The sequence below is a fragment of the Sphingobacterium sp. SGG-5 genome (assembly GCF_011043525.1).
GTDB lineage: Bacteria > Bacteroidota > Bacteroidia > Sphingobacteriales > Sphingobacteriaceae > Sphingobacterium.
Genome location: NZ_JAAKGO010000001.1, coordinates 115,344 through 173,014, shown reverse-complemented (window position 1 = coordinate 173,014; position 57,671 = coordinate 115,344). Strand labels below are relative to the sequence as shown.

52 protein-coding genes and 1 pseudogene (2 of these 53 cut by a window edge) are annotated in these 57,671 nt (G+C 44.3%); 26 read left to right on the top strand and 27 right to left on the bottom strand.

From position 1 onward, the window contains the following. From G5B30_RS00715 to G5B30_RS00675, 9 genes are all read left to right on the top strand, one after another. Positions 1-15, top strand: the 3' end of a protein-coding gene (locus G5B30_RS00715; protein WP_165318033.1) for an N-acyl-D-amino-acid deacylase family protein. 1,566 nt of this gene lie to the left of the window's left edge; the window shows 15 of its 1,581 coding nt (coding positions 1,567-1,581); the start codon falls outside the window, past its left edge; the stop codon is at positions 13-15. 44 nt (positions 16-59) lie between these two features. After that, a complete protein-coding gene (locus G5B30_RS00710) occupies positions 60-1,685 on the top strand; it encodes an N-acyl-D-amino-acid deacylase family protein (RefSeq protein WP_165318032.1) in 1,626 nt (541 codons plus the stop codon). A gap of 26 nt (positions 1,686-1,711) precedes the next feature. Further along, complete coding sequence (locus tag G5B30_RS00705; RefSeq protein ID WP_165318031.1) at positions 1,712-3,031, top strand: D-alanyl-D-alanine carboxypeptidase; 1,320 nt, start codon at positions 1,712-1,714, stop codon at positions 3,029-3,031. A gap of 18 nt (positions 3,032-3,049) precedes the next feature. After that, positions 3,050-4,342 (top strand): exo-alpha-sialidase, encoded by a 1,293-nt coding sequence (locus G5B30_RS00700; protein WP_165318030.1) that lies wholly within the window; start codon positions 3,050-3,052, stop codon positions 4,340-4,342. Positions 4,343-4,542: 200 nt separating this feature from the next. After that, positions 4,543-5,838, top strand: a complete 1,296-nt coding sequence (locus G5B30_RS00695; RefSeq protein ID WP_165318029.1) for an exo-alpha-sialidase — start codon at positions 4,543-4,545, stop codon at positions 5,836-5,838. 117 nt (positions 5,839-5,955) lie between these two features. After that, positions 5,956-7,632, top strand: a complete 1,677-nt coding sequence (locus G5B30_RS00690) for a hypothetical protein (RefSeq protein WP_206366963.1) — start codon at positions 5,956-5,958, stop codon at positions 7,630-7,632. Between the two features lie 6 nt (positions 7,633-7,638). Continuing rightward, the gene (locus G5B30_RS00685) at positions 7,639-8,649 is read left to right on the top strand and encodes a bile acid:sodium symporter family protein (RefSeq protein ID WP_165318028.1); all 1,011 of its coding nucleotides are present in this window, start codon (positions 7,639-7,641) and stop codon (positions 8,647-8,649) included. 4 nt (positions 8,650-8,653) lie between these two features. Next, complete coding sequence (locus G5B30_RS00680) at positions 8,654-9,739, top strand: phosphotransferase family protein (RefSeq protein ID WP_165318027.1); 1,086 nt, start codon at positions 8,654-8,656, stop codon at positions 9,737-9,739. Positions 9,740-9,792: 53 nt separating this feature from the next. After that, the gene (locus G5B30_RS00675) at positions 9,793-10,542 is read left to right on the top strand and encodes an HpcH/HpaI aldolase family protein (RefSeq protein WP_165318026.1); all 750 of its coding nucleotides are present in this window, start codon (positions 9,793-9,795) and stop codon (positions 10,540-10,542) included. Positions 10,543-10,694: 152 nt separating this feature from the next. Here G5B30_RS00675 and G5B30_RS17325 read toward each other — a convergent pair. The 8 genes and pseudogenes from G5B30_RS17325 to pncB all read right to left on the bottom strand — a co-directional run. Then, positions 10,695-10,796: pseudogene (locus G5B30_RS17325) on the bottom strand (elongation factor Ts); the annotation flags it as partial. 110 nt (positions 10,797-10,906) lie between these two features. Beyond that, positions 10,907-11,764, bottom strand: a complete 858-nt coding sequence (locus G5B30_RS00665) for a Bro-N domain-containing protein (RefSeq protein WP_165318025.1) — start codon at positions 11,762-11,764, stop codon at positions 10,907-10,909. A gap of 198 nt (positions 11,765-11,962) precedes the next feature. Then, positions 11,963-12,799 carry a translation elongation factor Ts gene (gene tsf / locus G5B30_RS00660; RefSeq protein ID WP_165318024.1) on the bottom strand — a complete coding sequence of 279 codons (837 nt, stop codon included), beginning with the start codon at positions 12,797-12,799 and terminating at the stop codon, positions 11,963-11,965. 162 nt (positions 12,800-12,961) lie between these two features. After that, a complete protein-coding gene (gene rpsB, locus G5B30_RS00655; RefSeq protein ID WP_165318023.1) occupies positions 12,962-13,789 on the bottom strand; it encodes a 30S ribosomal protein S2 in 828 nt (275 codons plus the stop codon). An 18-nt stretch (positions 13,790-13,807) separates the two neighbouring features. Continuing rightward, complete coding sequence (rpsI, locus tag G5B30_RS00650) at positions 13,808-14,194, bottom strand: 30S ribosomal protein S9 (RefSeq protein WP_165318022.1); 387 nt, start codon at positions 14,192-14,194, stop codon at positions 13,808-13,810. 11 nt (positions 14,195-14,205) lie between these two features. Beyond that, complete coding sequence (rplM, locus tag G5B30_RS00645) at positions 14,206-14,649, bottom strand: 50S ribosomal protein L13 (RefSeq protein WP_165318021.1); 444 nt, start codon at positions 14,647-14,649, stop codon at positions 14,206-14,208. A 121-nt stretch (positions 14,650-14,770) separates the two neighbouring features. Next, positions 14,771-15,472 carry a class I SAM-dependent methyltransferase gene (locus tag G5B30_RS00640; protein WP_165318020.1) on the bottom strand — a complete coding sequence of 234 codons (702 nt, stop codon included), beginning with the start codon at positions 15,470-15,472 and terminating at the stop codon, positions 14,771-14,773. Continuing rightward, the gene (gene pncB, locus G5B30_RS00635) at positions 15,465-16,643 is read right to left on the bottom strand and encodes a nicotinate phosphoribosyltransferase (RefSeq protein ID WP_165318019.1); all 1,179 of its coding nucleotides are present in this window, start codon (positions 16,641-16,643) and stop codon (positions 15,465-15,467) included. Before pncB ends, G5B30_RS00640 begins: the two co-directional genes overlap by 8 nt. A 223-nt stretch (positions 16,644-16,866) precedes the next feature. On the opposite strand from pncB, the gene G5B30_RS00630 reads away from it, so the two are divergent. From G5B30_RS00630 to G5B30_RS00610, 5 genes are all read left to right on the top strand, one after another. After that, positions 16,867-17,100, top strand: coding sequence for an AbrB/MazE/SpoVT family DNA-binding domain-containing protein (locus G5B30_RS00630; RefSeq protein ID WP_165318018.1), 234 nt, complete (start codon positions 16,867-16,869; stop codon positions 17,098-17,100). Continuing rightward, positions 17,088-17,414, top strand: coding sequence for a type II toxin-antitoxin system PemK/MazF family toxin (locus tag G5B30_RS00625; protein ID WP_165318017.1), 327 nt, complete (start codon positions 17,088-17,090; stop codon positions 17,412-17,414). Before G5B30_RS00630 ends, G5B30_RS00625 begins: the two co-directional genes overlap by 13 nt. 90 nt (positions 17,415-17,504) lie before the next feature. After that, the gene (locus G5B30_RS00620; RefSeq protein ID WP_165318016.1) at positions 17,505-18,221 is read left to right on the top strand and encodes a class I SAM-dependent methyltransferase; all 717 of its coding nucleotides are present in this window, start codon (positions 17,505-17,507) and stop codon (positions 18,219-18,221) included. A 13-nt stretch (positions 18,222-18,234) separates the two neighbouring features. Continuing rightward, complete coding sequence (locus tag G5B30_RS00615; RefSeq protein ID WP_206366962.1) at positions 18,235-18,501, top strand: hypothetical protein; 267 nt, start codon at positions 18,235-18,237, stop codon at positions 18,499-18,501. Beyond that, positions 18,498-18,932 carry a PIN domain-containing protein gene (locus G5B30_RS00610; protein ID WP_165318015.1) on the top strand — a complete coding sequence of 145 codons (435 nt, stop codon included), beginning with the start codon at positions 18,498-18,500 and terminating at the stop codon, positions 18,930-18,932. Before G5B30_RS00615 ends, G5B30_RS00610 begins: the two co-directional genes overlap by 4 nt. A gap of 80 nt (positions 18,933-19,012) precedes the next feature. On the opposite strand, the gene G5B30_RS00605 is transcribed toward G5B30_RS00610, so the two are convergent. The 9 genes from G5B30_RS00605 to G5B30_RS00565 all read right to left on the bottom strand — a co-directional run bounded on the left by G5B30_RS00605 (position 19,013) and on the right by G5B30_RS00565 (position 33,010). Then, positions 19,013-20,335, bottom strand: coding sequence for a DUF6600 domain-containing protein (locus tag G5B30_RS00605; protein ID WP_165318014.1), 1,323 nt, complete (start codon positions 20,333-20,335; stop codon positions 19,013-19,015). Between the two features lie 178 nt (positions 20,336-20,513). Next, the gene (locus G5B30_RS00600; RefSeq protein ID WP_165318013.1) at positions 20,514-22,058 is read right to left on the bottom strand and encodes a M81 family metallopeptidase; all 1,545 of its coding nucleotides are present in this window, start codon (positions 22,056-22,058) and stop codon (positions 20,514-20,516) included. A gap of 104 nt (positions 22,059-22,162) precedes the next feature. Continuing rightward, positions 22,163-23,560 carry a serine hydrolase domain-containing protein gene (locus tag G5B30_RS00595; protein WP_165318012.1) on the bottom strand — a complete coding sequence of 466 codons (1,398 nt, stop codon included), beginning with the start codon at positions 23,558-23,560 and terminating at the stop codon, positions 22,163-22,165. A gap of 11 nt (positions 23,561-23,571) precedes the next feature. After that, the gene (locus G5B30_RS00590; RefSeq protein ID WP_165318011.1) at positions 23,572-24,702 is read right to left on the bottom strand and encodes a serine hydrolase domain-containing protein; all 1,131 of its coding nucleotides are present in this window, start codon (positions 24,700-24,702) and stop codon (positions 23,572-23,574) included. A 44-nt stretch (positions 24,703-24,746) separates the two neighbouring features. Further along, on the bottom strand, positions 24,747-26,312 hold the full coding sequence (locus G5B30_RS00585) for a DUF4843 domain-containing protein (protein WP_165318010.1): 1,566 nt from the start codon (positions 26,310-26,312) through the stop codon (positions 24,747-24,749). Between the two features lie 27 nt (positions 26,313-26,339). After that, the gene (locus tag G5B30_RS00580) at positions 26,340-27,776 is read right to left on the bottom strand and encodes a RagB/SusD family nutrient uptake outer membrane protein (protein ID WP_165318009.1); all 1,437 of its coding nucleotides are present in this window, start codon (positions 27,774-27,776) and stop codon (positions 26,340-26,342) included. Between the two features lie 11 nt (positions 27,777-27,787). After that, on the bottom strand, positions 27,788-31,111 hold the full coding sequence (locus G5B30_RS00575) for a TonB-dependent receptor (protein ID WP_165318008.1): 3,324 nt from the start codon (positions 31,109-31,111) through the stop codon (positions 27,788-27,790). Between the two features lie 69 nt (positions 31,112-31,180). After that, positions 31,181-32,380: a FecR family protein gene (locus G5B30_RS00570; protein WP_165318007.1), complete on the bottom strand. Its 1,200-nt coding sequence runs from the start codon at positions 32,378-32,380 to the stop codon at positions 31,181-31,183. A 45-nt stretch (positions 32,381-32,425) separates the two neighbouring features. Next, positions 32,426-33,010 (bottom strand): RNA polymerase sigma factor, encoded by a 585-nt coding sequence (locus tag G5B30_RS00565; protein ID WP_165318006.1) that lies wholly within the window; start codon positions 33,008-33,010, stop codon positions 32,426-32,428. Positions 33,011-33,175: 165 nt separating this feature from the next. On the opposite strand from G5B30_RS00565, the gene ccoN reads away from it, so the two are divergent. The 6 genes from ccoN (at position 33,176) to G5B30_RS00535 (ending at position 39,092) form a co-directional block, all read left to right on the top strand. Next, positions 33,176-35,311, top strand: a complete 2,136-nt coding sequence (gene ccoN / locus G5B30_RS00560; RefSeq protein WP_165318005.1) for a cytochrome-c oxidase, cbb3-type subunit I — start codon at positions 33,176-33,178, stop codon at positions 35,309-35,311. Positions 35,312-35,337: 26 nt separating this feature from the next. Further along, positions 35,338-35,538, top strand: coding sequence for a hypothetical protein (locus tag G5B30_RS00555; RefSeq protein WP_165318004.1), 201 nt, complete (start codon positions 35,338-35,340; stop codon positions 35,536-35,538). Further along, on the top strand, positions 35,535-36,428 hold the full coding sequence (locus G5B30_RS00550) for a cbb3-type cytochrome c oxidase N-terminal domain-containing protein (protein ID WP_165318003.1): 894 nt from the start codon (positions 35,535-35,537) through the stop codon (positions 36,426-36,428). The genes G5B30_RS00555 and G5B30_RS00550 overlap by 4 nt, the downstream gene beginning before the upstream one ends. Before the next feature lie 35 nt (positions 36,429-36,463). Next, on the top strand, positions 36,464-37,855 hold the full coding sequence (ccoG, locus tag G5B30_RS00545) for a cytochrome c oxidase accessory protein CcoG (RefSeq protein WP_165318002.1): 1,392 nt from the start codon (positions 36,464-36,466) through the stop codon (positions 37,853-37,855). A 112-nt stretch (positions 37,856-37,967) separates the two neighbouring features. Next, positions 37,968-38,393 (top strand): FixH family protein, encoded by a 426-nt coding sequence (locus G5B30_RS00540; RefSeq protein WP_165318001.1) that lies wholly within the window; start codon positions 37,968-37,970, stop codon positions 38,391-38,393. A gap of 6 nt (positions 38,394-38,399) precedes the next feature. Further along, complete coding sequence (locus G5B30_RS00535; RefSeq protein ID WP_165318000.1) at positions 38,400-39,092, top strand: sulfite exporter TauE/SafE family protein; 693 nt, start codon at positions 38,400-38,402, stop codon at positions 39,090-39,092. Between the two features lie 79 nt (positions 39,093-39,171). Here G5B30_RS00535 and G5B30_RS00530 read toward each other — a convergent pair whose 3' ends face one another. Then, on the bottom strand, positions 39,172-40,521 hold the full coding sequence (locus tag G5B30_RS00530; protein ID WP_165317999.1) for an MATE family efflux transporter: 1,350 nt from the start codon (positions 40,519-40,521) through the stop codon (positions 39,172-39,174). Between the two features lie 148 nt (positions 40,522-40,669). On the opposite strand from G5B30_RS00530, the gene G5B30_RS00525 reads away from it, so the two are divergent. The 3 genes from G5B30_RS00525 to G5B30_RS00515 are packed head-to-tail and all read left to right on the top strand — an operon-like array spanning position 40,670 to position 44,170. Beyond that, positions 40,670-41,191, top strand: coding sequence for a twin-arginine translocase TatA/TatE family subunit (locus tag G5B30_RS00525; RefSeq protein WP_165317998.1), 522 nt, complete (start codon positions 40,670-40,672; stop codon positions 41,189-41,191). A gap of 30 nt (positions 41,192-41,221) precedes the next feature. Then, the gene (locus G5B30_RS00520) at positions 41,222-43,441 is read left to right on the top strand and encodes a Tex family protein (protein WP_165317997.1); all 2,220 of its coding nucleotides are present in this window, start codon (positions 41,222-41,224) and stop codon (positions 43,439-43,441) included. Positions 43,442-43,474: 33 nt separating this feature from the next. Next, the gene (locus G5B30_RS00515) at positions 43,475-44,170 is read left to right on the top strand and encodes an FkbM family methyltransferase (RefSeq protein WP_165317996.1); all 696 of its coding nucleotides are present in this window, start codon (positions 43,475-43,477) and stop codon (positions 44,168-44,170) included. Here G5B30_RS00515 and G5B30_RS00510 read toward each other — a convergent pair. Further along, the gene (locus G5B30_RS00510) at positions 44,167-48,501 is read right to left on the bottom strand and encodes a translocation/assembly module TamB domain-containing protein (RefSeq protein WP_165317995.1); all 4,335 of its coding nucleotides are present in this window, start codon (positions 48,499-48,501) and stop codon (positions 44,167-44,169) included. The genes G5B30_RS00515 and G5B30_RS00510 overlap by 4 nt on opposite strands. Before the next feature lie 84 nt (positions 48,502-48,585). Here G5B30_RS00510 and tsaD point away from each other — a divergent pair, with 84 nt between their 5' ends. Together tsaD and G5B30_RS00500 are read left to right on the top strand one after the other, a co-directional pair. Continuing rightward, complete coding sequence (tsaD, locus tag G5B30_RS00505; protein WP_165317994.1) at positions 48,586-49,587, top strand: tRNA (adenosine(37)-N6)-threonylcarbamoyltransferase complex transferase subunit TsaD; 1,002 nt, start codon at positions 48,586-48,588, stop codon at positions 49,585-49,587. Positions 49,588-49,680: 93 nt separating this feature from the next. Next, the gene (locus G5B30_RS00500) at positions 49,681-50,568 is read left to right on the top strand and encodes an energy transducer TonB (protein WP_165317993.1); all 888 of its coding nucleotides are present in this window, start codon (positions 49,681-49,683) and stop codon (positions 50,566-50,568) included. A gap of 18 nt (positions 50,569-50,586) precedes the next feature. Here the strand turns inward: G5B30_RS00500 and trpA are convergent, their stop codons facing one another. The 8 genes from trpA to G5B30_RS00460 form a co-directional block, all read right to left on the bottom strand. Further along, the gene (trpA, locus tag G5B30_RS00495) at positions 50,587-51,351 is read right to left on the bottom strand and encodes a tryptophan synthase subunit alpha (protein WP_165317992.1); all 765 of its coding nucleotides are present in this window, start codon (positions 51,349-51,351) and stop codon (positions 50,587-50,589) included. After that, positions 51,352-52,536, bottom strand: a complete 1,185-nt coding sequence (trpB, locus tag G5B30_RS00490) for a tryptophan synthase subunit beta (protein ID WP_165317991.1) — start codon at positions 52,534-52,536, stop codon at positions 51,352-51,354. It abuts the gene before it with no gap. Then, the gene (locus tag G5B30_RS00485; RefSeq protein ID WP_165317990.1) at positions 52,529-53,152 is read right to left on the bottom strand and encodes a phosphoribosylanthranilate isomerase; all 624 of its coding nucleotides are present in this window, start codon (positions 53,150-53,152) and stop codon (positions 52,529-52,531) included. The genes trpB and G5B30_RS00485 overlap by 8 nt, the downstream gene beginning before the upstream one ends. A gap of 62 nt (positions 53,153-53,214) precedes the next feature. Then, entirely contained in the window at positions 53,215-54,201 is a 987-nt protein-coding gene (trpD, locus tag G5B30_RS00480; RefSeq protein ID WP_165317989.1) for an anthranilate phosphoribosyltransferase, read from the bottom strand. 243 nt (positions 54,202-54,444) lie between these two features. Beyond that, positions 54,445-54,900, bottom strand: a complete 456-nt coding sequence (locus tag G5B30_RS00475) for a hypothetical protein (protein ID WP_165317988.1) — start codon at positions 54,898-54,900, stop codon at positions 54,445-54,447. Between the two features lie 90 nt (positions 54,901-54,990). Further along, positions 54,991-55,212, bottom strand: a complete 222-nt coding sequence (locus G5B30_RS00470; protein WP_017258669.1) for a DUF2795 domain-containing protein — start codon at positions 55,210-55,212, stop codon at positions 54,991-54,993. A 124-nt stretch (positions 55,213-55,336) separates the two neighbouring features. Further along, complete coding sequence (locus tag G5B30_RS00465) at positions 55,337-55,981, bottom strand: lysophospholipid acyltransferase family protein (protein WP_317164297.1); 645 nt, start codon at positions 55,979-55,981, stop codon at positions 55,337-55,339. A gap of 135 nt (positions 55,982-56,116) precedes the next feature. Next, the gene (locus tag G5B30_RS00460; protein ID WP_165317986.1) at positions 56,117-57,487 is read right to left on the bottom strand and encodes a dipeptidase; all 1,371 of its coding nucleotides are present in this window, start codon (positions 57,485-57,487) and stop codon (positions 56,117-56,119) included. 156 nt (positions 57,488-57,643) lie between these two features. On the opposite strand from G5B30_RS00460, the gene G5B30_RS00455 reads away from it, so the two are divergent. After that, positions 57,644-57,671, top strand: the beginning of a protein-coding gene (locus G5B30_RS00455) for a DUF3817 domain-containing protein (protein WP_165317985.1). It continues 269 nt past the right edge of the window; 28 of the gene's 297 nt are visible here — the first part of the coding sequence; it begins with the start codon at positions 57,644-57,646; its stop codon lies beyond the right edge, outside the window.

The window sequence follows — 57,671 nt, the reverse complement described above, 5'->3', positions numbered from 1 at the left end:
GCGCCATCTGAATAGCTTGGAGACTAGCTTTGTCATGAATTAAAAAGAAAGGATATACAATGATATTCAATACATATAGATTGACGATATTACTTTTTACGGGTGCGTTTTGCTTGCTCCTATTTTCCAAGGCTGTAGGTCAACAGAAAAATGACAAGCGGTTTGATGTTTTGATTCAAAACGCATGCGTATTTGACGGTACGGGGCAGGACTCCATGTTTGTCGATGTGGGTGTGCGGGGAGACCGAATTGTGTTTGTCGGTCAATCAAACCCTTCTTACCGTGCTGATAAAGTGATTGATGGACAAGGACTGTACCTCGCTCCCGGGCTAATTGATCCCCACTCCCATTATAATCGGTACTTGTCGGATGAAGACCCCCGTGAGCGCGCACTGATGCGGTGCCTGAGTCAGGGGGTTACCACCGTTTTCATGGGGAATGACGGTGCCGGCCCTTGGCCGATAGGCAAAACGCTGTCGGAATGGGGAAAACTGGGCGTAGGTGTGAATGTTGGATTGTTCGTTCCGCACGGCACCGTTCGCACTAAAGTCATCGGTTTCCGGAATATAGGGGTTTCACCCGACCAATTGGAGAAGATGAAAACCTTAGTTGAAGACGGCATGAAAGAGGGAGGTTTTGGCCTGTCTACCGGACTATTCTATACACCAGGGACATTTGCCAATACCGAAGAGGTCATCGAATTAGCAAAAATCGCGGCGGCATACGGAGGTATCTATGACACACATCAACGTGATGAGGGAGATCAAAATAAAGATGTAGGTATTGTTAATTCTGTACAAGAGGTGCTGGAAATTGGGGAAAAAGCGAATATCCCTGTCAACATTTCGCATATTAAGGCCACAGGAACATCCGTATGGGGGAAAAGCAACGAAATTATCCGGATGATTGAAGAAGCACAGCAGAAGGGAATAAAGGTCTCTGCCAATCAATACCCATATCTTGCTGCCAGGGCCAACCTTCGGTCGTGGCTGCTCCCGGTCTGGGTACGAGAAGGAGGGTACGCGGTCATGAGGAAACGGCTGGAAGATCCTCAGCTCAAAGACAGTGTACTTCACGGTATCAGGCAGCTTATTGAGCAACAAACCGGTACAGCAGACAGGTTGCATTTATCGACGACTACGCATAAGTTTCTCGATGGGAAGACCTTGACAGAGGTAGCTCAGGCATGGGACGTGCCCGTGGAAGAAGCTGTACTGCGTATAGCGCTGAGCGAGAAATCGAGAATGACGATACTCGTGCATTCATTCAGTATGTCTGAAGAAGATATGATTAATTTCATGGTACAGCCGTGGGTGATGACCGGATCAGATGGCGACCAAGGACACCCACGTGCATTTGGCACATTCGCACGTGTCCTCCGCAAGTATGCGTTGGATGAACGGTTGTTTTCAATGGCGCATGCTATCCACCGATCTTCAGGGCTCACTGCTTCCACACTACATATCAAGGATCGTGGATTGATTAAAGAAGGGTATTATGCGGATTTGATGTTGTTCGATCCGCGTAAAATTCAAGATAATGCAAACTTTCAACAAGGGGAACAACTGGCTTCAGGCGTTTATTATGTGCTTGTGAATGGTAAACTGACCATTGATAAGGGAGAATATACCGGTGCTTTGGCGGGCAAACCCTTGAAGTTGAATGAAGCCGATATAAGTTTTTAGCACACAACGACAATTGTTATTTACGGATGAAAAACAATGTATTATTTCTTGCCCTTACAATAGTTACTGCATGGTTGGCTACAGGATGTGCAGTACAACGAGGCCATGTTGAGCGAGAGCTGACAACAGTATTGAACGCTGATCTGGACAAGGCCATTGTAGGTGTCAGCATATACCACGAACAGCAACAACGGTTTTTGGCCGAGCAGAATGCGTATTTGAAAATGACTCCGGCCAGCGTGACCAAGTTGTTGGCGGCATACGCCGTTCTAAAATACATGCCTGATAGCCTTCCGGGCTGGTATGTGCATGAAACCGCAGATACGCTTTACATCAGACCCAATTCCGATGGCACCTTTCTGAATCCTGCTTTTAAAGAGCAACGATTTTACGATAAACTGGCCGCTACGAACAAACCGATTGTACTGAACATTCCAAGAGCTCTTGCCAATTTTGAACCTTTAGGCCAAGGCAACGGCTACCGCTCTGCGCGCGAGCGTTCCTTCATGCCAATTTATGGGAATGTGGTAAGATTCCGCAGGGCTGGAAACAAACTCCGAACCATACCTTCTTATTTCGAACGCTATGTACCTATCGACCTTCAGGTCGAGCCCGAAAAGAAGTATCGGGTCAATAGAAATCAGCACGACAATTACTTTAAAGTCACTCCTGCGAAAACCGCTACGACGCAATGTGCATTTACCATGCACAAAGACGAACATTTGGCTTACCACTTGTTGCAGGATACGTTGAAAGGAAAGACCATTGTGCTCAATACCGAATCTTTAGCACTGCCCTATCAGCCGTTTTATACGCATAAGACCGATGCTGTACTGGAATTGATGCTGCACACCAGCAGTAATTTCTTGGCAGAACAGTTTTTGCTGATGGTCAGTGACAAAGTCCTGGACAATCAGATCAGCGATCTTTTGACGATGAAAAAGGTGATGGCGGACAATTTTGCAGAGTTTTACGACCAACCGGTTTGGGTAGAGGGGAGTGGTTTGAGCAGAGGGAATGCGATATCTCCTCGGTTTTTCATCAGTTTATTGCAGAAGATGAAACAGGAATTTTCGGAAGACCGTCTAAGAAAAGTGCTTCCCCAAGGCAATGAAGGTACGCTGAAAGGCTATTATTTGGGTAATGAGAAGCATATTTATGCCAAGACCGGTACGCTTCTATCTTCTACTGCCGGAGGGGGAGTCGTGGCACTGTGTGGCTATGTGGATACCAAAAAAGGCAATTCGGTGTTGTTTTCGTTTATAGTCAACAATCATCAAGGAACGGCTACCAGTGTCCGTAGGTCGATTGAGCGGGTGATTACGAATATTATTAATCATTATTGATGCAATAGTCATAGGAAGATGAAAGGGATAAGTAAGATATTGAAAGTGGTCGGTGTGCTTTTGGTTGTACAATTGTATGCCTATGGGCAAAGCGTACAGCATTCTCCTAATCAGGATGCCGGTGGCGACAAGTCTGTCGAGATCCAAGTGGGTACCAGGACAGTCACGACCCATAAGTTTAATAAAAAGGGAACCCCTGTGGTACCGATGTGGTCGGCACCCTTGGCTACCGGAGACCTCCGCAATGGGGCAGGTTTCCCGGTGCTGTCCCAAGCAGAACACGCTGTGGTATGGCAGCCGGCAGTGCGGGAGGATGGCGCTTATAACCATTATGCGTGTCTAATCCATCATAAGGGTAAATTCTATGCGATGTGGGGAAACCATGCATTGGGGGAGGATGCTCCCGGGCAACGTGTATTGTACGCTACTTCTGATACGTGGGGGAATTGGACAGATGCTCAGGAATTATTTCCTGCTCCTGGACCGGTACGGGCACGTACTGAAAGCGGTATACATTTAAAGCCCGATAGATGGGCTGTTTTGAACGATGTGTTGTATGCGATTACTTATGTGCATGGTGCTGGTGTGTATCCTATCGCTCGGTCAGTTGGTGGGGACGGTGAATTAGGGGATCCTTTTTTAGTGCAAAATCTGCCAAGTAGCGGTGCGCTGCCAAGTTATATGCAAGGGCCCGGTGCACCTACTATAGCGCCAGCCCGCGGTATACAACTGTATAATTGGTATCGGCAAAATGATCAGATCAGTTGGTGGGCAGGGGCAGCTTGGGGGGTACAACGTACGGCTGTAGACGGACAAAGGCTTATAGAGAGCTTTATATATAGAGCAAAAGACGGAAAATTGGTATTAATGCTAAGGGATTGGGGTACTCCCAGCAACCCCGTGCACAGCAATAGGATGTACGTGAGCTTTAATGATGGAGTTGGCGGATGGGAGCCTCTACATCCGACAGATATCCCTGATTCTCCCAGTAGAGCGCAGGCGATTACACTGGATGATGGCACGGTGCTGCTCATTGGCAATCAGAATGTGCCGGAGTACGACCAGGCATTATACCTCGATCGCGATCCCATGACCATTTCGGTCAGCAGCGACGGGTATACCTTTGATCGGGTATACGCATTGCGCACAGATTCGCCTTTGAAATACCGGTTTACTGGGGTGAGAGGACGTAATCGGGGCTATGGATATTCCAGTTCGATCGTACATGAGGGTTGGCTGTACACTTTGTATTCCATTGGTAAGGAGGATATGGGGATCACCCGGCTCCCGCTATCGGCTTTGAATCTTTAAATCTATAATGTCTATGATGATGAAATCAAATTATTTTGTGTCGACACGGCTTAATCAAGTATGACAATTTAGTATACAACATCGATAAATAGAAGAACTGTACGCGTTGTTTTTTCGGTCATATTTGTGTTGTGGCGGGTTCACCGTTAACCTATCGTACTATATAGCGGAGAACAGCAAGTAAATAAGTTTAGAATGTTATGGGAAATTTAAGAATAATTGCACAGGTAGGTTTTATTATTATGCTTTGCCAAGTATGGAGTGCCTGTAGCAAGGTGAATTCAGATCCACCATCATCGGGAGATGACGATCAGGGACTTATTAAAATCCAGGTAGGAATAAAGGTGTTACAAACAAGCAAAGTGACCAGTGATGGAACCCCCGTCGTTCCTATGTGGAACACCCAAATGGCAACGGAAGATCTTCGTGCCGGAGCAGGTTTTCCGATACTTTCCGAGGCAGAACATACATTTGTATGGCAACCACCTACCCGTGAAGATGGCGCCTATAACCACTATGCCTGTCTAATCCACCATAAGGGTAAATTCTATGCGATGTGGGGAAACCATGCATTGGGGGAGGATGCTCCCGGGCAACGTGTATTGTACGCTACTTCTGATACGTGGGGGAATTGGACAGATGCTCAGGAATTATTTCCTGCTCCTGGACCGGTACGGGCACGTACTGAAAGCGGTATACATTTAAAGCCCGATAGATGGGCTGTTTTGAACGATGTGTTGTATGCGATTACTTATGTGCATGGTGCTGGTGTGTATCCTATCGCTCGGTCAGTTGGTGAGCACGGTGAGTTGGGGGATCCTTTTTTAGTGCAAAATCTGCCAAGTGGCGGTGCACTGCCAAGTTATATGCAAGGGTCCGGTACACCTACTATAGCGCCAGCCCGCGGTATACAACTGTATAATTGGTATCGGCAAAATGATCAGATCAGTTGGTGGGCAGGGGCAGCTTGGGGGGTACAACGTACGGCTGTAGACGGACAAAGGCTTATAGAGAGCTTTATATATAGAGCAAAAGACGGAAAATTGGTATTAATGCTAAGGGATTGGGGTACTCCCAGCAACCCCGTGCACAGCAATAGGATGTACGTGAGCTTTAATGATGGAGTTGGCGGATGGGAGCCTCTACATCCGACAGATATCCCTGATTCTCCCAGTAGAGCACAGGCGATTACACTGGATGATGGCACAGTACTCTTGATAGGCAATCAAAATGTCAGCCGGTTTGACCAAGCACTGTACTTGGCTCGTGACCCGATGACCATATCGGTCAGTAAAGATGGATATATTTTTGACAGGATATATGCCCTACGGACAAATTCGCCCACCAGTTATCGCTTTTCGGGAGTAGGAGGGAGAAACACCGGATATGCTTACTCCAGTTCAATTGTAGTGGATGGCTGGTTGTATACCTTATATTCCATTGGTAAGGAGGATATGGGGATTACCCGGGTTCCGTTGTCAGCTTTGGGTCTTTAATAAACAAAGCGCTGTATGCTTATAGGATAGAATCAAATCGTTTGGAGAAGTTGTAACGTATAAAAAACTATGAACCATTTACTTATATATATATGCTCTTGTCTACTAATTGCCACGATGAAAGGTTATGCCGGGCAACCTCAGGCTAACCATTATGTGGTGACTGTCACTTTGATCGACAGTAGCGATTGGGTATTGTATAATGGCATCCGCCTCCCCGAGATATGGCCTCCACAAACACAGGATCCCCTGGATACTTCTCCTATGCGTATTCCATACCTGGAAAACCCTCCCGAAATCATCCCCATAGATGTAGGAAGACAATTGTTTGTTGACGATTTCCTAATCGAAACCTCCACCTTGGAACGGGTGTTTCATCAAGCTCAGAAGTACGAGGGAAATCCGGTGTTTTATCCGGAGACGGCTGACGAATTGGACGAATACCACGGGAATAGTGCGGTCACCTACCTCGGACAGGGAGGCGTGTTTTATGATCCCCAAGACGACTTGTTCAAAATGTTTTATACCGCTGGCTGGCGGGGAGGACTAGCGCTGGCAACGAGTAAAGATCTGTTGTCCTGGTCCCGCCCAAATCTTGATCTGGCAGGCGGTAATATCATCTTGCCGCGTGGGGTGTTGATGGCAGGTGGCGATAATGCAATTTGGCTGGATCTGAATGCTAAAGATCCACAGCAACGGTACAAATTAATCATCGAACGGTGGGTAGATGGAGATTGGAAGAATTATTTTAAAACACGAAAGGGACTGCCGAGGCATACCCTCCACACGTCCGCGGATGGTAGGATATGGTCTCAGGGTGTCCCAACGGGATCTGCTTCGGATTATACGTCTTTCTTTTATAACCCTTTTCGGGACAGGTGGGTGTTTAGTCTCAAACAGAATACCGAACGGGGACGGGCGCGTTATTATTCGGAAAACAGTGATTTCATACAGGGGGCGCCATGGAAGGACGCGGTGTATTGGGTGAATGCCGACGAACTGGACAAACCGGATCCGAGCATCGGCGATGCGGCGCAGCTATACAATTTAAATGCGGTAGCGTACGAAAGTATACTTTTGGGCCAATTTTATATCCATCTCGGACCACATAATAGTATAAGCGAAGAACAGAAAGTACCAAAAATTACAGAACTAAAAATGGGTTTCAGCCGTGATGGTTTTCATTGGGATCGCCCGGACCGGAAGCCATTTATCGAAGCCACTCGGCAGGAGGGTGACTGGGACCGTGGTTATTTACATGGTACGATGGGAATATGCTTGGTCATGGGTGATAAGTTATGGTTTCCTTATACGGGGTATTCGGGTATTGCCCCTGATGGTCATCGGGGCATGTACACGGGTGCAAGTATCGGTATGGCTACGCTCCGTAGGGACGGTTTCGCATCGATGGAAGCAGGTAAGGAAACGGGCACCTTGCTGACAAAGCCCTTGACTTTTAAAGGTAAACATCTATTTGTAAATGTGGACTGTCCTCAAGGTGAGCTACGAGTGGAAATTCTGGACGAACAAAATCGGGTATTGAAAGAATTCTCGTCGAAAAAAAGTAGTCCCATACGTGTGGACAAGACGCTATATAAAGTGCAGTGGGACGCAGGCGATGATTTGTCAGCACTGGCAGGTAAAGCGGTGAAATTTCGTTTTCACTTAACGAACGGTAAGCTCTACTCTTTTTGGGTCAGTCCTGATAAAAGTGGAGCGAGCTACGGCTACCTCGGAGGAGGGTCTCCGGGTGTAGACGGTGCCGTGGATAATAAAGGAATACATGCATATTAAAATTTTATGAAAAAAATTCTCAACACATTTGTCAACCTATATCCGGTGTGGATTATTGGTAGCTCACTCTTAGGGTATATTTATCCGCCCGTTTTTCAATGGTTTTCGGGAAATTGGATGGTAGGTGCATTGGCGCTGGTCATGCTGGGTATGGGGCTTACATTACATGTAGATGATTTTAAAGAAATCACCAAGATGCCCGGTGCTGTATTTATGGGAGCAGTGTTACAATACACGGTAATGCCGTTTTCGGCCTTCCTCATCGCCAGATTTTTACAATTGGACCCTGCACTAGCTGTCGGTCTGATAATTGTAGGCTGTTGCCCGGGGGGAACGGCGTCCAATGTGATTACTTATTTAGCACGGGGGCATTTGGCATTGTCTATTATTATGACGACGGTTTCTACTATGCTGGCGATCATTGCTACACCTTTAATGACGGAGGCACTGGCTGGAACGTACGTGCCGGTCGATGGATGGGGACTATTTTATACAACTGTACAGGTCGTACTGTTACCGGTCGCGCTTGGCGTATTGATAAACTATAAATTTCCGAACATTGGTAAGAAGCTGGCTTTGGCGGGGCCAGTCACTTCGGTCTGGGCAATCGTTTTTATTGCGGGTAGTATTGTCGCGCAAAGCGCTGATACTGTAGCTGCCAACGCTTTCACATTGTTCATCGCAGCGGGTGCGCTGCATATCGTCGGTTTCGTGTTGGGATTTGTAATTTCACGTTTGTTCAGGTACAATAATGCGATCGCGCGAACCGTCGCAATCGAGGTCGGTATGCAAAACGGTGGACTAGCAGCGGTACTGGCCAAGCAAAATTTTTCTACGCAGCCACTTGCGGCCGTGCCAGCGGTATTCAGCAGTGTGATGCAGACCCTGATCGGTGGGTTGTTGGCTGCTTATTGGCGCTGGAAAACAAGCCCAGGGAAGGCTCAACCACAATCTGACAATGCAACATCCGTTCCGTCATCGTTGGTTGACCAAAATATCGTAGGCGAGGAAAAGTAAAAATATGATAAGTAGAGAGAATGTTTATTATTGGAAGTCCGATAGGCCTTACGCAGCAGGGAACACCCATCGAACGGCGGCGCATGATTTCGTGACAATAGAAAGCCAATTATTTGATTATTTAAATCAGTATTTTAGGGAAAGACTTGTTGAATTGGCCCTTGCGGGTGGCCAAGGTAATCATATTACCTACATAGCAAACTACGGGGATAAATCCTATTTCGTACGGTTAGAGAACGGCCCAGAGAAAGATGACTACATGCTTGTGGGATCAAAAGTGATGGAGAGCGTAAAATCAATGGGCGTACCCGTACCAACCGTTTATCTTACGGATGTCTCGCGACTGTATGTTCCATTTGCAATACAAGTCATGGATCTTATCCCCGATCAGGATTTGAACATCTTGGAAAAAAGTGGGACTTTGGATGTACTTAACGTAGCAGCCTCTATCGGGAAAAATGTTGCGAAATGGCAATCGGTTAGACTAGATAGGTATGGTCTTTTCAAGCCAGAAAGTGTTCGGGACCAAAATATACTGGAAGGTTACCATGATTCGTATGAACAATACTTTTTTCTGAACTGGGACATACATTTGGACTTTTTACAGTCTTCAGGTTTTCTCGGAGAAAGTAAGATACAGGAGTTAAATGAGGTGGTAGTTAGTTTTCGGCACTTGTTGCAATTAGATGAAGGATGTCTGGTGCACAAAGATCTTGCTTTATGGAATATCTTAGGAAACAACAGTGGAGTGAGTGCTTTTATTGATTGGGACGATGCGGTGTCCGGTGATCCGGTAGATGATCTGTCTCTATTAGGGTGCTTCCATTCCGGAGAGGTAATACTTGCTGTAATGGCGGGTTATCAGCAGGAGAAACCCCTGCCCGAAAATTTTGAACAGCGTTTCTGGTTGCATTTGTTGCGAAATATCATATTTAAATCTGTCATCCGGGTTAAAGGGAATTATTTTGATATGTCCGATAAATTCTTTCTCAACAATGTGAAGAACAACAGTTTGGAAAAATTCACCTTGGATCGGATAGATAGTGCTGTTAAGGGATTGAAGGGCAATTTAGCGGTAGAAATGTTATGAAACTGATCCCGATACATCGGGAAAGCTCTCATCAGCTATAAAAAAATAAATAGATGAAAAAGAAAAGTGATTTTTTAAATAATTCGGTCAACATCGGCACTTGGATAAGTACCGGTTCCCCGGTAGTAGCGGATCTGGTTTCTTGTTTTTCCTTTGACTGGCTTTTGCTAGATCTTGAACACGGTAGTGCGCCGGAATCACAGCTTCCGGAAATCATCCGCACCATTCGGAATGAGCAAGTGCATATTATCGTTCGGGTACCAGATTCGAATGCGGCTACGATCGCCAGAGTGTTGGATTGGGGTGCCGACGGCATCATGTTGCCCCATGTGTCGTCAGCAAAAGAGGCACAAGAATGTGTTGCGGCTATGAGATACTCGCCTTTGGGAAGTCGGGGGTATTCATCAACAGTACGGGCCTATCAGTATGGGCTAAAACCTCCTTCAGATCCACATCTCGTGGAAACATTGTTTTTCGCTCAGATCGAGAACTATGACGGGGTGAAGAATGTTGATGAGATTGCTGCAGTAGATGGGGTAGATGTGCTGTTTGTGGGGCCAGCCGACCTTAGATTGGCGCTGGAGCATCAGAAAGGTAATCAACGCATCGAGTTTGACGATGCTTTAAGACAGGTAGCCGAAGCATCCTTAAAGCATGCCAAGAAAGCAGGGATTTTATTGAGAGAAAGATCTGCTTATTCTGATTTGAGGGCTTTGGGATATGATAATATCGCCATAGATTCTGATCTGGGGATTCTTAGGAAAGGATATGCTGATATTATTGAACGCTTTAAAGGAGGATAGACCGGTAGCGATCGCATGGATATGCGGATTAATGAAATTAAATAACCGGTCAATTCATAACAAAACCTGTCCATTTTTGATGAACAGGCTTTGTTATTTTTCGCAGCACCAAGTACTGTCTAAATACTTAATACTCTGTACTCAATACTAACCTACGCTCCCAATTGTACGCGTTTGAAAGCAGTAACAGTCAATCCTTTAGATACGGAGTCAAAAAATTGAGCGATATTTTTCTAAGAATCTTTTACAAATTCTGGATGGCAAGATACTGTTCTTCCAGAATGTCGCCAAGACGTCAATTTCCGCATTTTCGGGCGGTTCGGTTGTGCCATTGGCTATAACGATGTTATGAGTAGGTTTGGTGTCAGTCTTTCGGTTTTTCGTTTCCGATTTGTTTAGTGTCTTTTCCTTTTAATGCTGTCTTTGCATTTAACGATGTTATCACTTTTTTGCCTGTTTGAGCTTCCAATTCCAATCGGGCTACATTTGCTACATTCCCACCGCGTTTAGCAACTTTCGCACTTTCTTCAAAAGTTTCAGGATTTTCGGCTTGTGAAATGTCTTTGGTAGAAGCTTCTGCAAGCATATTCAAAATTAGTTCGGTGTTGGTCATATTGTCCCGAAGATTTTCTTTTTTCAATCCTTTGAGAATTTTATACTCTTTGGTTGTTTTGCCACTCCACGCTTTTGTAATGATGTCTGTCAAAGTAGCAAACTGCATGCCCTCTTTTAATCCCCGTTTTTTCCACTCGTCTGTGAGTTCTTTGCGGATTTCAATGCTTTTTAGACGTTGGTTAATCCAATTTTCAGAATAGCCTAATCTTAAATATTGTTCCAATGCTCTGTCAATAGATAATTCGGGGTCTTGCAATTCGTCTAAATGTTCAGATGCCACTTGTGCCAACCATACTTTAAATGGCTCTGCCTTTGGGGACGGAATAGACTGAATTAAGCGAAAAAGTTGCTCAGTATCAGCAACATCAGTCAAGTAGAATTTCCCGTCTGCCGACTGCATTTTCAGTTGTCCCAATTTTTGGGACAACTCACTTCCTTCTCCTTTCAGTTTGGTTTTTAACGCATTCCAATACTTTCTTGGCCGGGGACTTTCTGTTAATATTTCAATAACGTCTATAACAGAAAAATACCATTTTTCTTGTTCTTCGTCCCAATGTGTGCGAACCTCCTTTTGCTCAAATATTTTGATGGCATTTTCTTTGCTCATATTTCACATTATTTTATTGCAAGATAACAAAAAGGTTCTGTCGGAACGAGGGCACTGAAAAACTATCCTTTAAAAAAAGCTTATGAATTTTGATCTTCATAAGCCTTTTCCTTTATTACTCAAGACAACCTTTTCAGAACCTCTAAAACAAGCAATTCTCAGAGGGTTAAATAGTTGAATTTGCTACTCAATACTAACCTACGCGCCTAACTGCACGCGTTTGAAAGCCGTAACAGTCAATCCTTTAGAAACAGAATCTAAGAACTGAGCGATATTTTTAGAAGAATCTTTTACAAATTCTTGGTTCAACAACGTGGTGTCTTTGAAGAACTTGTTCAATTTTCCTTGAGCGATTTTTTCAGCCATTTCAGCAGGTTTACCTTCAGCGATGATTTGCTCTTTAGCGATAGCGATTTCACGATCGATCGTGCCTTGATCTACACCGTCTTTATCGATAGCGATAGGATTCATGGCAGCGATTTGCATAGCAACATCCTTACCCGCTTCTTCCACACCGGCAGCATCAGCAGACAAGCTTACCAATACACCTAAACGGTAATTTCCGTGGATATAAGCAACAACTTTTTCACCAGTCACAGTCTCGTAGTTAGAAACATCGATTTTTTCACCGATAACACCTGTTTGCTCGATCAAAGCGTCAGCAATTTTTTTGCCGTCTACTTCCAGACCTTTCAATTCTTCCAAAGATGCCGGTTGGTTCGAAAGAGCTACCTCTGCGATTTTCTCTGCAAAAGCGATGAAATCAGCATTTTTAGCGACGAAGTCAGTTTCACAGTTTACTTCAACGACGATACCCGATTTGCCATCAGCGGTTGCTTTAGCGATAATTACACCCTCGTTTGAGTCACGGTCCTGACGGCTTGCAGCTACTTTAGCGCCTTTTTTGCGCAAGTAATCCACGGCAGCTTCAAAATCGCCATTAGCCTCGACTAAAGCTTTTTTACAATCCATCATACCTGCGCCTGTTTGTTGACGCAATTTGTTCACATCTGATGCAGAAATTTGTACTGACATGTTATTTTCTTTTTTTATAAAATTACAACTGAAATATTTAAATAGCTTTAAATTAATAAAAAGCTATTGCGCAAATAAAAAAAACCGGAAAGACGTGGTACGGTTAAGGAAGCAGATCTTCCAGAAACCAACACTTGTCTATCCGGCTTTATATAGAATGTATTATTCTACGTCTTTTGTTTTACGAGTGCGTTTTCCTGGAGTAGCCGCAGATGCTTCTGTAGCAACTTCTGCTTCTTCGCCATTGTCTATAGCTGCTTTCGCTGCTGCAGCTTCTTTTTCCGCATCTTCTTCTTTATCGCGTTTACGCTCTTCCAGACCTTCTTGGATCGCTTTTCCGATGATCGCTGAAATAAGGCTGATGGATTTTGTCGCATCATCATTTGCAGGGATCGGGAAATCGATGCTGGTCGGATCAGAGTTGGTATCCACCATTGCAAAAGTAGGGATATTCAACTTCAATGCCTCTGTAACTGCGATATGTTCTTTCTTCACATCAACAATGAACAAAGCTGCTGGCAAACGGTTGAGATCGGAGATACCTCCCAAAAGGTTCTCTAATTTTATACGCTCACGTTGGATCATCAACTTTTCTTTTTTAGACAATACATCGTATGTACCGTCTTTTTGCATTTTGTCGATGTTAGACATCTTTTTGATAGACTTACGTACTGTTGCAAAGTTTGTAAGCATACCACCCAACCAACGCTCCGTCACGAAAGGCATGTTTACAGCCTTTGCTTGCTCAGCGATGATTTCTTTCGCTTGTTTTTTCGTTGCTACGAATAAAACTTTACGTCCTGATTTTACGATTTGTTTGATAGCTGAAGCAGCTTCTTCCAATTTCGTAAGGGTTTTGTTTAAATCTATAATGTGGATACCGTTGCGCTCCATGAAAATGTACTTCGCCATTTTCGGATCCCATTTACGTGTAAGGTGACCAAAGTGAACACCTGCATCCAATAAATCCTGATAAGTAGTTCTTGCCATTTTTTGTGTCTCCTTTGATTAACGTTTACTGAATTGGAATCTTCTCCGTGCTTTGCGACGTCCTGGTTTCTTCCGTTCCACCATACGGTCGTCACGTGTTACCAAACCTTTAGCGCGCAATGCAGGTTTTACCTCGGGGTCAAGTTCGACCAAAGCTTTGGCGATAGCCAAACGTACAGCTTCAGCTTGTCCTTTGACACCACCACCTTGAACGTTAACTTTCACATCAAAATTTGCTAATGACTCCGCTACGTTTAAAGACTGCGTAACGATGTATTGCAAAGGCAATGTTGGGAAATATTCTTTATAGTCTTTACCGTTGACGGTAATATTGCCGCTACCAGCACCTAAGTAGATACGAGCAACAGCGGTTTTTCTTCTTCCTGAAGTATTAGTTGTTGACATGATTGTTCTCCTTAAAATTTAACTGGTTTCGGATTTTGAGCCTGATGTTTGTGCTCCGGACCTGCATAGATGAAGAGGTTGCGGAATAATTCACGACCCAAACGATTTTTAGGTAGCATACCGCGTACTGCTTTCTCAAGAATGCGCTCCGGATGCTTTTCCATCAATTGTTTTGGAGAAACAAAGCGCTGCCCACCGGGGTAGCCTGTGTAGCGAACATATACTTTGTCGCCCAACTTGTTTCCTGTCAACTTAATTTTGTCTGCATTGATAACAATGACATTATCTCCGCAGTCTACGTGTGGGGTGAATGAAGGCTTGTGCTTTCCGCGAATTACCTTTGCAATTTCGCTGGCCAAGCGCCCCAAGATCTCGCCTTCAGCGTCAACAACGATCCACTCCTTGTTAACGGTGTTTTTGTTGGCAGAGACAGTTTTGTAACTTAACGTATTCACTTGCTTTTGATTAATTTATTAATATTTCTATCTAACCGCATGTATCCACTACAAGCGGACTGCAAAGGTAGGTTTAAAAATTAAAAAGTCAAAATTAAAAAATCAAAAAGCCCGATGGGTCTTATTTCCTCGGTTCCATCCGCACAAGGTACTGTTCGCTCTCTTCTTCGAACACGATCTGCACCACCCAGTTTTCTTCATGCGCTATTTGGATAAGCGTCTTCTGGTCCAGATAAAGCCATTTAAAGGGTTCCCCACGTCGACTTTTATACCCATATTGGTAGCCGATCTCACCGAAGTAATGGGCAGGACGCGGTACGTTATAGTCTTCATAGAGATAGGAAATATCGGAGCTGTCGAAAATTAACTGACCTCGCCCTGTTAATAACGTTTTGCAATGCGTAAGCAAGGCCCGGAACCCATCCACAGTCTTTGCCAGTCCGATGCCGTTCATCAAAAACAAAAGCGTGTCATAGCGTTGGTCTTGCAACTCCAGGATATCGCCGTGGATAACCTGCTGTACCCCGCGCTGTTGCATAATACGGCAGGCAATCGCCGATACATCCAGCGCGCTGACATCGAATCCCTGCCGTTGCAGGTATAATGCATGGCTGCCTGCACCAGCACCCACATCCAACACTTTGCCATCACATAAAGAAAGCGCGATAAATTCCAGTTCCGGAAACTCGTCCGCTGTTCTGAAAAATGCCTCCACAGGCATTTCCTCCGGTTCGCCGTAGGTATTGTGTATCAGAAGCGGGCTTGACAATACTCCATCCTGAAAATAATCGTGGAGCGCTTCGCCGTATACATCACTATTCATGGTCTTCGATCTGTAAATATTTAATGGCCATATCAATCTCTTCAGGCTCGCCTGTATGCTTCATCGGCTCGTCCGAGAGCTTGATAACCGGTGTCCATTCGCCTTCCTCGGGAAGTGTTTCGGTCATCTTCAGTACAATGTTCATCCGCGGCAGACCCACATCATTGGTGAAGTCTGTGCCTATGCCGAAAGAATGGCCAATCTTGCCTTGACAGAAAAGTGCTATTTTCTCCACCTTTTTGTAATCCAGCCCGTCAGAAAATATAATGGTTTTGGACAGCGGATCTATACCCCCGCTGCGGTAATGGGCGATGGTTTTTTCTGCAAATTCAATAGGATCACCGCTATCATGACGTACGCCGTCAAACAGCTTGGAAAGCTTTTTGTCAAATTGTTTAAAAAATACGTCTGTCGTATACGTGTCTGAAAGGGCGATACCCAGATCACCGCGGTAGACGTCGGACCAGTGTTCAAGCCCCAGCAGATTAGCCATTTTATAGCCATACTTTGCGGCATGAAACATAAACCATTCGTGTGCATGGGTACCGATAGGCTTGGTGTGGTATTTCATCGCTAAATGCACGTTGCTTGTGCCGATGAACGTCGAAGAAGGGTGGTTTTTCAATGTATGGATCACCAGATCGTGTACGGCATAAGAGTGCCGGCGCCGCGTGCCAAAGTCGGCAATAGTTATGTCGAGTTCATCGTACTTGTCCATCTTACGGCGGACAATATCTGCCACTTCGGCATCATCGTTGCGCCGCAACCCGGTCATTTCATAATACAGCTCGCAGATTAAAGATAGGATAGGCACTTCCCAAAGTATGGTCCGATACCAGTACCCTTGAATATGTACGGCAAGAGAGGAACCGTGCTGCTCGATAAGCACCTCCTGGGGATCATAGCTATAGCCTTGCAGAAAATCGAAATAAGTGGGGTCGATATACGGACAGGTCTTTGCAAAAAATGATTTTTCTTCTGCCGTAAGCTGCAGCCCGGCCATTTGATTGATCGCTTCTCGGAGTTTGTTGCCGAAGCCTGCCGGAAATTCATGCTTTCCCCGGTTGATGAACTGATAGCGGGCCTGTGCACGCGGGAACAGCTTGATCACCGCATACTGCATCGTGAATTTGTAAAAATCGTTGTCCAATAAGGAATGAAGTGTTGCCATTATTAAGAAACGTTGAGTGAATTTTCAATAATAATAGCAATAAAAGTAGCAAAAATTTAAATTCATAGGCTCCAAAAGGCAAAAAACCGTGCCAAACGCAATTGCTTCTGTTCCGGATACAGTATAGTTCGCACCATCCCAGCTACCCTCCGAAGCAATCACATACAAATAATTTGTAAAATTAAAATTTTTGTAATTACTTTGTAATAACAAAATATGAATCATGGAATTGTCGATAATAAATATTGGAAACTCAAAAGGAATTAGACTTTCTAAAACAATTTTAGAGAAATACAGCATTAATGACAAAGTTGAACTTATACTTGAAAAAGGTTACATCATTTTGAAGCCAAAAACAGAACCTCGGAAAAATTGGGAAAAGGCATTTAAGAAGATGCACGCTAATGGTGACGACCAACTTTTGATGAACGACCTTTTTGAAGAATGGAGCAAGTAAATCAATATGACATCGTATTGGTTAATCTTGACCCAACGATTGGAAGTGAAATGAAAAAGACAAGGTCCTGTGTTGTATTGTCGCCAAACGAAATGAATAAATATTTGCAGACAATAGTAGTGGCTCCAATGACAAGTAGTTCTAAACCCTACCCCACAAGAGTTGAAGTCAGACATAAAGGAACAAAGGGTTGGATTGCGATTGACCAGATACGTACGATTGACAGAGTACGAATCGTAAAGCGTTTTGAACCCTTGAGCGATAAAGAAATGGAAAAGGTAAAAAGTGTAATTCAAGAAACGTTTGTTGACTAAAAAAATGAAAACTACCGCTAACGGGGGCTTTAAAATATTGTGTAAACTATGTCTTTTTAAAGTAACTTTGAATCAACAATTCAAACAGCCATGCAAGAAAAATCAACTTTAAAGGAAATTCAAGAGCGTTTTGATAATGATGTAGAACGTTTTTCCAATCTGGAGACAGGGCAACAGACGACGTTGGATGCTTCATTTAATATGCAGCTGATCGCCGAAGGGATAGCTGCACTGCATCCCGCAGGAGCGGCAGTGTTAGACATCGGTTGCGGAGCTGGTAATTACGATGTTAAGCTGCTGGAACATATCAAGCCGTTGGATATTACCTTGGTCGATCTGAGCAAGCCTATGCTGGACAGGGCGAAGGAACGGGTGGATGCGGTGAATGTTGGTGGTACATCTCGTATTTTTCAAGGAGATTTTCGCAGTGTAGACCTCCCGGAACAGTCTTTCGATGTCATCATATCGACGGCGGTATTACATCATCTGCGGGATGATATTGATTGGCGAACGGCCTTTGCAAAATTCTATAGCTTATTAAAACCGGGTGGGAGCTTCTGGATTTTTGATTTGGTTGAGCAGGCGACAGCATCCTTACAGGAGCTTATTTATACCGAACGTTATGGTCAATATTTAACTTCATTAAAAGATGAAGCTTACCGTGATCACGTATTTGCTTATATTGAGAAAGAGGACTCTCCTCGCAGCTTGATGTTTCAGTTGGATTTGTTGCGGGAAACGGGATTCCGCGACGTAGACGTTTTGCATAAGAACCTCTGTTTTGCCAGTTTTGTTGCTTTTAAATAATAGAGATGTTAAAATGTGGGATGGTGTAAATTTGGATAATAAGCATGAATATCTTATATTAGTCAATAAAAAAGAGATGGTGATTGAACGAACAGACAAAGAGGTTATTATACGGCTACCTTCTTATGTAAATACCGATGGACTACAGCGCTTAATTGATTATTTAACATATACAGAGGCGACGGCACAATCGAAAGCTAAACAAGCTGATGTTGATAAATTAGCAGAAGAGGTGAAATCCGGTTGGTGGAAACAAAACAGGAAGCGCTTTATTAAATGAAAATCGTACTTGATACGAATATTATTTTCAGTGTGCTGTTGAATTCAAATGGTGCCATTGGAGACTTAATATTTAATTCTAATAAGCAATTTGAATTCTACAGTTGTGGGTATATGCGTTATGAAATTCAAAACCATTGGGACAAGCTCAAAAAAATATCCAAATTGACAGATGAACAATTACAGATTTCCTACGCCCAGCTTCTGTCAAAAATAAAGTTCATCAACGAGGAAATTATCCCAGGAAGTATTTGGGAGGAAGCAGAAGAGATTACTAAAAATATAGATATCGATGATACAGATTTTGTCGCGCTGACCAAATTTTTAAAAGCAGCCTTATGGACGGGTGATAAAGTCTTGTATAATGGATTACAACAAGCTCGTTTCAAAAAAGTATTAAATACAGCAGAATTACAGGCTTTGAGAAAATAGAATACCTTTTTAAATAAAACCAAAGGGCGTGTTTTCGGACACGCCCTTTAAGGTTCAATTAAACAAAAACTATAAAACAATTATCTTCTTCCTGAACTACGTTCGTTATTTCTTTGTGTATGTCCTGACGCGGATCCTCGACTGGATGATGTTCTGCCGGGGCTGCTTCGTTGTACACGCGAAGAGCTTTGGCGAGAAACCGAGCTGGACGAATTTCCGCTCCGGGTCTGATGTACCTGCTGAGTGCTTGCCCGTTGACGTGTAGTCGGTTGGCTGCGTTGTGTCCTTTGTTGACGCTGAACCTGGGGTGCTGACGATCGGGTATTATTCCGCTCGGTACGATTACGCTGAACCTGATTTTCCCGCTGATTATTGCGTTGCACTTGTGGACGTTGTTCCGTCTGACGAGCCGCCGGTCTTTGGCTTGTGCGTGATGTATTTCTTTCTCTTACTGTAGCCTGACCGTTTTTGTCGATATGCATTTCGCGTGTCGTGCGGCTATTTGTCGTGCCTCGACTGTTTCCACTGACTCTCGTTTGCCCGGTGCTGCGATTGGTCGTCGTCGGCCGTGCCTCGGGACGACGTGTCGTACTTTGGCTGTTTCTGCCGGAAGTAGCACGATCGTTGCCACGGATTTCACGTGTTGTCGTTCCGACACGTCTTGATGTGGTCCGGTTTTTATCCCGGTCCGGTCTGTAGATTGACACTATTCTCTTGTCTACGCGCGATGCTCCAGGACGGGTGGATTGGCGCACTTGGTGCACATTTATACGACGGCCGATGGTTCTTTCCATGTCCCGACGTGATGGTCCACCACGATAATGACGGTTGTTGACGATGTAGGTGTTGTTTATGATCGTTGTATGATTGTAGATATTACGTCTGCCGATATGGCTATAGCGATATATATCCCGTGCGAAGATGCGCCTTGTCGGTGCAAAGATCCAAAGATTTATCGGAATGCCTACTGAAACGTGTACGCCCACCCGCGGCATCATCGGAGCCCATCCGTAATAGCCGTTGCCCGAACGCCACTCTACCCATGCCGGACCCCACTCGTAGCCGGGTATCCATCCCCATCCTCGGTAAGAGGTATATACCCATCGACCGTAATGGAAAGGTGCCCAGCCCCAGGCATAGTTTGATACCCACGTGTTACCGTATTCTGTCATGGCCCAATACCCGTTGGTATTATAAGGGCGAAAGCCTGCAGACACATTGGGAAACCAAATATCGCCATGTTGGGGGTCGTTTTCCCAAAAGCCGTAGGGGGTCAATTCGTTATAGAAAAGATCGAATGACACTTCTCCGTAGCCTTGGGCGTGTGCTTTAGGCAAAGAAAGAATACTGAATAGCATGATAACGGCTGCCGTTATAATGGACGTGATGGATCTCTTTTTCATGGCTCTACCTCTTTTAAGTTTAACTTCAATTTTGGTAGTATGACACGATGCTCACTGTGATGGTTTAAAGGGAGCGAAGAGCAATAGCCGAGTGTTACTGTTTTGTTACAAAAGCATAGGAACTGTACAGCTCCTATGCTATTTTTATGATTTAAACTTGTTTAAGGCTTTTTATGGACTACTGTGAGAATTTTACATCGCCAAACGGATAAAATGTGGTCACATCGATGTTAGTATACTTCAACGCATCTAAACGTGTAGTGCCAAACCAATTACCTGGAGCATCCACGATGAAGATACTTGGAGCGTATCCTGTCTCATCAAAACCTCTACGGAAATGAACACGGCTTTTTAACACGATCACATCGTAATCGTCGGGATTGATAGGGCCGAAGCGCAGTTCATCCGGCGTGATACACTGTTGATATCCCGGTGTTAAAACCAAAATATTACCATCACCAAATGCTATAGCAGCCACTCGGTCGTAACCCCAAAGCGAACCCCGCCAGATTAATTTTCCGTTGATATGAACAGGGCTCCCAGCTTGTTCACCGGTGTATCCGCCGACCAGCATATCAAATGGGGCACCGGGCTGTAAGTCTTGCTTCCATATGCTATCTAAAGCATTCACGTCCGTCAAAGCGGCATATAACACGTTGTCTACCCTTTGTTTAATGAGCTCGTGCAATGTCCATGTCCCATCGCCCGGACGATCCCAATAATCGGCTAAGATTACTGGCGTCTTCTCATTGGTAATGGCCAACCTTGTTTGTTTAACTGCAGCTTCCGGTTGCAAGAACTCGCCTTCGCTCCAGCCTTGGCGTACCCGCCAAATAAATTCAGACATATCATCAGCAATCTTATTTGCTAAGGCTTGATCATTATTGGTCATCACTTGTACACAAGTGCCGACATCAGGGACATCAGCCCAAGGGAAGCCTAAAAATATATTGACATATGCACCCGGATATTCGTTTTCCCAACGTCTGGCTCGTTCGTAAATGTTCATCATAGGCGATTGACCTGTCCATTGCAATACGGTAGCCGTAAGTATGGGGATTTGCTTTGCCGCCTTTGTCGGTTTGTATTCGCCCCGCATCATCTGATGGATATACCGTGCGGCCCGTTCACCTTGCTGATACGAGTCATAGTGCGGAAAACGTTTGTTAACAAAAGAACCGTCCGCCCACTCAAAAAAAGCTTGGTCTTCGTTGCCATGTAAATCAAAAGTTGCCACGATGGGGATATCGGGTCCTACAACTTCGCGGAAGCGTTTGGCAATTTCAGCTTCTGGGCGATCTATGCCTCGGACAGCCATAGCACCATGTAAGGCTAAAAATACACCATCTACCGGCATGGCGGCCTTGAGGTCGTTCAGCATTAAATTGACGAAATGGTCAAATACCTCCTGTTTATTCCACGTCCTGGAAGATCCCCCAAATACGTCCCGCGGGCTTGTCAATCCAATGAGAGTCATGTTGTCAAACTGACCTGCTTGCTGTACAAACCCCTGGATGAAGTCGTTGCTCTCCCAGTCTTTTGTACCTTGTAGTAACTCCTCGCCTTTTAGAGGGGCTCCTCGATAAGTCCAATCGTCGATTCCGGGCTCTTCACCCGGGCAAAATGTACATGTCTCATGTGAGAATGCAGCGACAGCGACGCGATAGGATGACGATGAAGCTTTCTCTTTTTTACTGTTGCACGCAAAAAAAAGTAGTACCATACCTATTAACCATCCGTGTTTGAGAAAAATTATTGTTCCGGTACGTTTCATATAAAGTGTGTATGTTTAAAAACAACTGTATCTATATTACCCAGTGCTTGCGTTTAATTTTTTATGCGTTGGAACCACACGTTTCTGGCGCGCGGTACACTGATATAAAAGCCTGTGACCGTTCCCTGTTTATCTCTTTCGAAAAGTATGGTGTTGCCCGTTCCCTGTGAAAATGAATCCTTGGCTGCCGGTTTTAGTCTTCTGTTCCGGTTGCTTTTGGAAAGTAAGAGGAGGGAACCATTTTTGACGGATGCCTGCAGTTCCCCATCACATGCCGTGCTTATATAGCGTCCTTGGTATTCTGCTAATGCTTCTTCTTTTAAAACATAGGAATCCGCTTTCTTTTCTTCTTGTGGCTTTTTTGCTGATTTTTCCTCTCCGAAGAACAATGCTGCTATACTGTTGCCCGTCTTTGTCGTCGGTAAGCTGGTGTCGTTAGAAAGATAGACAATAGAGAGTGAGGTCTCCGGAAAATACGATAGTACAGCCCGATATCCTGCCGTTGCTCCTGTGTGGGATACTACCGGACGACCGTTATACGTTTTCATAAATACGCCACCGGCATACTCGATGGTGTCGCCGTTGTTCAGCAGACCTTGTTCTGTGCGTAATTTCAATAGTGCGTCACCACCTATCGGGCTGTTTTTCCAACTGCTATTCCATTTATCCAGATCGGCAACGGTCGTCAACAATGCTGCGTGACCATAAGTGTTTTCAAACGGCATGTCCATTTCATGACCGTCGCCGCTTTTGCTGTAGCCAATTGCCCTATGGGGAACAATTTTCCGAAAATCTGTCCGCCAACTGGTGGAATGCATGCCCAAGGGTTTGAAAATCCGCTCCCGTGTAAAATCCGCCAGCTTTTGTCCGGAAACACGTTCGGCGATAAAAGTCAATAGGGTATAATTGGAGTTGCTGTATATATATTCGTCCCCGGGGGTGTTGTTCAGTGTCGGTTGCTTGGTGATGTAGTCCAGTGCGAGGCTATTGGTGTACACCCGAGTCCCGCGTGGCCAACCTGCGATGGAGGCTATTACTCCCCAGTCCTTTAGCCCACTGGTGTGGTTGAGTAGGTGCCTGACGGTAATCGTCTTTTCGTACGTAGGTAGTTCAGGAATATACTTTCGCACGTCGTCGTCCAAACCGATCTTGCCTTCCCGTATCAGCAGCAGTACAGCTGTTGCGGTAAACTGTTTCGATACTGACCCCGCTTCGATACGGGTGCTATCTGTAATCGGAGCACCATGTTCCAGATCCGCCATCCCTTTATGTTTATGATAAAGCGTTTGGCCATTTCTGCTGACCATTACCGAAACTCCTGGTGTGTGTTGGTTCACCTTTTCGAATAGGGCATCAATTTTATTGATCGTGTCCTGTAAGGTTTGTGCTGCAGCAAAGAAAGGCATACAGGCCAATAGGCTAAGCAGCAGGGTATATCTCTTGATAATCATCTGAATGTATGTTAATCGTTGAACAAATCCTGATCTGGCCATTCGACCGAAGCCGAGACAATATTCTCCAGTAATGTCTGTAAATTGCTGGCGTTGCCATTCACCATAATAGCTGCGACGAATCCCGATCCGGTACGCAGCCAGTGGCTACGGCTTCCGGAATAGGAGCCGCCATGGTACCAGGTTCCGCCATTGAGCATAATGCCTAATCCATAATTTCTATAATTATATGGAGGCGTCGTCATGGTTTGGATGGTGTTGCTTGCTAAGATATCGGGTACGGACGACGATCCATCAATGTGCACAAACAGGCGTGCTAGATCGGCTGCTGTGGCAATCCAACCTCCATTGGCGTCACGTCTGGAAAAGTTTCCGGTATATGCACTGGCATGGTGATATCTGGATTCGTTCGGTTTCCGCTCTTCCAATGTTGTACCTCCGATTTCCATGTCGGTAATACCGACAGGACTGAGGATTTCATCTTTTACATATTGCTCATAGCTTTTTCCGCTGATTTTTTCGATTACGCGGCCCAGTATCATAAATCCTACATTGGAGTAGGCATAGCTTGTACCGGGTGCTTTACTCAACGATACATTGTCAATGATGTACGAAATCAATTGAGGAGCATCTAGACTACTTTGTAACATCGTCGGGTCATTGCTGGCATTTCCCCACCCACCTACATGGTGCGAAAGGCAATGCTTGACCGTAAGGTCGGTTACATAAGTTCGATACGGCCTTCTCGATCCAAAATCATTTCCCAAAATACCGCCCTCGCCAAAAATCTTATCGTCCAGTTCCAATTTACCCTCCTCTACAAGTTTCATGATCGCAATAGCAGTCACTGTTTTTGAAATACTGGAAATCCGCGATCGCGTATTCACCGCCATACGTTCCCCACTTTCATTATCGGCAAACCCGTAGGCCTTGGTGTAGACGAGCTTGCCATTACGCGCCACAGCTAAGGTGGTACCCGGTACAGCGTTTTGGCTCATGTACCGATACACCAAGTCATCCACCTTAGTGAGCCCGTCACCCGCCGGAGGGGCGGGTGGGGGATTACTATCCTTCGAACAAGCTCCAAAAGCCACTATTCCTACAAAGGCTACGATTATTGCCTTTATGCTAAACTTAAACATATTATTTTCCTTATTATTCCCTTTTTTATTCACTTGTTCTAACATTATTCAGGCCAAAAAGTATTAACATTCAATGGATGGTTGCTGAGTTCTCCTTCAAAATACACCGATGGGTCGTCTACACTCGTGAACTTGATCCTATCCCCCGTACGGGTCATCGCAAATTCTGTGACCATCAGGAAGTTGTCGATCAGCTGAGGCGCACGGGTCGCTCCACCGTTAGCGTCCTGGAAAATGAACGCAAATGGTTTGACATGTCCGTCGTAGTCAACTCGCCATTGGAAGCGCATAGGACCCATAAATTTTGCACCTGATGCGGTATAATAGTAGTTGACGACACGTACGTCCTGAAAATTGAAGGTTGGATCGAAATAAAATAGCATCTTATGTAACCGTCGACCTGGTGTATTAGTCCCGATGCCAGCAAAAACAGCGTCATAGGCTTCTTGCCAACGTGTTTGGAACGCCGGTGATTGGGTAGACGAGGCAGGATCGATGTACAGGGTGGTAAAGTATCCGCCATCACCATCTGTAAAGAGATCGTGCATCGCTGGCGAAGAAGGAAACGGTCTTATTGAACCCGTTGCATTCAGCGTAGCCAACGGCCCGAGGATATACGACGTAGGATCATCCGTACGGAACAACCCGCCAAGCTGTACCTCGGGACGATCAGGTGTCGCGATAGTTGGATCTACCCAGTCTACCTTAAATTCGTGTTTTTCCAGATAATCGCCCAAGATGGGGTAGAAATTGGTACGTTGCGAATTTCCGTTGCCGTTAGCCTCTTTAAATACAAGGCTGCCTATTCCTTGAGCATCCAGTACCATCTCATAGGTCCATGTCGCGTAAGCACCTACAGATAAGCCATTACCTCCGCCTCCATAGTATTGCGCGACTACGGTAACTAAATTATCGTTTCCAAAATAAATATACATACTATGTAATCGACGTGGACCGCCACTCTGTGCGGCTAAATTCGCCGCCGATTGTTCGATCCGTTGGCGGATGTCGGCCGGAATATATGGATTCAATGGGTCGAAGTAAATACTGTTGTAGTAACTGTCTGGACCTAGTTGTTCATGTAGCGCATGCCCTTCAACTGGTGGCCCGGTTAATAAGATGGCCAAACCTAGCCGTTTGTAATTTTCACTGACTTTGACCGCATCGTTGCCAACGAGCTCCAACACTACAGTATCTCTACCAGCTTCGGCAGGAAAGTCTAATACTTCGATCGATAAATACCCCACACTGCTGTTCGCTGGGATGACGAATTCCCCACCCTCAGGCACCCTAAAATGAGTTCCTTCGGTAGCCGTGGTTTCTTCGGGTACGATACGATAATGTAGGGTCTGATCGGTATCAAATTGTCCACCGATTAAATTGACCTGGTAGGTCTGCACACCTGCTCCCTTCTCATAAGGGCCCTTAATGGGATAGGTTTTGCCCGGCGCTTTGCTTTCCCACGTTGTTGCGTCTATTTCGACCATTTTTTCTGTAAAAAGAAAATCTTCCGTAAAATCCTTGAAACAGGAAGCTAAAGTGGATAAAACCAACAGCATAGCGCTTAAGGCACCTATGCGTCTTGCTATTTTTATCTTTGATAAAATCATTTTCAATGTGTTTTTAAATCTTAAAACTTATAGATCAAAGTTCTGCTTCAAATTCGTGTTGCGTTGCACTTCCGAAAACGGGAGAGGAGCCAATATCCGCGGTTCATCGAACCGTACATTTCCAGACGCCTTCGTAATATCCATGCCCTGTCGTTTGAGGTCAAAGAAGCGGTGTCCTTCAAAAGCGAGCTCAAGACGGCGTTGCAACAAAATTTCATCAATAAGTGGTTGGCCGGTAAGCGTTTCCAGCACTGGAGTAAGTCCAGCTCTTTCCCGAATGCGGTTTAGATCTTGCCGGGCGAGATCATAGATTTCTGATTTGGCGTACGCCTCGGCACGATTGAGGTATACTTCAGATACACGGATAACAGGTACGTTGTCGTGATTGATTGCACTTCGACTCAAATATTTAGTAATTTCTGTCCGGCTTGCATTTCTCCCCACGCCATTTATGAAAAGTTCGCGGCGTATATCGTTACTTGTGTACTTGCTGTAAAGATCTGGACTCACAACGACGTTGCCCCGACTTGAAAAATCTGACTCCGTCAACTCTAGCCGAGAAGTAAATGTTGCACGTAATGATTCATTGACCGGATCGACATAATCGCCTAAGTGAAAGACAACTTCAAAGATAGACTCGGGTAACTTCATTCGACGCCATCCGGCGATATAGCTATCTTTGCTCATAAATTTACTGGCACTTAATTCCAATGCGGCCTCTGCTTCGGCGATTACCCTATCGTAATCTTCGTTGTAAAGCGCAACCCTAGAGAACAGTGCAGCAGCTGCTGCTGCAGAGGCATAGTATTCCGAATCCGATCCGTTGGAGGCCTTACCTAATAAGAGGTTGTAAGCTGTTTCCAGATCGTCATAAATCAATTCGTAAATGACTTCAACGCTAGCTCGAGAGGGGTATACGATCTGTTCTATGCGGAGCACGGGATCGAGTACCAACGGAACGCTACCATAATTGACTTCGTCGATACTCGCTTTGGGGTCATAGCCGTATATTTTCGATAAATTATGGTAATAGAGAGCACGTAGAAAATGAGCCTGTCCGGCTATATTTTCTTTAAATTCCGTCGTCACACCCTCAGGTGGATTTTCGAGTACGAGCAGAATGTTGTTGATCTCGTTGATCGCGGAGTAACTACTGCCCCAAATTCCTAAATGGGCTCCCGGCTGATTGCGGAATTGCGGATTTAACGTAGTGGGATTGTTTGTATGATTTGTATTGTCCGCCAATAATTCCGGGATAGCGATGAGATCCCTGCCGTATTGACTTGTCTGTCGGAGATAGGCATAGACCGAATAAAGGGCCGCTTGGATACCTGCTGGGGTTGTTAGAGCTTCCTCAGAATTGACAGATTGTTTCGGGGTGATGTCCAGTATCTTGTTACAGGAAGAGAATAATGTGACTCCTGCCAAACAGATGAGTATTAATTTCTTTATAGATGTGTTCATTTTATTAGCTATTAAAATCCAACTTGAATACCTGCTGTAAAACTCATGGTTTGAGGCACAATTCCGCTGTTGTTTTCGACCGATCCGTCGACGGCGAATTCGGGATCGTATCCGACCCATTTGGTCCATGTATGTAGATTTACAGTAGTGAGGTACACACGCGCTCTTTCCATTTTTAATTTACTCAACAAGGGCGACGGGAACTGATACCCTAAGGTCACCTCACGCAAGCGGATAAATGATGCGTCGTGCAGGAATTGGGTAGTCGTTGAGCTTCGTGTACTGCTGTTGGTTTCAGCTCCTCCATTGATAGGCCTTGCGACATGAGTGATTTGTCCCGGAGTAGTCCATCTTTCGTCATATAACTCCTGCAGCGTGTTTCTGCCCGGGTTGCTCATGACATTATACCATACCTGATACATGGTATTGGCCATGTAGCGTCCCATGTCGAAATGGAACAACGTGCTTAAATCAAACCCATTGTAGGAAAATGTATTGGTCAGACCACCGAAATAATCCGATTGCCAACCTTTCTTGGTCTCCACATTGTCTTCTGCAGATAACAGGTAGGTAATGTTGCCGTTGGCATCATACCACATCGGACGTCCGTTGGCCGAATTGACTCCTGCGTAGCGTGCACGATACCATATCTTCAGGGGATGACCAACGCGGATGGTATTGGAAATAAAATCTAAACCATCATACAACTCTTTCACCTCGTTCTGTAAGAAAGCGACGTTGAAGTTGGTTCGCCATTGGAAGCCGTTAGTCGATATGTTGAGTGTGTTCAGGTCGATCTCCAAACCTTGGTTCACTACACGTCCTAAATTCTCATCTACAGCGCTGAAACCACTGGTTTCTGGTAGTGGTTTGCTTATTAGCAATTGTCTGCTATTCCGATGAAAAGCCTCTACTGTTCCAGAAATCCGGTTTTTAAACAATCCGAAATCCAAACCAATATTGGTGGAAACGTTGGTCTCCCAACCTAAGTCATCGTTGGCGAGTGTCTGTAAGCGTAGTGCGGCAATTTTATTATAACGTGATCCGGCTTGATAGAATCCGCGTGAAGAAACGTTGTTGATCTGGTCATTGCCCACCATGCCGTATCCGACACGGAGCTTCAGCTGATCCACCCAAGAAGTACCTTCAAGGAATCGCTCTTGTGCCATATCCCATCCGGCAGAGATACCGGGGAAAAATCCAAATCGGTTATTCACCCCAAATCGCGATGAACCGTCGTACCGCGCAACGGCAGAGAGGAAGAGCTTGCTCTTGTAATTGTAGTTTGCTTGTCCGAAAAAGCCAACTCGTCGGCTCCCGCTCCATGCTCCTGTTACGGAATACGGATCCGCAGCCGATTGGTTTGTACGGAATTCATAAGTTGGAAAATTATTTGCCCTAGCCGATTCGTATTCGCTTACATCACTTCGGTATTCAGCTCCTAATAAAGCAGTAATCGTATGATTCTCATTGATCGTTTTCTTATAATTTAATGTCTGATTCGTCGTAAAATTCACATTTTCTGTATTGTCATCAATCAAGTATCCATTCCATGTTGCCCCATTTGGTGTTCGAGGGTCTCGGTAATAGTCAGCCCGGATAAAACGGTAATCTATACCATAAAACGATTTGAAGGTAAGATTGTCCAAGATTTTATAAGACACGGAGAAATTACCGATTAATGAACGTTGACGGACAATATTGTCATCTACGGTAGCGGCTTGAATGGGGTTGAAACCCGTTCCTGGCATACCCGTATAGGCGTTGAATGAACCGTCTGGATTGTAAATCGGTACAGTAGGCGGCATGTACGAAGCCGTATACTGGGGGGCAGCGACTCCCGACGTGCTTCCCTGCGAACCGGTGTTTCCATTTTGGGTTATCAGACTTAAGTTCGCCCCGGCGTCAAGCTGTAAACGTGGAGTTAAGGTCTGATTTAGCCGCATTTTAACATTCCCGCGTTGAAAATCTATGCCAGTGACATTTCCGTCGTGTTTGTTATACGAACTCGATAAGTAATAGGTTGCTTTTTCATTTCCGCCGGATGTATTGAATTCAATATTACGTACGCGCCCTGTTTTGAATGCTTCACCTTGCCAATCGTAGGTAGGGTATGCAGCAATTTCTTCTTCCGTCAGATCCGGTCGAACACCGAGATCGACTAAAGCTTGGGCCAACGCGGCAGTAGGACTTAAGCTTGGGTTATCGTTCAGTAGTGCTTCTCGGCGAAGACGAATTGCGTCCTGACTACTGAGCACGTCCATATTTTTAACCGGAGAAGAGATACCTTCGTAATAATTCAAGGAAAGTTTGGGTTTACCTGCTTTTCCTTGTTTTGTTGTAATCAAAATCACGCCGTTAGCAGCCTGAGCACCATAAATGGCCGATGCAGCAGCATCTTTTAATATTTCGATGGATTCGATGTCGTTTGGATTGATGTAAGCTAGCGCGTTCGTCGATGTACGGCTGCTCGGCGCACTGCTGTTCAATTGTACCCCATCGACAATATACATGGGCTCGGTTCCTGCAGAAATCGATCCAATTCCTCGAATATTGATTCGTGTGGCCCCTCCGGGAACACCGGTAGAGGTCTGTACCAAGACCCCGGCTGCTCGTCCCTGTATGGCTTTATCCAAGGACTGGATCGGCATGTTTTCAAAATCTTCGCCTTTCACGGTCGACATGGCTCCCGTAATACTTCGTCGTTCCTGTACACCATAACCTGTCACGACGATTTCATCCAAATTACTCACTTCTTGGTGTAGAACCACCGGGGACGGCAGGCTGCTTATGGCATAGTCGGCACGCTGATAGCCCAGCATAGAAAAGCGCAATCTCGAATTGCTGGTCACATTCAGCAACTGAAACACACCTTGCTCATTGGTCTGGGTACTGTTTGTGCCGTTGGTGGTGCTAACAGAAACACCCTGTAAGGGCTGTCCACTTTCGTTCACGACACGGCCCGATACAGTTTCCTGCTGGGTTTTCTCCTGAACGGATTCTTTACGAGGCGAAGGCGACGGCTTGATTAAGATCGTCTCTCCTTGGATGGCATAGGTCAACGGAAGTCCATTTAAAACGGCTTTCATGGTAGCATCCAATTCCATGTTTTTAATGTTTAACCGGATTTTGCCGATGTTTTTTACTTGTTCGTTGTTGTAGAGCACCAAGTAACCGGTCTGTGTTTGGATATTGTCCAAAATTGTTTCTAATGAAGAGCCCCGAACGTTCAGAGTCACTCGCTGCGAATAAGCAGCTATACTGGTCTGCATACAAACGAGCAGAATCAAGACGGTACATTTTATCCGTCGTAAACTAATTAAACCTAACTCCATACTTTTGTAATTGATTTTTCTTGGATAAAGACAATATATTCCTTGATGAACATGGCTGTGATAATTATATTAACTGCTTATAATAGAAACACGCTTGTTTTTAATTTGAAAACGGACCGTACTGGTTTGTTCCAGCATTTGGAGAACCTCGGAGAGACTAACATCTCGTTTGATCCCACCGGTAAAATGCAGTTGCGGTAAGCTATCGTAGTCTACGTTGAATTCATACCAGCGTTGCAGCTGTTTCATGACGTTGGTCAATGATTCGTTCCGAAAAACAAACTCGCCGTCTTTCCAGGCAATGGCATAGGTCGGCACGACCTCGTCAACAGTCAACCGTCCGTTTAGTTTTGTCGCTTGATGGCCGGGATGCAAGGTGACGGACTGTATCGAACTTCCTTCTTCTTTGTTGCCCTCCGTATTTATTTTTACCAATCCAGTGAGCAGTGTCGTGGTCGTCCGCTGTTCATTCGCATAGGCTTTCACATTAAAGGTCGTGCCCAGTACGCGAATTTGTTGTCCGTGTGTTTGTACGATGAAAGGTTTAGCGGTGTCGTGTTGTACTTCAAAATAGGCTTCTCCGCGGAGCACTACGCGACGTTGGTCGTCTCCAAATTTGGTAGGGTATTCGAGTGATGACTCGGCGTTCATCCAAACGGCGGTTCCATCGGGTAATGTCACTTTGTATTGTCCGCCTATCGGTGTCGAAAGCGTGGCGTATGGCGCAGCTTCAACAGCGCCGAGTTGGCTGCCATCCTCATACGCCAGGCCGTTTGCTGTATTAATGATACCGGATTTGGCTTCATCCAAGGTTATTGTTTTACCCGTGGACAAGGTTAGTGTCGCTTTATCTGTGCCGGGTAGTATATCCTCGCCGTGGATGCTGGTTAATGCTATCTCTTCGCTGACGGCAGGTTGCTTGTGGGTATAGACCCATAGGCTAATCCCAAAAATTATCGTAAGCGAGGCAGCAATAGGCAGCCAATAGCTTCTTTTTCTCGCTTTTAGGCTTTGTGCGATTCGACGATTGACAATGTCTAATTGTGCTCGAGTATCTGTTCGGTAGAGTCGTTTGAGGGTGGAAGCAAGTTCATCTTCGTTACCTAACGACGCAAAAATCTGTTGATTTCGCTCGCTCGCTGCCAACCATTGATTGAGTTTTTCCGACTCTTCTGTAGTAAGCGGTTGTTGTTGAATATGCTTGCGAAGTATTTCGCTTAGGCCAAAACTATTATGTATATCTAGGTTTTCCACAATTTCACTTTCCATAGAAACGGGAAACCGGCTGTCTTTCTCTAAAGAAAATGAAAAAAATTATATAGCTAGTAAGATAAGGGCAAATCCTGCTCCGGAGAGCCGCTGTTTTAGCAGGGAAATAGCGCGCGATTTTTGATTGTTTACCGTGCTTACAGTGATATGGAGTCCTTCAGCAATTTCTTTGGCGTCTTTCCCTTCTTCGAAAAACTGCTTCATGATAACGCGGCACTTCTCGGGTAAAAGTTCAATCGCTTCACTAACTTCACGGACAGCCTCGGTATAGATAATCTCTGATAAGATAATATCTTCCGCTTCTTGAAAGGAGGTCATGAATTTCTCAAAACGGCGTTGCCTGACTTGTTCTTTTGCAATTCGATCCAGACAGGCATTTTTGGTGACAATATACAGGAAGGCTTTAACATTTGACAATGTAGCTAATGTCTCTTTTCGATGAAATAATTTGAGAAAGGTATCTTGGACGATTTCCTCCGCGTCGATAAGATCTTGATTAGATAAAAGTCTGTTCGCAAAAAAAACCAGAGCCGGCTGGAATTGATAGAAGATATGATTGAAGGCAGTTTCATCCCCTTGCCGCAGCCTTTGCAACAGTTTTCTCTCGTCCGTTTGGAATTGGGTCTTCATCGGCATACCTCTCTGTATAACACAAATTTAATAAAATGTTAACAAAAGGAGAAATTGGCTAAAGAATAGAATGTGACATCTATCACATTTATTCACATTGTATATCATTAGAATGTCATCAGACTGTCTCTACTTTTACATCGGAAAAAATCAACACGAAGACTCATGTATGTAGAGCAGTTTAATTACGACAATAAGATTGTCCGCAATTTTGGAATTGCAACGGTCGTCTGGGGTATAATCGGCATGTCCGTCGGACTCATGATTGCCCTGCAGCTGATATGGCCGGCGATGAATTTTCTTAATCAATACACGACATTCGGTCGTGTACGCCCCGTGCATACCAACGCGGTTGTATTTGCATTTGTAGGGAATGCCATTTTTATGGGGGCATATTATTCCTTGCAGCGGGTGCTTAAAGCTCGGATGTTCAGCGATCTGCTGAGCAAGATCCATTTCTGGGGATGGCAACTTATTATTGTCGCTTCGGCTATTACTTTGCCATTGGGCTACACCACATCCCATGAGTATGCCGAAATGGAATGGCCCATCGACATCGGGATTACGATCATCTGGGTCGTCTTCGGAATAAACATGTTCGGTACAATTATTAAGCGTCGTGAACGGCACATGTATGTGGCCGTATGGTTCTATATTGCCACGTTTGTCACGGTAGCTGTCTTGCATATTGTCAATTCTATCCAGCTTCCGGTAAGCATGTGGAAAAGCTTCTATGTCTACGCCGGTGTGCAGGATGCCTTGGTGCAATGGTGGTACGGGCATAATGCTGTCGCGTTTTTTTTGACAACACCCTTCTTGGGGATGATGTACTACTTTTTGCCCAAGATGGCAAATCGTCCGGTATATTCTTATAAATTGAGTATCCTTCACTTCTGGTCGCTGATATTTATCTATATCTGGGCTGGTCCGCACCACTTGCTTTATACGTCCTTACCCTCATGGGTGCAGTCTTTGGGTGTCGTGTTTTCGGTCATGCTGATCGCACCGTCCTGGGGAGGAATGATCAATGGTTTGCTGACCTTACGGGGTGCTTGGGATAAAGTCCGAACAGAACCGGTGCTGAAATTTATGGTCGTGGCCTTGACTTGCTATGGTATGGCCACCTTTGAAGGTCCTATGCTGTCGTTGAAACAGGTCAACGCAATTGCTCACTTTACCGACTGGATTGTAGCGCACGTACACGTGGGGGCTTTGGGATGGAATGGGTTTATGACCTTTGCTATCCTGTACTGGCTGATACCCCGTATCTATAAGACACAGATTTATTCAAAGAAATTAGTCAATGTCCATTTTTGGATAGGCACCTTGGGTATTTTGTTCTACGCTATTCCGCTATACTGGGCAGCGGTCGTACAAGGTCTGATGTGGAAAGAGTTTACACCGGAAGGCGTGTTGAAGTATCCCAATTTTCTGGCTACTACGTTAGAAATTCTTCCAATGCATATGATGCGTGCATTAGGTGGGGCATTGTACCTGTCGGGTGCGATTATGATGACCTATAACCTAGTACGGACCATGAAGGCCGGTAAATTGATGGCCAATGAGTCTGCCGAGGCGCCAGCATTAGAGCCGGTACGGGTGACGGAGCGTTCGTCGCACCGTCGGTTGGAACGTAAGCCCGTGTTATTTATGGTATTGGCATTGATTGCGATATTGATCGGAGGTATCGTCGAAATGATACCGACGTTTACCATTCAGAGTAATGTGCCGAAGATTAAAAGTGTGCAGCCTTATACCGCGCTGGAACTGCAGGGACGGGATCTTTACATACGTGAAGGTTGTGTCAACTGCCACTCACAGACTGTAAGGCCATTCCGTTCGGAGACGGCACGCTATGGTGAATACAGTAAAGCAGGAGAATTTGTCTACGATCTTCCGTTCTTATGGGGTTCAAAACGGACCGGACCCGACCTGCACCGTATAGGGGGCAAATATCCGCATAAGTGGCATTTCGATCACATGCTGGATCCAACGATTACTTCTCCGGGAAGTATCATGCCCGCTTATCCATGGCTGATCGATCAGCAATTGGACAACAGTTCGCTGAAAGCTAAAATGAATGCCATGCGTGTTCTTGGTGTCCCTTATTCGAACGAAGATGTCGAGAATGCACTGGATCACGTGGCAAGACAGGCAAGTGAAATTACAAAAGACCTCGCTGCAAATCAGGTAGAAGTGCAGTCCGATCGGGAAATTATTGCGCTTATTGCCTATTTACAACGGTTGGGTACAGATATTAAGGCGGAGCCGAAAACAGCAACGACTAATGAACAAAAATAGGGTGATGACTAAAAATATAAAATAGTATGTTCAAGCAAATAACAAATTTACAGGGTGACGAAATCTACTTGATTATATCACTTTGGATATTCATCGTCTTTTTTGTGGCAGTAGGATGTATGTTGTTCTTTATGAAAAAGGACCATATCCAGTACATGAAAGATATACCATTCGATGGATCGGAGCAGGCAAACGATTATTCACCTGAAGAACGGAAGAAACTATGAGTTTATATCTATCAGCAGCGGAAGCAACTGTCGTACCCGCAACGAATTGGCTATCCGGTTCGGGAAATATATATATTGATATCCTGATCGTCACATTTGCTGTCGTGATGGTGGCACTGCTCATATTTGCGATTGCTGTTCAGCGTGCGATGCGCGAGATCTTGCAGATCACGATGCCCGAGGCAGTGGAGAAGGAAGTCGAAGAGGCTAGAGTCTCACGTGTTAAGCGACAAGAAAAATGGAAAAATACCTGGAATAATATTCTTGGTCTGCATCGCTTAGAAGAGGAGAAAGATCTGCTTATCGATCATGAATACGATGGTATTGTCGAGTTGGATAATCCGATTCCGGTCTGGTTTAATGTGTTGTTTTATTCGACCGTCGTCTTTGGATTTATATACTTGTTAGTGTATCATGTTTTTGGATGGGGAATGCACCAAGATCAGGAATACCTACATGAAGTAGCGCAGGCGGAAAAGGCAAAGCAGGAATATTTAGCACAATCGGCTAGTCTGGTCGATGAAAGTTCGGTGGAATTTAATGTAGCACTGGCTCCGGCGGGTAAGGCAATATTTATGGCGAATTGTGCGGCCTGCCATGGAAACAATGGAGAGGGTACAATTGGTCCGAATCTGACGGATCGGCATTGGTTGCATGGGGGGGAGATTAAAGATGTCTTCAAGACGGTGAAGTATGGCGTACCTGAAAAAGGAATGGTGCCTTGGGAGCAGACGTTGACACCGGCGCAAATAGCCGAGGTGAGTAGCTATATCATTACGCTGCGTGATACCAATCCCCCGAATGCGAAAGCTGCGGAAGGTATAGAAGTGCATGCTTACGAATCGGAGAGCGGTGGAGCAGCGGAAGCTGACCCTACCGTGGATGAATAATGTATGGTGTTTAATGAATAATTTTTGAATGTGTTATGGGAGCAGGAGTAAACGAAAGGAGAGCTGGTCAACCCAACCAAAAGAAAAAAAGACAGCGGTTATATGTGAAAAGGCCGGGAGGCCAATTTTACAACTATCGACAGTGGGTAGGCTATGGTTTGTTGGTATTTCTGCTCGCTGCTCCCTTTATCAAGATCGGAGGTAATCCTTTCTTGATGTTTAATATCGTCGAACGGAAGTTCTCGATATTTGGCAACATATTCTATCCGCAAGACCTGCATATCTTTGTCTTTGGTATGTTGATCATTATGGTCTGCATTGTCTTGTTTACGGCTGTTTTTGGACGGGTGTGGTGTGGATGGACCTGCCCGCAGACCATATTTATGGAATTGGTTTTCCGACGTATCGAATACTGGATTGAGGGTGACTGGACACAACAAAGGAAGTTGGATGAAGGTCCGAATACCGATGCCAAAGCTTGGAAAAAATTGCTTAAGCATACTATTTTTCTGGCGATCTCTTTTGTTATTTCCAACATCTTTCTGGCTTATATTATCGGTGTGGATGCGCTCTTTCGCATTATGACTGATCCCGTGGAGCAGCATATCGGTGGTTTTGTATCTATAGTGATCTTTACGCTGCTCTTTTACGGGGTCTTTGCGTATGTGCGGGAAATTGTCTGTACGACAATATGTCCGTATGGAAGATTGCAGGGGGTGCTGCTGGACGAACAGAGCATGACTGTCGCCTATAATGAAAAAAGGGGAGAGCCACGGGGGAAATTGCGGAAAGGAGAGACCGATGGTGATAATGGTGATTGTATCGACTGTAATTTGTGCGTCCAGGTATGTCCGACCGGGATTGACATCCGGAATGGGATACAGATGGAGTGTGTGAGCTGTACGGCCTGTATCGATGCCTGTGATGCGGTCATGGAGAAAATCGATAAGCCGAAGCGGCTGATAGGCTTTTATACGTTAGGCGAAATCGAAGGCAAAGGCGAATTCAAAAGAAACAAAACCCGGCAGGTGATTTATACGGCTATATTAGTGTTTTTGATTGGCATATTCGGGTATATGATCTTCAGTCGTTCGGAGATTGGAGGGTCGCTATTGCGTGCTACGGGTAGTACCTATCAAATCCGTCCGGACGGGACTGTCAGCAACCTGTATACGTTGGAGCTGATGAATAAGAGCGGGCACGAAATTGATTTTGAACTGGTACCTGAAGACCCGGACCTGCAGCTACAACTGGTCAACAAGATCCATAAACTGACGAAAGACGGATCGGCAAAAATGAGTTTTTTCCTGATCGGAAAGCGGGAGAATGTACAAAGCTATAAAACGAAGGTAAGTGTCCATGTCATATCGGAGGGCAAGGTGGTCGAAAAGCTTAAAACGACCTTCATTGCACCTCCGGGATCTTAAAACAAAGTTATGGGAGTGATGGTGGTTATAGAGGTTATAAAAGATCATGATATGCAGTGCTTCCTTAACTTCCATCACCATTATAGCTTCGTAACTTTAAAATACAGAAACTATGAATTGGGGAATAAAGATCGTAGTCGGCCTGGCTACATTTATGTTGTTTATTATTGGAGCAGGGGTCTATATGATTACCCAGGATTCCGATTCGTTGCTGGATGAGGACTACTATGAAAAAAGTTTGGTCTATGATGAAGTCTATGAACGCAAGCAGAATGTTGTGGACGATCGTGCCAAGCCTATTGTCCGGCTGGAGCAGGATACGCTAGCTATCGTTTTTACGAGTCCGGGGAATGAAGGGCAGCTTTCCTTCAAACGACCGTCCGACGGTCAGCTGGATAAAAAAATCCCACTTTATACGGCTACCGAAGTTTTTAAACTTCCGATTTCGTCTTTTACGAAAGGGAGCTGGCTTTTAGAAATTTCTTGGGAGAATGAACATAAAACGTATATAGATACCCGTACCGTGTACATACAGTAAATACAGATGACTTACCACTACTTGGCTTTCTTTATGGGTTTGTTTGGCAGTGTGCACTGTGCCGCCATGTGCGGACCTTTGCTTATCGCCGTACAGGGTGGTCAGACGATATCGTGGCAACAGACCTGGAATAAGCTGCTCTATCAATTTGGACGTATTATGACTTATGGTGGTATCGGTCTGCTTTTAGGTGGATTGGGTAGTCTGGCTGTTATTCAGGAAGGGCAGCAATTTCTCTCCATTTTTACAGGGGTAATATTGGTAGGTCTAGGTCTTTTTTATGCCATAGGAAAAAAGTCGTCTGGTATAGCACGTGTTCAGACACGGGCGATCCAGCCGTTTGTGAAGATGATGGGGAAGTGGCTCTATCGGCCGGGAGGGTCTCTTGTGGCGGGCATATTGAACGGTATATTACCCTGCGGCATGGTCTATATGGCTCTTGCATCGGCGATGAATGCAGATGGTGTCATGAATAGTTGGCTTTTTATGGTGCTTTTTGGCTTGGGCACTTTGCCGTTGATGTTGGTATTTTCTTTCGGTGCCAACTTTTCCAGAAAGCTGGTTCAAGGACGTTTTGCCAAACTTCTACCGGTCTTATACCTGATTATGGGTGCCTGGTTTATCTTAAGAGGAGCTAACCTGGATATTCCGTACCTCAGCCCGTTGATCCATGTCGAAGGGGCGATCCAGTGTTATTAGGTCGTTACGAGGTTATGTCGTTATGGTGGTTATGTAGTTATGACGGTACCTCTATAACCTTCGTAACCTCATAACCCTGTTAACCTTGTAACCTCACAATATATCGATAGCGTAAAAAAAGCAATAGAGAAGAAGTCAACAGTCCTAACGTAAGTCCATACCATACCCCTTGTATGCCCCAATTTAAAATAATTCCCATGAAATAACCACTGGGCAGTCCTATAATCCAATAGGCAATAAATGTAATCAATGTGGGTATATTGACGTCACCCATACCACGTAGTACACCTAGTCCGACAACCTGCGTACCATCGAAAAGCTGAAAAAGACCTGCAATGATTAAAAGTTGTGCGGAAAGTGCGATAACAGCTGCATCTTTACTAATGAGTAGCGGTAGCTGCTGGTTGAAGATGGCGAATATCAAAGCTGTGAAAATCATGAAGACCAACACCAAATGATAGGACACCGTCGCAAATCGTTGAAGCCGAAACAAATTATTGTTGCCAAAACTGTTCCCTACCTTGATCGTAGCCGCAGCTGCAATCCCACTGGCCATCATATAGGTCATTGCTGCCAAGGTGATAGCTACCTGATGTGAAGCTTGCTGTAATGCGCCTATTTTACCCGCTATTAATGATGCCCCGGCAAAAGCACCGATTTCGAATACATATTGCATAGCTACGGGCATTCCTATACGCAGTATGTTTTTTATTCTATTGTAATGCAGTGAAATGAAATTAAAATGCTGGATATATTTTTTGAAGTACTTGGCGCGTAAAACATAGGCCATCATGACCAACATCATTAATATACGGTCAATGAGTGTTGCAATTCCCACACCACGGATACCCATAGGTGTAAAACCGAACATGCCTTTGACGAGGATAATGGCGATAACAACATTGAGCACATTACCCCAAATGGTAATTTGCATGGCCTGCCGGGTAAAACCCAGTCCCTCTGCAAATTGTTTGAACGTGTTGAAAACCATCAACGGGACGATGGATAGCGATAGAAGGAGCAGATATGGTTTTGCTTCCCTTACAACAAGCGGGTCCTGATCGGTATGCGCCATCGCATACATAGAGCCGTAGTAGACGAGGCAGAATAACAAAATGCCAGAAATGAGGTTGATCCAAAAGCTGTTGGAAAGAAGTTTAGCGCACTCGATGGGGTTTGATTTGCCATTTTCCTGGGCAATTAGGGGCGTAAGCCCATAGGAAATCCCCAGACCAATGACTAAAACGATCATAAAAACGGAGTGTGCCAAGGACACAGCTGCCAGTGGGATGGTGCCTGCAAAGTGCCCTACGATCATCGTATCGGCTGTCTGGACTAGGGTATGACCCAATTGTGATATGACCACAGGTCCTGCTAACGTGAGTGTACTTAAATAATACGATCGGTGTGCTCTCTTTCTCTCGCGCATATTACTATTTTTGGCCTGCAAAGGTACGAAGATTCGCGTGTTTTTGTAACCCTAACAATACCCTTTGTTTCTAAATAATTACAAACAAGTGTTGCCGAAAAAAAAATATACACTTACCTTAGCTTATTGTAAAGAAGATATATATTATATGGAATTAGCATTTTTAAACATTGGTACGCAGGAGATGCTTATCATTGTGGTCGTCATCTTAATGCTTTTCGGAGGTAAAAAACTGCCCGAATTAGCAAGAGGACTGGGTAGGGGCATTCGTGAGTTTAAAGATGCTTCGGAAGGAATTAAAAAAGAAATAGCCGATCAGATCAATAATTTTGAAAAGGATCTGGATGTTACGGCGGAGGATAAAAAATATGATTCGCCAACACCCGACGATGCCTATAGTGAAGTCAGTGAGGGCGAAGATGGAACTGGAGCTGGAGATGCAATGGCAGATATCGATGCGGACGAACCGGAGAAAAGTCTTCCCCAATTCACCACACCGGAAAATACCTATCAACACGACCCGGGAGCACATCCCGTCGATGATACAGAATATTATAAATACGGCTACAACGATCATTTTGCTTCGGATCAACAGGCAGACGAGCCTGCGATAGAAGAAACTGTGGAGAATACAAGTACAGCTGGTAATAAACCTTCTGAACAAGCTTAGAATAACCTTTCTATTACCATTTCATATTTTATGTTGCACGAAATTGTTATTTCGAATGAATTGTCGTTGACCGATAAACAGGTCAGGACTACGATAGCTCTTTTGGATGAAGGAGCTACGATTCCCTTTATTTCACGATACCGCAAAGAGCTTACGGGAAGTTTGGATGAAGTACAGATTACCGCGATAAGAGATCGTATACAACAATTGCGGGAGCTCGACAAAAGAAGAGAAGTGGTTATAAAATCCATTACAGAACAAGGTAAATTGACGGCTGAGCTGGAAGATCAGATCCAGGCGGCTGAAACTATGGCTGTGTTGGAAGATATATACCTGCCGTATAAACCGAAGCGTAAGACGCGGGCATCCGTAGCACGGGAAAAGGGATTACAGCCCTTGGCTGATTTTATTTTGGAGCAACAGGTAGGTGATATGGATGTGCAGGCAGAGGCGTATATTGATGCAGATCTGGGTGTAACCGATAAAGATGAAGCGCTAGCTGGAGCACGGGATATCATCGCGGAAGTGATAGCAGAAGATGCGGATGTACGTGCACGCATTCGTAAGGTGTTTTTGGAAAAAGGAACATTCGTTTCGCGGGTCGTACCGGGTAAGGAAGAAGCGGCTTTGAAGTATAAAGATTATTTTGAATGGTCCGAACCGCTTGTCTCAGCTCCCTCACATCGTGTGCTAGCGATGCGCCGCGGCGAGAAAGAAGAGTTGTTGTATCTGGATATTAAGGTGGAAGAAGAAGATACGTTGCCACTTATCGAAAAACTATATATCAAAGGTGTAAACGACGCCGCTACACAAGTCAGATTGGCACTTCAGGATGGCTATAAGCGCTTGTTGAAACCTTCCATGGAAACGGAGGTGAGGGTGTTGACGCGGCAGAAAGCAGATGAGGAGGCTATAAAAGTGTTTACAGACAATGTCCGCCAGTTGTTGCTGGCGGCACCGTTAGGGCAAAAGCGTCTGTTGGCCATAGATCCGGGATTCCGTACGGGCTGTAAGACAGTTGTGTTGGATGCACAAGGCAATTTATTGGAAAATACAGCAATATTCCCACATACGGGAGCTGGCGGTGTATTGGAAGCCGAGAAAACAATCCGGCATTTAACGGATAAATATACGGTTGAAGCCATCGCGATCGGAAATGGTACGGCAGGTCGAGAAACAGAAGAATTTGTTCGTAAGCTTAACTTGACAGGAATAACTATCGTGATGGTCAATGAAAGCGGAGCGTCTATTTATTCTGCTTCCGAGGTTGCACGAGAGGAGTTTCCGGAGCAAGATATAACGGTACGCGGAGCAGTATCCATTGGCCGTCGCTTGATGGATCCGTTGGCCGAGTTGGTAAAAATTGATCCTAAGTCTATTGGTGTGGGACAATATCAACATGATGTTGATCAGCAGAAGTTGCAATCCGCATTGGATGATACAGTGATGTCCTGCGTGAATGCTGTGGGAGTGGAGTTAAATACGGCATCGAAGCAAATCTTGTCCTATATTTCGGGCTTGGGGCCTGCGCTGGCACAACAGATTGTCAATTACCGGAAGGAGAATGGGCCATTCAGTTCCCGCAGGGAGTTAAAGAAAGTTCCTCGTTTGGGCGAAAAGGCATTTGAACAAGCTGCAGGTTTTTTGCGTATCCGCCATGCGAAGCATCCGCTGGATGCATCTGCCGTACATCCGGAGCGTTACGCTTTGGTAGAACAGATGGCGGAAGATTTGAGCGTGACGGTACCTGAGCTGATGAAAGACGAGACATTACGGAAACGGATTGACTTGCGAAAGTATACAAGTGAAGAAGTCGGGCTTCCAACCTTAAATGATATATTGACTGAATTGGCAAAACCGGGTCTGGATCCACGGGAACAGTTTGAGACTTTTTCGTTTACAGAGGGGATAAATACGGTTGCTGATCTTCGTGTGGGGATGAAATTGCCGGGCATCGTTACTAATATTACGAACTTTGGTGCTTTCGTCGATATCGGCGTACATCAAGATGGTTTGGTACATTTGAGCCAACTGGCGAATCGGTTTGTGTCTGATCCACATGAAATTGTCAAGGTGCAGCAAAAGGTAATGGTTACCGTAGTAGAAGTGGACGAGAAGCGAAACCGTATCAGCCTATCCATGAAAACAGCCGAAAAAGCTCCCCGCAAACGTGCGGAGAAAAGAGAAAATAAAGCAGAGCAGACCGATATGGCGGCGAAGCTATCCGCGTTGGCTGGAAAGTTTAAATAGTCGTAAAAAAGTACTATTTTTATTCCGATGACTTTGGCTGATTTAAAACCACAGATAAAACACTGGTTAAATGTACTGAGCGGAAAATCTGCTTTTATCCGAGTAGAGGATCATCGAGATAAAGTATGGTATGGTAGCGATTATGGTGGTTTTTATGTTGATCCTTCTCAAATACCGGAAGAGGCCATTGTATATTCCTTTGGAATTGGTCAGGATATTTCGTTCGATAAGGCTATTCTAAGCCATCATCGAGCGGAGGTTTTTGGATTTGATCCCACACCAAAATCGATCGCTTGGATAGCAGAGGAAGCTGTTCCCGAAAATTTTCATTTTTTTCCATTTGGCCTTGGTGTAGAAACCGGGATGGTTCGATTCAACCTGCCGAAGAATAAAAGTCATGTATCGGGCTCGGTCCATGCCCATAGTCACGTCAATTCAAAGGACTGCGTGGATGTCGTGCTAAAAAGCTTTAAGGATATTGTAGGAGAACTGGGGCATAGCTCTATTGATGTGTTGAAGATGGATATCGAAGGGTCTGAATTCTCAGTTATGGAAAGCGTACTAAACAGCGGGGTGAACATTGGACAAATCGTCGTGGAGATCCATGAAAAGTTCTTTGACGATGGTAAGAAAAGAGTAAAGCGCTTTCTGGAGCTGCTAAAAGCACATAATTATGTGGTGTTCGGCATATCCGATACGTATCAGGAAGTTTCTTTTATTAAGCGTTAGTTTTGCTTATTATTCGCCCGTTGCTCTTTTTTCCGATGATCCCAAATCCACAGTTTCTGCCAAAATTCACGGATACTGTTGAATTCCTGTCGATATACGAGGCCCACTGCACTGATATACTCTGCATCGTTCATCCGAATTAAAAAGTTGCGGGTATAGGGCCTATTATAGGCGCGCAGCATCAGATTGCCATCTTTACGCAGTCGATAGGTCAATTCTGCATCTGTCGTAATGCCTTCCCGAAAGAACGTCAGATCGGTTGCCTGAAAGTTGGTTCGATCGGTGATGCCGCCTGTCAATACCAGCCTATCGTTTAAGAGCCGCACAGACGCCGAAGCGTCGTTGAACGAACGTATATTCAAGTCGAAGAAATTAATATTCAACGACTGCGATATAATATTGTTTAATTGGTTGAATGCAATTTCCGTACCTGCTGAGAGCAGCGTATTGTTTACTTCCCGACCGATTTCTTCTGTCGAGCTTGGGGTGAAGCTACGCCGTACAATTAGACTTAAAGCTTGCTGATTGACATTGTTTGCATCACTCAGGTAACTTTGGAGTTGATCCTTGATATAGGGATTCTGGGGGAAGTTGAGATCAAATGTGATGTCTGGCTGTTCAAGTGTCCCCTTAATTAACATGTCCGCTTGTGCCAGTACCCGTTCGTCTTCCCCATCACGGCCCGCAGCATTGTACAAAGGTCTTGTTGACGTACGTTGTTGATAAATGGCATTGAGATTAATAACGGCCTCGCTCGGATTCCCTGTCCAACGTATCGTTCCCCCTTCTTTAATATCAAAATATTTATTGATAAAGTCCTGTGCGGTAAAATGAAATTTTCCGTCGATCACCCGATAGTCACCAAACATTTCAAAATCACCCAAACTGGATATTTTCATATCGATTTCTCCTTGTCCATTGCCTTTGAGTGTTCCAAGGCTGGTAGGCAGATTAACTTCAGCATCGGGTGTAATCGAAATATTCATATTCATGGTCAGCCCCTTAAAGAGTGACCTTCGTTCTTGCTTCTCATTTTCAATGGAATCTTGACTGACGAAATAAATGAAGTCACTATCGGATATGGTCATTGCACTGTTGAACGGAATCGTGATGACTGTGTTGCTCTCTGACCGTGCATCGATCGTAATATCGATGGTGGAGGTATATCCCTTAAAACGAAATGTTCCCGAAGCATAAGCTGTGCCGTAATACAGATTATTGTCTTTAAAATCGGTATTTAAGATCATAACATTGTTTGTAGAAATATCTACATCAATGTAAGGGCTGGCGATTTTCGAGAGATTGATAATCCCATTAGCGGTGGCGACATGACCTTGTGTATCATGGATTTTAATCTGCTGAAGAATAAAAGCGTTATTTTCTACCAAAGCAGACTGATTATCTATTCGATAGTGTGTTTGGAGATAATTTACGGTGAATTCAGTATGGTGTATCCGTCCTATACCGCTGATTTTAGGGTTCTTAAAAGTACCGGTTATTTTTACATTTCCACTGCCTTTTCCGCGGAGGTCGGATACAAGATTTTTCAAAAAAGGTTGGAAGATCGTTAGATCTGTCTCTTGTAATTCACCTTGGATGCTCAGTTTTTCATTTTCATCAAAGAAGTTGTAGCTTCCCGCTAACGCAATACCTCTTTGTTGCTCGTCGGCAAGCTGCAGATCGACATTAGCTAATCCGGTGAGCGGATCAAAATCTGCTTTCAAATTAAGACGGCCAATGGGGATCTGATTATAGATAATAGCACCGGTCTCTATATCGGCGGAAGCAAACGGTTTTTTGAACAACGATGATATGTCCATCTTTCCATTCATTGATCCTTGCAAATGGATACCCAACGGATTGGTGATGCCGTTTAGTGAGCTTAAGTTAAATTGATGAAATTCAATGTGCAGTTTGTCATTTTCCTCCGACATGATTCCGTCTAATTTTACTTGCTGTTTGTCTTGATTAAGCAGGAGGTTGGATAGATAAATTTTCCCTTTAGATATGTGCATTGTAGCATCGCTGTTCAGATTCCAGTGTTCTTTATTAATAATGATAGTGGATGTTCCAAACGCGATAGATGCCGGTGCATCCTGGGCAAAATGTACGTTTCCTTCCAGATCTAAGTAATTGGTGGCTTCCTTCTTGGATAAGATAATATTGAAATTCAAACGGTCATTGGCCAATGTATTTCGTACAAAGATATGATTAACATATACACTGTCCCCAAAATTCATACGGTCGGCATGAATGTCGAGCGAAAAGGCTTTATCGTCAGCATTTTCTTGTATGGCGAGGTTGGTAATATGCATACCTTTATAACTCACATTGGGACTGTATGCGATAAAGTTTGCCGTATAATTGTTTGTGGAAAAGGAAGCTTTGAGATGAGATCCAGGATCTAAATGCAATGTCGGATCTAACAGCGCTGCTATCGGCTTGAATGATTTAACATTGACCTCCAGATCAAAGTTTTGTGGGTTATAGGGCTTCACGGTTAAATCTATGGCTGGTGCATAACGCATAGCTAACGAGGTGAAATATGCCCCGATGGTATTTAAGTCGATATTGCCATACATTTTAGCATCGGCAATATCTGAATTTAAGAACAGGAGCCTATTTTCCTGATCACCCGTCGCCGTAAAATTAATTTTGTCAATGCTAAATTGTCCTTTGGTGGTCGATAGGCGAACGGAGTCGGCATCGAAATGTCCGGAAACATTATTGAGCGCATTGCCCATAAGATTGGTGTTTATCTTCGCTCCAAGTAAGGTAAGACTATCTTTTTGTAACCATTTCAAATTATTGAACTGGGCGTAGGCTATATCAGCATCTAATAAATAATTTGGCGTTGTGTTATTCCAATTGATAACGGTATTATACGTCATTTTCAGATTATCATCTTGAATAGCGCCATTCACTTCCAGCGCACGTTGGCCGATCTGTCCTTCGAACTTTACCATGCTGTAGGTGTAGCCATGAAATTGACTGTTGGTCAGCATGCCTTTGGCTTCGAGGCTCAGATCTTTGAACAGCAATCCGGATCCGTCGAAAGACACGTCAAGGTCTGTACTTCCGATGATATCTCTATTTAGAAATTTACCTACGTTGAATTGTTCGGATTGGACTTGTCCTTTATAGCTTAATAATTTATTAATCTTGATCTGACTGTTAGTCATTAGTTGTCCCAATGCAGTGTTGAACTTTCCATCAACATGGAAGTCGTTATACAATCCCCGGAACTTCCCATTGAAAACCACTTCTTTAAGGCGATGCATTTCCTCTGGTAAGACAAAAGATCGCTTGTTGGCAAATTTAGGAACGAGTGTTTCGACATCCTCTGGTGTCGTCTGCAGTTTTTCGAGATTAAAATCAAAGATAGTTTTATGAATATCTGGAAGACCTCGAATGGTAAAATCTCCTATCAGCGCTGTTTTTTTGGCTGTGACCAACGCGACATTCTTTGCTTTTAAATCGGCGACTGTTCCCGTAATGTCTCCTTGTTGAACGGTCGTCTCGAAGACCACATACTTCATCGTCGGAGCGAAAAATTCGATATCGCGTGAATCGACATAGCTGTCTTTAAGATGACTGTTGATATGAACTTTTCGAATAAAGTCGTTAAAGTCTGTTATATCCGCATAATCAAACTTTAAGTAGTCCTGTACGACGGAATTATTGGTCGCTAAATATAGCTCTTGAAACTCCATTGTACGGTTGGAATACAATGCCTTTGTTGTCAGTTCTCGAATATATAATCCTGACTTTTCTTTTAGCGTAAACTCGTGAATATCGGCTTGTGCGATGGAATCTATACGGATATTTTCGAATATACCGGATATTTCTGTTATATCCAGATCGGAAAAATCGACGCCACGGTTGTGATGGGTATAGTTGTGGTTTGTCAGCTTGAAATGGTTGTTGACAATCGCTATACGCTCTATATCAAGCTTTAATTTCTTTTTGTCCTTTGGTACTTTCTTGGACCCATCCGTAAAATATCGGACTAATGAAGTGAGATTAGTGCTGTCTTGATAAATATTCAGATGGACATATGCGTCTTCGAGCCTAATTTCGTTGATGACCAGCTTGTTGATAAAGATATAAGATAAACTGAAACCTGCCTGAAGCTTTTCAACGGTAATCATATCTTCTCCCTGTGCGTCTTTCATGCGGAGGCCTGTCAATTCCACGCTGGAGAACGGTTTGAAATAAATGCGGTTTAAGGATATATCGTTATGCAATTCGCTGGAAAGATAGTTGGCAATTTTGCGTGTCAAGTAGGTCTGCACGGATGAAAACCGTAGGGAGAAAATGCCAAGAAACATCAGCAATAAAATGCTAAGCAGGGTAATCGACGTTATTTTCAGTATTTTTTTGATATTTTTGTATCCTTAAAAATTACTTCCCAGATGGCTGTTATCCTTGGAATAGAATCCTCATGTGACGAAACTTCAGCTTCTATATGTATAGACGGCGAAATTAGGTCAAATATTATTGCGAGTCAAGCAATTCATGCGAAATATGGAGGTGTAGTACCCGAATTGGCTTCACGTGCCCATCAGCAAAATATTATCCCCACCGTAGACCAAGCTATTCAACAGGCCAAAATTACAAAAAATGATATAGATGCGGTTGCTTTTACGCGTGGTCCGGGATTATTAGGTTCTCTTTTAGTAGGAACTTCTTTTGCGAAAGCCTTTGCGTTGGCCAGACAACTCCCTCTAATTGAGGTAAATCATATGCAGGCTCATATTTTAGCACATTTTATTGATGAGCCCAAGCCTGACTTCCCTTTTCTTTGTTTGACGGTATCGGGCGGTCATACGCAGATTGTTTTGGTGAAGGATTATTTTGATATGGAGCTCTTGGGGGAAACATTGGATGATGCTGCAGGAGAAGCTTTCGACAAGACAGCAAAAATATTGAATCTGCCCTATCCGGGAGGACCTTTGATTGATAAGCATGCGCAATTAGGAAACAGACTTGCGTTCCAGCTTCCTGAACCACAAATACCCGATCTAAATTTCAGTTTTTCGGGACTGAAGACTGCTATTCTCTATATGGTACAAGGCAAACTCAAAGAGAACCCGGACTTTTTGAAAGACAATATCGATGATATCTGTGCTTCGGTACAATATCGTATCGTCACTATTTTGTTGAATAAATTAAAACAGGCTGCCAAACAAACGGGTGTAAAAGATATCGCGATTGCGGGCGGGGTGTCGGCCAACTCGGGATTGCGTCAAGCGTTGATGGAAATGGGCGAACGGCATGCGTGGCGTGTTTTTATCCCCAAGTTTGAATATTGTACGGACAATGCAGCTATGATAGCTATTGCCGGTTATCATAAATTCCGTAGGGGTGATTTTGTCGGCCAGGATGTGGCGCCTCTCGCGCGGATGCATGTATAGGAACGTTCACTCGGAACAAATACTTATGGAAAATATCGTGGGATTTCATCCTGTAATAAACGAGCATGAAATAACCTTAAAATATATTCCATTATGTTTTTCACAAATTCAAATATTTATGCAAAGGAATGGTTGGATATCATCTTTGCAGATCGTAACAAGGCCTATGGAGCTTATGAATTGCGTCGTGTTGGACCCCAGGCCACAAATTGGGCATTAGGTATCGTGACTGCTGCGGTGTTGGGTCTATGTGGAGTGGCCTATGCTTTCCAAAACAATCATCCTAATAATCCTTCTGAAAAAACACAGGAACAGGTGATGATAGTAGAAATACAGCCAGATGAAATTCTCGAAATTGAAAAGCCAATAGAACAACCCAAATCGCCAACGGAGGAACAGCCGCAGCAAGTTGCACAGGATGTGCCCGCGCAAGATTTGATTAAATTTACGGAGATCAACGCGACCGATGAATCATTGACCAATGAAGATATGGTGGCGACAGAGGACGTTCTTGACAAGAAGAAGTTGCCGGCCAATTTGACAATGGATGGTGTAAAAGGTGGTGAACTTATAGCAAAGGGCACGTTCGGTAAGGAAAAGAAAGCAGGCGGAGGCCGGGGGTTAGTAAATGGGAGTCTCACAGGACCGGAGGATGGCAACGGTACGTTTACGAGTGTGGAAATTATGCCGGAACCTATTGGTGGAATGAAAGCTTTTGTGCAATGGGTAGCGGATAACTATAATTTTCCGCAAGGTGCTCTTGACAGCGGAGCTAAAGGCATCATTAAAGTTGCCTTTGTCGTAGAAAAGGATGGTAGCCTTTCTTCTTTTGAGGTAGTTAAAGATATGGGATATGGAACCGGAACAGCTGCCGTGCATCTGCTAAAGAAAGCAAAAAAGTGGAATCCAGGTGTTCAGAATGGTCGCCCGGTACGCGTAGCTTTTACGTTACCTATTCGACTAAGTATTACGCAGAATTAAAGGTAGAGCTCATGAGCTCTACCTGAAACTTCTTATGAAGTCAGGAATCCTTTCCAGGTAATTTTCTTCGGCCAATAGTTTAACAAAGGCAGATCCTATAATGGCACCATTGGCATAAGTTGTAGCCTTGGCAAAGGTTTCTTTATTGGATATACCGAATCCGATAACGAATGGGTTATCCAGATCTAAATCCTTGATGCGTTTGAAATAGGCTTCCGCTTTATCTTCCACTTGAAGATTTTTTCCGGTCGTCGCATTGGAGGAAAGAAGATAGATAAATCCGGATGATAGGGAATCGATTTTACGGATACGATCTTCTGAAGTCTGTGGTGTAACTAAAAATATGTTGCTAATACCATTTTCTTCGAAAACACCTTTATAGAGTTCTTCATACTCATACATCGGTAGATCTGGAATGATGGTGCCATTAACACCAACTTCTTTGCAGGACCTACAAAAATTTTCTACACCATATTGAATAACAGGATTGACATATCCCATTAAAAATACTGGGATAGACACGTGTTTACGCAGATCTTTTAGCTGTTCAAACAGTACCTTGAGTGTCATGCCATTTTTTAAAGCGACTTCCGAGCTATGTTGAATGACTGGCCCGTCTGCTACCGGATCGGAGTAGGGAAATCCGATTTCTAAAAAATCAACACCGGCTTCTTCCAAAGTTTTTGCGATCTGTACCGTGCTGTCTAAAGTAGGATAGCCAGCCGTAAAATATATAGATAGTAATCCGTTTGTGTGTTTATTGAGTTGCATTGTTTTTGACATTTACAAGTTAAAGTACTTCATATAATTGTCCAGGTCTTTATCCCCCCGTCCGGACAGGCAGATCACAACAGTTTCATCGCCGTTGAATTTCATCTTTTCGAGATGAGCTAACGCATGTGAGCTCTCGATAGCGGGGATAATGCCTTCTAACTGTGTCAACAGGAGTCCTGCCTGCATAGCTTCATCATCTGTAGCACTGACGTATTCACCCCGGCCGGATCGGAATAACCAGGCATGTTGTGGTCCGATGCCGGGGTAATCTAATCCTGCTGAAATCGAATAGGGTTCGACAACCTGTCCATCTTCAGTTTGCATCAATATGGAGCGGCTTCCATGTAGGACACCTTCCTGGCCTAAAGCCGTTGTAGCGGCTGTTTCGCCCGTATCTACACCGAGTCCAGCGGCTTCGACGGCGATTATTCTAACATTTTCTTCATCCAGAAAATGATAAAACATACCTGCGGCATTGGAGCCTCCACCCACACAAGCCATGACGATGTCGGGATTGGGTTTTCCCGTTTTTTCGAGCAGCTGGTTCTTCGTTTCTTTTGAAATAATGGACTGGAAGCGAGCGACCATGTCCGGGTAGGGGTGAGGGCCTACCACAGAGCCGATGATATAGTGGGTGTCTACCGGATTGTTGATCCAGTCGCGCAACGCTTCGTTCGTCGCGTCTTTTAAGGTTTTACTCCCCGAAGTTGCGGCGACTACTTGGGCACCCATCATTTTCATACGCGCGACATTGGGGGCCTGACGTTGGATATCGATTTCACCCATATAAACCACACATTCTAAGCCCTTCAGCGCACATACGGTGGCAGTTGCTACACCATGCTGCCCTGCACCAGTTTCGGCAATAATACGTTTTTTGCCCAATCGTTCGGCCAATAGGATTTGTCCGATGGTATTATTGATTTTATGAGCACCTGTATGGTTTAGGTCTTCCCGCTTCAAAAAGATTGTCGCACCGTACCGCTTGGAGAGACGTTCTGCATGATACAAAGGAGAGGGTCGACCTACATAGTCTTTCAAAAGTTGATCAAATTCTTCTTTGAAAGATGGGTCTTCCATAATCTGTAAATATTGCGTTTGTAATTCTTCCACATTGGGATACAACATTTCCGGAACATACGCTCCGCCAAATGGTCCATAATATCCTTTGCTGTTTACCTGATATTTACTCATTATTTATAATTTTCAATGCTTGTGTTAACGTTTCAATATTTTTTAATCCCGGTGCGGTCTCGAATTTAGAATTCAGATCCAATCCGATCAACCGTTTGTCATTAAAAGTTGCTGCTTCCTGTATATTTTCCAAAGATAAGCCACCACTCAAAAAATAGGGTTTTTTATAAGGATATTCTTTGAGTTTTTTCCAGTCAAAGGTCTGCCCCGTACCACCATGCTGTGGACTCTTGGTGTCAAAGAGAAAGTAGTCAGCTACAGCGAGGTAGGGGGCTATAGCGGACCAATTAACGTTCTCGTCAATACCAAATGCCTTAATCACTTCAAGTCCTTGTTTTTGTAAATTCGCACATAACTCAACACTTTCATTACCATGTAATTGTACGGCGTCGATGCCGCTTTCAGCTACTTTTTGTGCGATATGATCTGCTGTTTCGTTCACAAATACTCCTACCTTTTTGATGGTGTGGCCTACTGATCCTGTATTGGGCCTGTCGATAAACCGTGCTGATTTCGGATAGAAAATGAACCCCATGTAATCGATCGGCAATGCGGCAACTGCGGCGATATTGGCCGGCTGGGTCATTCCACATACTTTGATTTTAAGTGCCCGCATTTTTCTTAGTTTTCAGTGATCAGTGCCCGCATGTATCGAACTCTTCTTCGCAAATCGCAATACTAATTAATCAATTTCTTTAAACTGTTTGCCGCCTTTCCGCCCAACAAGGAGCTTTCGGCTTCGTAATAACAATCGCCAAACGTCTTTTCGGGATGGAATGTTTTGATGGCAAAAGCCGCATTGGTCAGTACCACTGCATTCTGTTGTGCGTTGCCTTTACCATCGATGATTTGTTTGAAAATGTGGGTTGCGTCTTCGACATCGTCACCTCCCGCCAAATCTGCAGCAGCAATGGGTTCAAAACCTAATTCATCGACCGTATAATAGCTTTCTCCAGCGTTATTAATGATTTTAAAGTCTCCTGTTAGCGATATTTCATCATAACCGTCCAACGCGTGGATAATACTGTATTGTTTTGTTGTCGTCTGATAAAGATAGCCGTACAGCCGGGCGAGCTCGAGACTGAACACACCAACAGACTGAAATTTAGGATTGGCCGGATTAGTCAAAGGTCCGAGCATGTTAAAAAAAGTCTTGACGCCTAATGCCCGACGGATGGGTGCTACCGTTTTCATGGCAGGATGGAATAGCGGTGCATGGAGAAAGCATATATTGGCCTGCTCCAATTGTCTATGCAAGGCGTCTTTGTCGTTGGTGAATGTGTAACCTAAATGTTCCATAACATTGGACGAACCACAACCCGAAGATACACCGACATTGCCATGCTTCGCTACGTGATATCCTGCTCCGGCTACGACAAACGAGGCTAAGGTTGAAATGTTAAAGGTGTTTTTGCCGTCACCGCCTGTTCCGCACATATCGATCAGGTCGTAACCATCGAAATCTACTTTGAGACACAAGTCGTACATCGCATCACGAAAGCCGCCTAATTCTTCAACCCGGATACTGCGCATGCCATAGGTTGTCATAAACGCTGCTATCTGATGGGAGTCATATTTGCCGGTGGCAATATTCGTCAGGATTTCGTAAGCCTCCTTTCGGGAGAACGATTTATATTCGAACAGATGTCTTAATATTTCTTTCATTTTTTTAAGTCAAAACCATTATCCATAAAAAAAGGCTTACCTCCGTGGCAAGCCTATTATTTTTTGTCTGTATTCATTCAAGCTAATAGGTATCCGCCACAACATTAACTGTTGTACCACCACAATGCTCTATTTAATACGTGATCTTTCATTTTTGAACGGCTGAAAGCAAATATCCTATAAGTTTTTTAAAATAGCAAGGGAGTTTTTGAATTAATTAGATTCCTGTTCATAACCAAAAGGTTAATACCGCACAAAATGGGCTTTGTTGCCACCTTTAGAAACTAACGTAAAAGATCCTATTTTACCTTCTTCCACATAGACGGCCAACATCTGGCGTTTTTTGTGATGGAGGAAATACATGTTATGCGTACATAACCCCTCTGGATCGACATCTCTGATTTCCTTAGGAGGCATGTTGCTGTAGGGAGTATACGCGATGTCTTCTATTCTTTTTGTCATGAGATTGATGCGGATTTCCATGAGGCTGGCCTCCAGGTAGTCATATAGTTCGTCGGAGGGATGCTGGACAAGAACATGTTGACTTAAAATGACGTCGATGGCTTTATTGTTATCAGCGAGATCTGCAATAAAAGATTGTATGATAGTTTTATTTTTTGAATCGTCCTGGGGTTTCACGTCCTGTGCTTGTACGGAAGAGAGGCCTAATAAAAAAATAAGTGACAATAACATTCGCATAACTCGTTTATTGGTCAGACTCGGACCTAAAAGAAAGGATTAATGTACAAAAAAAATCGCACTCCAAAAAGTGCGATTTTTATAACGTTTTTAATACTCGTCTTCGTTGAAAAAGAAGTCATCTTTTGTTGGATAATCGGGCCAAATCTCTTCGATGTTCTCATAAGGCTCTCCGTCATCCTCCAGAGCCTGAAGGTTTTCGATCACCTCTACTGGAGCACCAGAACGAATGCCATAATCGATTAGTTCATCTTTCGTTGCAGGCCATGGCGCGTCTTCCAAGTGTGATGCTAATTCTAGAGTCCAATACATAGTCTTACAAATTAAAAGTTTCTTACCTTTTTTCGCAAAAATAGCATTTAATTTAATTAAATCAAGACATTTGTATTTATTTTAGAGGAGTCTGAGTTATATTTCTATAAATCAGCATTTTATATTATTTTGTGTTTGTGTTTTTTACATTTTTGTGAAGATTGAAGGTGCTCCAGTGGTATTGCATATCGGTATATACCTTTTGTTGTAGTATCTCGTGTTCCTGAGGTCCGATATTTTTTGTGTCGATAGGTTTAAGAATGCTGATGTGGATAGTGCCCGGTATAGATCCAAATTTCATGCCGTCGTCCCATAATATCCGCCATGCATCATGGATGACGACGGGAAGAATCTGGACTTGATTTTCCAAAGCTATACGAAAAGAACCCGACTTGAACTTATGCAAGCAAGGTGGATACTCGTCGTCTATTTTTCCCTCGGGGAAGATGACGACGGATTTCCCTTCTTTAACGAGGGTATCTGCTCTTTTAAATGCTTTGAATGCAGATATCTTGCTGTTTCTATTCACGGCAATGTCTACCGTTTTAAAGAAAATACGGGTAACTGGATTTTTAAGTAATTCGATCTTGCCCATGAACGAGAAGGGACGGGGACAAGCGTAATTAAGCGCAGTGATATCTAAAATGGAAGTATGATTGGGACAAATCACATAAGGTTTGTCCCAATCTATCGGCACTTCTTCCCGTACCTTAAAACGTACTCCCACAGTAGTGGTCGCAAACACACTTATCCATTTTCTAAAAAACACAATTTGTCTAAAGTGTTTTTTTGAGTTTCTAGTATAGAAATATAAAATTGGAAAGGCGAGGATAAAATAGAATAGAACCGATGCAAAATAGAGTATCGTATGGGTCTTTCTTAGAAATCGTGCCATTACATTTTATTATTTGCTTAATGCAGCATAATACTTATGGAACAATGGAATAGTTTCGATACCTTTTAAATAGTTCTCTATGCCGTATTTTTCATTTGGGGAATGTAAATTATCACTGTCCAGGCCAAAACCTAAAAGGACGGTTTTAATTTTCAGTTCCTGCTCAAATAGAGCTACAATAGGAATCGATCCGCCACCACGTGTAGGTATAGGTTTTTTATTGAATGTTTCCTGCAGTGCTTGCTCGGCCGCCTTATAAGCTGCGCTATCTGTTGGTGTGACGACAGGTTCTCCGCCATGATGCGGTTTTACTTTTACAGTCACCGATTTAGGTGCTATGCTTTCAAAATGTGCTTTGAACAGCGCCGTTATGTTTTCAGAACTTTGATTCGGTACCAATCGCATCGAAATCTTTGCATAGGCCTTGGACGGTAAGACTGTCTTAGCACCTTCTCCGATATATCCACCCCAAATACCATTTACTTCCAATGTCGGGCGGATTCCGGTGTGTTCGATAGCTGTATAGCCTTTTTCGCCCCATAATTCATTGACCCCCAAGTCCGCTTTGTATTCTTCGATATCAAAAGGGGCTTCGTTTAGTGCTTTTCGTTCCTCAGCTGTCAGTTCGACGACATCATCGTAAAACCCGGGGATAGCAATATGGTTGTTCGAATCATGTAATGAAGCAATCATTTGTGCAAGGATGGTGGCCGGATTGGCGACTGCTCCGCCGTAAACACCCGAGTGCAGGTCACGATTTGGACCAGTGACTTCCACTTCTACATAAGATAGGCCCCGAAGACCGGTTTCTAATGAAGGTGTCTCCAGGCTAATCATGGAGGTGTCCGAGATGACTACGACGTCAGCTTTGAGCCGTTCTTTATTCTCCCGAACGAAAATGCCAAGGTTGGCAGAGCCTACTTCTTCTTCTCCTTCGATCATGAATTTGACATTGCATGCCAATTGATCGTTTTGAACCATATATTCGAAGGCTTTTACGTGCATGTAGAACTGTCCCTTATCATCGGCAGCGCCGCGCGCATAAATTTTCCCGTCGCGGACCGTGGGCTCGAAAGGAGGAGTTTCCCACAGTTCGAGTGGGTCGGCGGGTTGTACATCGTAGTGTCCGTAAACTAAGATCGTAGGCAAAGACGGGTTGATGATCTTCTCACCGTACACGATAGGGTAGCCAGCCGTGGCGCATATTTCGACGTTATCCGCACCTGCTTCTTTCAGTTTTTCAGCAACATATTCCGCAGTATGGAGTACACCTTCCTTAAATTGGGGGTCTGCACTGACCGATGGAAAACGCAATAATTCAAATAATTCGTTCAAGAAACGCTCTTTATGCGCCTCTACATAGTCTTTGATTTTCTGCATGTCAATTTATTTTTTTCAAAGGTAGTGAAATCCCCCTAACCGTGGAAATAAGGATAAATGGCGTTTATTGTCAGTGGAAGGTCAATTCAGTATTCCTGTTCTTCTCTTGTTAATAATTCGGTTATTTTTGGAGCACATCAAACATTGTAAAATAATATGTTACGGATCTTCCAACAAATCGCTC

Bases quoted from the DNA above. Each gene is read 5' to 3' on its own strand.
- G5B30_RS00550 (WP_165318003.1), top strand. From the start codon at position 35,535: ATGAGTTTATATCTATCAGCAGCGGAAGCAACTGTCGTACCCGCAACG.
- G5B30_RS00475 (WP_165317988.1), bottom strand. From the start codon at position 54,900: ATGCGAATGTTATTGTCACTTATTTTTTTATTAGGCCTCTCTTCCGTA.
- G5B30_RS00565 (WP_165318006.1), bottom strand. From the start codon at position 33,010: ATGAAGACCCAATTCCAAACGGACGAGAGAAAACTGTTGCAAAGGCTG.
- G5B30_RS00470 (WP_017258669.1), bottom strand. From the start codon at position 55,212: ATGTATTGGACTCTAGAATTAGCATCACACTTGGAAGACGCGCCATGG.
- G5B30_RS00595 (WP_165318012.1), bottom strand. From the start codon at position 23,560: ATGATTATCAAGAGATATACCCTGCTGCTTAGCCTATTGGCCTGTATG.
- G5B30_RS00620 (WP_165318016.1), top strand. From the start codon at position 17,505: ATGCAAGAAAAATCAACTTTAAAGGAAATTCAAGAGCGTTTTGATAAT.
- G5B30_RS00700 (WP_165318030.1), top strand. From the start codon at position 3,050: ATGAAAGGGATAAGTAAGATATTGAAAGTGGTCGGTGTGCTTTTGGTT.
- G5B30_RS00525 (WP_165317998.1), top strand. From the start codon at position 40,670: ATGGAATTAGCATTTTTAAACATTGGTACGCAGGAGATGCTTATCATT.
- G5B30_RS00520 (WP_165317997.1), top strand. From the start codon at position 41,222: ATGTTGCACGAAATTGTTATTTCGAATGAATTGTCGTTGACCGATAAA.
- G5B30_RS00640 (WP_165318020.1), bottom strand. From the start codon at position 15,472: ATGAATAGTGATGTATACGGCGAAGCGCTCCACGATTATTTTCAGGAT.
- G5B30_RS00680 (WP_165318027.1), top strand. From the start codon at position 8,654: ATGATAAGTAGAGAGAATGTTTATTATTGGAAGTCCGATAGGCCTTAC.
- G5B30_RS00530 (WP_165317999.1), bottom strand. From the start codon at position 40,521: ATGCGCGAGAGAAAGAGAGCACACCGATCGTATTATTTAAGTACACTC.
- ccoG (WP_165318002.1), top strand. From the start codon at position 36,464: ATGGGAGCAGGAGTAAACGAAAGGAGAGCTGGTCAACCCAACCAAAAG.
- trpA (WP_165317992.1), bottom strand. From the start codon at position 51,351: ATGTCAAAAACAATGCAACTCAATAAACACACAAACGGATTACTATCT.
- ccoN (WP_165318005.1), top strand. From the start codon at position 33,176: ATGTATGTAGAGCAGTTTAATTACGACAATAAGATTGTCCGCAATTTT.
- rpsI (WP_165318022.1), bottom strand. From the start codon at position 14,194: ATGTCAACAACTAATACTTCAGGAAGAAGAAAAACCGCTGTTGCTCGT.
- G5B30_RS00675 (WP_165318026.1), top strand. From the start codon at position 9,793: ATGAAAAAGAAAAGTGATTTTTTAAATAATTCGGTCAACATCGGCACT.
- rpsB (WP_165318023.1), bottom strand. From the start codon at position 13,789: ATGGCAAGAACTACTTATCAGGATTTATTGGATGCAGGTGTTCACTTT.
- G5B30_RS00500 (WP_165317993.1), top strand. From the start codon at position 49,681: ATGTTTTTCACAAATTCAAATATTTATGCAAAGGAATGGTTGGATATC.
- G5B30_RS00665 (WP_165318025.1), bottom strand. From the start codon at position 11,764: ATGAGCAAAGAAAATGCCATCAAAATATTTGAGCAAAAGGAGGTTCGC.
- G5B30_RS00585 (WP_165318010.1), bottom strand. From the start codon at position 26,312: ATGATTTTATCAAAGATAAAAATAGCAAGACGCATAGGTGCCTTAAGC.
- G5B30_RS00610 (WP_165318015.1), top strand. From the start codon at position 18,498: ATGAAAATCGTACTTGATACGAATATTATTTTCAGTGTGCTGTTGAAT.
- G5B30_RS00625 (WP_165318017.1), top strand. From the start codon at position 17,088: ATGGAGCAAGTAAATCAATATGACATCGTATTGGTTAATCTTGACCCA.
- G5B30_RS00555 (WP_165318004.1), top strand. From the start codon at position 35,338: ATGTTCAAGCAAATAACAAATTTACAGGGTGACGAAATCTACTTGATT.
- G5B30_RS00600 (WP_165318013.1), bottom strand. From the start codon at position 22,058: ATGGTACTACTTTTTTTTGCGTGCAACAGTAAAAAAGAGAAAGCTTCA.
- G5B30_RS00570 (WP_165318007.1), bottom strand. From the start codon at position 32,380: ATGGAAAGTGAAATTGTGGAAAACCTAGATATACATAATAGTTTTGGC.
- G5B30_RS00535 (WP_165318000.1), top strand. From the start codon at position 38,400: ATGACTTACCACTACTTGGCTTTCTTTATGGGTTTGTTTGGCAGTGTG.
- G5B30_RS00580 (WP_165318009.1), bottom strand. From the start codon at position 27,776: ATGAACACATCTATAAAGAAATTAATACTCATCTGTTTGGCAGGAGTC.
- G5B30_RS00630 (WP_165318018.1), top strand. From the start codon at position 16,867: ATGGAATTGTCGATAATAAATATTGGAAACTCAAAAGGAATTAGACTT.
- G5B30_RS00705 (WP_165318031.1), top strand. From the start codon at position 1,712: ATGAAAAACAATGTATTATTTCTTGCCCTTACAATAGTTACTGCATGG.
- pncB (WP_165318019.1), bottom strand. From the start codon at position 16,643: ATGGCAACACTTCATTCCTTATTGGACAACGATTTTTACAAATTCACG.
- tsaD (WP_165317994.1), top strand. From the start codon at position 48,586: ATGGCTGTTATCCTTGGAATAGAATCCTCATGTGACGAAACTTCAGCT.
- G5B30_RS00605 (WP_165318014.1), bottom strand. From the start codon at position 20,335: ATGAAAAAGAGATCCATCACGTCCATTATAACGGCAGCCGTTATCATG.
- G5B30_RS00510 (WP_165317995.1), bottom strand. From the start codon at position 48,501: ATGTTTCTTGGCATTTTCTCCCTACGGTTTTCATCCGTGCAGACCTAC.
- G5B30_RS00590 (WP_165318011.1), bottom strand. From the start codon at position 24,702: ATGTTTAAGTTTAGCATAAAGGCAATAATCGTAGCCTTTGTAGGAATA.
- G5B30_RS00540 (WP_165318001.1), top strand. From the start codon at position 37,968: ATGAATTGGGGAATAAAGATCGTAGTCGGCCTGGCTACATTTATGTTG.
- G5B30_RS00575 (WP_165318008.1), bottom strand. From the start codon at position 31,111: ATGGAGTTAGGTTTAATTAGTTTACGACGGATAAAATGTACCGTCTTG.
- G5B30_RS00695 (WP_165318029.1), top strand. From the start codon at position 4,543: ATGGGAAATTTAAGAATAATTGCACAGGTAGGTTTTATTATTATGCTT.
- G5B30_RS00710 (WP_165318032.1), top strand. From the start codon at position 60: ATGATATTCAATACATATAGATTGACGATATTACTTTTTACGGGTGCG.
- G5B30_RS00690 (WP_206366963.1), top strand. From the start codon at position 5,956: ATGAAAGGTTATGCCGGGCAACCTCAGGCTAACCATTATGTGGTGACT.
- trpB (WP_165317991.1), bottom strand. From the start codon at position 52,536: ATGAGTAAATATCAGGTAAACAGCAAAGGATATTATGGACCATTTGGC.
- trpD (WP_165317989.1), bottom strand. From the start codon at position 54,201: ATGAAAGAAATATTAAGACATCTGTTCGAATATAAATCGTTCTCCCGA.
- G5B30_RS00685 (WP_165318028.1), top strand. From the start codon at position 7,639: ATGAAAAAAATTCTCAACACATTTGTCAACCTATATCCGGTGTGGATT.
- G5B30_RS00460 (WP_165317986.1), bottom strand. From the start codon at position 57,487: ATGCAGAAAATCAAAGACTATGTAGAGGCGCATAAAGAGCGTTTCTTG.
- G5B30_RS00615 (WP_206366962.1), top strand. From the start codon at position 18,235: ATGTGGGATGGTGTAAATTTGGATAATAAGCATGAATATCTTATATTA.
- G5B30_RS00485 (WP_165317990.1), bottom strand. From the start codon at position 53,152: ATGCGGGCACTTAAAATCAAAGTATGTGGAATGACCCAGCCGGCCAAT.
- tsf (WP_165318024.1), bottom strand. From the start codon at position 12,799: ATGTCAGTACAAATTTCTGCATCAGATGTGAACAAATTGCGTCAACAA.